Raw genomic sequence first — 56,739 nt, forward strand, 5'->3', positions numbered from 1 at the left:
ACACCGGTGGTGAGCGTCGTGGCGGCGGCGGTGGTCGTTTCAGCGGTGAGCGTCGTGAAGGCGGTCGCGGTGAAGGTCGTAACTTTAGCGGCGAACGTCGTGAAGGCGGTCGTGGCGATGGTCGTCGTTTCAGCGGCGAACGTCGTGAAGGCAACCGTGGTCCGCGCCGTGACGATTCTTCTGCTCCGCGTCGTGATGACTCAGCTGGTCGTCGTCGTTTTGGCGGTGACGCATAAGCCTCACGGTTTAACAGCGTAAAGTAATATATACAGCCCCGATCGAAATGATTGGGGCTTTTTTTATTTCATTTGTACTCGTGTACTGGTACAGTGCAGCACATTGAGATGTAGTCACAATACAAATGACTGGAGAGATGGCTGAATGGCAACACTAACCACCACCCAAACATCACCTTCGCTGCTTGGCGGCGTGGTGATCATCGGCGGCACCATTATTGGCGCGGGGATGTTCTCTCTGCCTGTGGTCATGTCCGGGGCGTGGTTCTTCTGGTCAATGGCAGCGCTGATCTTCACCTGGTTCTGCATGCTGCACTCCGGGCTGATGATCCTTGAAGCTAACCTCAATTACCGCATTGGCTCCAGTTTTGACACCATCACGAAAGATCTGCTTGGCAAAGGCTGGAACGTGGTGAACGGCATCTCGATTGCTTTCGTTCTCTATATTCTGACTTACGCATATATCTCGGCGAGCGGTTCGATCCTGCATCACACCTTCTCGGAGATGTCGTTGAACGTTCCGGCGCGTGCGGCAGGTCTCGGCTTTGCGCTGCTGGTGGCGTTTGTGGTGTGGTTAAGTACCAAAGCGGTGAGCCGCATGACGGCGATTGTGCTGGGCGCGAAGGTGATTACCTTTTTCCTGACCTTCGGCAGTTTACTGGGACACGTTCAGCCCACAACGTTGTTTAACGTGGCGGAAAGCAACGCTTCGTATACCCCGTACCTGCTGATGACGCTGCCGTTCTGTCTGGCCTCATTCGGCTATCACGGCAACGTCCCGAGCCTGATGAAGTACTACGGCAAAGATCCGAAAACCATCGTTAAGTGCCTGGTGTACGGCACGCTGCTGGCGCTGGTGCTGTATACCGTATGGTTGCTGGGGACGATGGGTAATATTCCGCGTCCGGAATTTATCGGTATTGCGCAGCAGGGCGGTAACATTGATGTGCTGGTACAGGCGCTGAGCGGCGTATTGAACAGCCGCAGTCTGGATCTGCTGCTGGTGGTGTTCTCCAACTTCGCAGTGGCGAGTTCATTCCTCGGTGTTACGCTCGGTCTGTTTGACTATCTGGCGGATCTGTTTGGCTTTGATGACTCGGCAATAGGACGTTTCAAAACGGCATTGCTGACGTTTGTCCCGCCAATTATTGGTGGCTTGCTGTGGCCGAACGGTTTCCTGTACGCCATTGGCTATGCAGGACTCGCGGCAACCATCTGGGCCGCCATTGTTCCGGCGCTGCTGGCCCGTAAATCTCGCGAGCGTTTCGGTAGCCCGAAATTCCGCGTCTGGGGCGGTAAGCCGATGATTGCGCTGATCCTGGTATTCGGTATCGGCAACGCGGTTATCCATATTCTGTCGAGTGTGAATCTGTTACCGGTTTATCAGTAAAACCGTTGCCCGGTGGCGCTATGCTTACCGGGCCTACATCACCGTGTAGGCCGGATAAGGCGTAGCCGCCATCCGGCACAAACCGCACTACCCCAACAATTCCTGCTTCACATCCATCGCCAAATCAAACGAATGTAGACGTGCCTGATGATCAAAAATCTGGCCGTTAACCATAATTTCATCGGCCTGGGTTTCACGCAAAATGGCATCAAGACCGTGACGCACTTTTGCCTTATCACCAACCAGCGACATGCTCAGCGCCTGTTGCACGCCGTACTGTTCGGAAGCAGACCATAGCTGATGCATATTCTCTACCGGCGGCGGTAGCTGCCCGGTTTCGCCACGACGCAGTTTCACGAATGCCTGCTGCATCGAGGTGAAAAGAAATTCGGCATCGCGATTGCTGTCGGCGGCAATGATGTTGATGCACACCATCGCATACGGTTTTGCCAGCCGCGCTGAGGGTTTGAACTGGGTGCGATACAGATGCAGCGCCTGATGCAGCATATCCGGGGCAAAGTGCGAAGCGAAGGCAAACGGCAGACCAAGCTGGGCCGCCAGCTGTGCGCTGTACAGGCTGGAGCCTAATAACCAGACAGGGATCTGCTCGCCGTAGCCGGGAACCGGACGTACATGGGGATTAGGATCGCGGGCGTCGAACCAGTCCACCAGTTCAGCGACGTCGCGTGGGAAGTTATCGATATCACCGCTCATATGGCGGCGCAGTGCGCGCATGGTTGGCTGATCGCTGCCTGGTGCGCGACCAAGCCCGAGATCGATTCGTCCCGGATACAGCGTATTCAGGGTACCGAACTGCTCGGCGATCACCAGCGGCGAATGGTTGGGCAACATCACGCCGCCAGACCCGAGATGCAGCGTGGTGGTATTGGCAGCCAGATAACCAATCAGCACTGAGGTTGCGGCGCTGGCGATGCCGGTCATGTTGTGATGCTCTGCCAGCCAGTAGCGGTGGTAGCCGCGCTTTTCAGCCAGTCGTGCGAGATCAAGCGAGTGCGTGAAGGCCTCTTTTGCCGAAGATCCTTCAGGGATTGGCGCCAGATCCAGCACCGAGAACGGAATAGTTTTGTCAGTCATAACGGCTCACTTTGTTACCGGTTAATCTTTTAATACTGCATTAAAGATTAGCGAATGTTGTTAACAAAGTGAGCTTTATAGCGTGCAGGATGAATCTAATATGCCTGATGGTGCTGCGCTTATCGGGCCTACGGGATCGCTATTTGTAGACCGGATAAGGCGCTTTTGCCGCCATCCGGCTAGGCCTGCAGCTCCAGACCTGCCAGTCGCTTCCAGTAGCCGTTGCAATCACTGTGGGCGGCAAGCGGTAATGGAGCACTGCCATTTTCATTGGCGCGGAAGGCGTCGAGCATAGCGAATGTTTCAGTGCCAGAAGGGGACAGACGCACAATATCAACCAGCCCCTGCATCGATGTCAGCTCGTTTCCGAGGTTGTAAACATAGCCGCTCATGGTCTGGATCCCGTTGAGGACAAAGACCTGCTGATTCTCCTGCGACAGCACATCGCGCCCGTTCGGGTATTTGATGCAACAGGTTTCACACTCATCTTTTGGACGGTCTTCGGAGCGCGCGGTAAAGCAGCGGGCAGAGTACGCCAGCGGCAGATGCCCGTAGCTCAGCACCTCAACTTCAAACTGATTGCGAATACCCAGCTCATCACACTGGTTGAGCAAGTTTGCCAGCCAGTCGCGGGAAAGCTCTACCGGCATACACCAGCGCACCATGCCTTGTTTGAGCAGCAAACGCAGGGTAACCGCGTTGTAGCAGTTGAGCGCATGTCCGGCGACAAACGGCAGCTTACGCTCGGCGCACATGTTTACCACGCCGAGATCGCTGGCTTCAACAAGGAAGTCGCCGTTTTCGACATAGCGCTTCAGTTCTCCCAGTTCAGAAGAGGCCTGTACCAGCGCCAGTGTTGACAGCACAACCTGTTTACCGCTGCCAGCGAGCGATTTCGCCATATCGAGCCAGTCGCCCACTTTGGTGGCGCGGCGTTTACTGCATACCGCTTCGCCAAGATAGATAACGTCGGCCTGGCTTACGGCAGCCTGCTGATAAAAATCTTCCAGCGTTTCTTTCGGCCAGTACCACAGCACCGGCCCTAAGGAATATTTCATTGCTTCTCTCACTGCCATTTACGGTGATACGCGCCAAGCGTGGTCTGTGTGCCTTCGGACATAGAACCAAGCGTTTCCATCCACGCGGCCTGCGGGACGTAGTTTTGCGGGTCGGCCATACAGCGGTCGATCGCCTGACGCCACACTTTCGCCACCTGGCTGACATAGGCCGGACTACGCTGACGACCTTCGATTTTCACCGAGGCAATATTGGCTGCCAGCAGTTCCGGCAGCAGCTCCAGCGTATTCAGGCTGGTGGGTTCTTCCAGCGCATGATAACGCTCGCCGTCAACCAGATAGCGGCCTTTGCATAGCGTCGGATAACCGGCGTTTTCTCCGTCCTGATAGCGGTCAATCAGCACTTCATTAAGACGGGATTCCAGCCCTTGTTGGGTCTGTTGCCAGCGGACGAAACGGGCAGGCGAGCAGGCACCAACCGTGTTAGGTGATTCGCCCGTCAGATAAGACGAAAGATAGCAACGGCCTTCAGCCATAATGCACAGGCTACCGAAGGCGAACACTTCCAGGGGAACTGGCGTGACGCGAGCGAGCTGCTTCACCTGATGAATAGACAGCACGCGCGGCAGCACCACACGGGCGACGTCAAAGTTGCGATGATAGAAATTAATTGCCTCTTCATTGGTTGCAGATGCCTGAACAGAGACATGGCGCTCAATATGCGGGTAGCGCTCTGCGGCATACTCAAGCATGGCGAGGTCGGCAAGGATCAGCGCGTCCGCGCCCAGCTGTGCCGCCATATCAACGGCACGCTGCCAGCGCGCGTAACCATCCGGGTGCGCAAAGGTGTTAATCGCAATGTGCAGCTTACGGCGGTGCTGATGAACAAAACTCACCGCTTCTTGCAATTTTTTCTCGGTAAAATTAAGGCCGGCGAAATGACGGGCGTTGGTATCATCTTTCAGCCCGATGTAGACAGCATCAGCGCCGTTCTCGATGGCCGCCTTAAGCGCCGGGAGGTTTCCGGCAGGGCAGAGCAGCTCCATAATTTATCCTGAACGTTGCGCCGTGACGGGCGCAGAAATGTTAACGAAGAGGGATTTTAGTTAACCTTGCTGAGACAATTTTTGATTTGAGGCAGTTAAAGTCGTATTGGTGACACCAATAAAGAGGTAACAATTTCGTAGCGAATTGTTGATTTATGCCGCTATGTCGTTTATTTGATATGGCAAAATAGCAGGACTATTGAAACAGGGAGTAAAGCTCGTGTTGGATAAACTGCGTTCACGCTTAGTACAATTTGGTCCTTCTCTGATGAGTGTACCAGTTAAACTGACGCCCTTTGCGCTGAAGCGCCAGGTTCTGGAACAGGTCCTGAGCTGGCAGTTTAGTCAGGCGCTGGCCGATGGGGAGCTGGAGTTTCTCGAAGGTCGCTGGCTGAGCATTCATGTGCGTGACATTGACCTCAAATGGTATACCTCTGTTGAGAACGATAAACTTATCGTCAGCCAGAATGCAGATGCGGATGTAAGTTTTAGCGCCGATGCCAGCGATCTGCTGATGATCGTGGCCCGCAAGCAGGATCCAGATACGCTTTTCTTCCAGCGTCGCCTGGTGATTGAAGGTGATACAGAATTAGGGCTATACGTAAAAAATCTGATGGATGCCATCGAACTGGAGCAGATGCCTAAAGCGTTGCGCGTCATGCTGATGCAGTTGGCGGATTTTGTTGAGGCGGGGATGAAAACGTCGCCAGAAACCAAACAGACCTCGGTAGGTGAGCCATGCTGATTCGAGTTGAAATTCCCATTGATGCCCCTGGTATTGATGCGCTGCTGCGCCGTTCATTTGAGAGCGATGCGGAAGCGAAATTAGTGCACGACCTGCGTGAAGATGGTTTCTTAACGCTGGGTCTGGTTGCTACCGATGATGAAGGTCAGGTAGTGGGTTACGTCGCGTTCAGCCCAGTCGATGTTCAGGGTGAAGATCTGCAATGGGTCGGCATGGCGCCGCTCGCGGTGGATGAAAACTACCGGGGGCAGGGCCTGGCGCGTCAGCTGGTCTATGAAGGACTCGATTCACTGAACGAGTTTGGCTACGCCGCGGTGGTTACGCTAGGGGATCCGGCCCTGTACAGCCGCTTTGGCTTTGAGCTGGCGGCCCATCATGACCTGCGTTGCCGCTGGCCGGGCACCGAAAGCGCGTTCCAGGTTCATCGCCTGGCGGACGATGCGCTGGATGGCGTGACGGGACTTGTGGAATACCACGACCACTTCAATCGCTTTTAAGCTCCGGGGTTTGCAGGTCGCTTAATAGCGCCTCAAACCCTTCGCCTTCGACAAGGCGCTCTTTCTGCCGCTTGGTGAGTTGTTTAACGCGATACTCTATGCGCAGGGCCAGTGAACGGTCGCCGACCTGCGCCGCAAATGCCAACGTGAGTTCCCCCTTTCCGCGTAGCGCCTTCGCGCCTTTCCCACTTTGATGCTGCTTATAGCGGCGCTGCACATCGGTGGTTATTCCGGTGTATAAGGCGTTGTCAGCGGTACGGATCATGTACAGATACCAGGGTGTCATTGTCACCATCGACGTGATAATTTTCAGGCCTACAGTATAAAAGAGAACAGAAATGGAAACACTGACTGCGGTGTCTCGCTGGCTGGCAAAACAGCACGTCGTGACCTGGTGCGTACACCATGAAGGTGAATTGTGGTGCGCCAATGCGTTTTACCTGTTTGATGCGCAGAAGATGGCGTTCTATGTGCTGACCGAAGAGAAAACGCGTCATGCGCAGATGTCCGGACCGTGCGCACCGATTGCCGGTACGGTAAATGGTCAGCCTAAAACCGTCGCTCTGATTCGTGGTGTACAGTTTAAGGGAGAAATTCGTCGCCTCGAAGGACAAGAGAGTGAGGTCGCGCGTAAAGCCTACAACCGCCGTTTCCCCGTCGCCAGAATGCTGCCAGCACCCGTATGGGAGATTCGACTGGATGAAGTCAAATTCACGGACAACACGCTGGGCTTCGGTAAAAAGATGCACTGGCTGCGTGAACTATAGTTAGAACAGTGATTAAAGACCCTGGGGAAGATAAGCGATGAGTCAGGTGTTAATAACAGGTGCCACGGGGCTGGTGGGCGGAAATTTGCTGCGTATGCTGCTCAATGAACCCCGGGTCAATGCCATCACGGCGCCGACGCGTCGACCGCTGGCAGATACGGTTGGTATCTATAATCCCCATGATCCGCAGCTAACCGATGCTCTGGCCCAGGTTACCGACCCGGTCGATATTGTCTTTTGTTGTTTGGGGACTACCCGGCGTGAAGCGGGCAGCAAAGAGGCATTTATCCATGCTGACTATACGCTGGTGGTGGATACGGCCCTGACGGGACGCCGGTTAGGCGCCCAGCATATGCTGGTGGTGAGTTCGATGGGCGCCAATGCGAATTCACCGTTTTTTTATAATCGGGTGAAAGGTGAAATGGAGCAGGCGCTGATCGCGCAGAATTGGCCGCGGCTGACGATTGTCCGGCCTTCAATGCTACTGGGTGATAGGGACAAACAGCGGACGAATGAGATGTTTTTAGCGCCGTTGTTCAGGCTGCTGCCGGGTAACTGGAAGTCGATTGAAGCGCGCGATGTTGCGCGGGCAATGCTGACAGAAGCGCTGGCGCCTCGGCATGAAGGGGTTTCGATCCTGAGCTCTTCCGAGCTACGCGAAAGGGCTAAATAAAATGCCGGATGGCGCTGATGCTTATCCGACCTACAAACGATAACGTTCTGTAGGCCGGATAAGACGCTCAGGCGTCGCTATCCGGCATCTGTATTACTTAATAAACGTAAAGGCCGTCGTGACGCGTTTCACGCCGCTTACCCGGCTGGCGATATCCGCTGCAGCCTTCGCTTCACGCTCGGTCACCAGACCTAACAGGAACACTTCCCCGTTCTCAGTCGTTACTTTCACGTTAGAGGATTTCACCTGATCGCTGGTCAGCAACTGGGAACGTACTTTAGTGGTTATCCAGGTATCGTTGGACGCATCGCCCAGACCGATTGGCTGGCCCTGACGGATCTCATTAAAGACCTCAGTCGTACCTTCTACGCCCATCGCAATCTGTTTTGCTCGTGCAGACAGTTCGCTATTCGGCGACTGACCAACCAGCAGCACTTTACCCTGATATGCGCTCACGTTGATTCGCGCTTCTTTCTTGATCTGGGCATCTTTCGACAACGCCGTATTGACGCGTAATTCCAGGGTTCCATCATCTACCTGGGTGCCGACGCTGCGAGGATCCGTCGCGGCTTTGGTGCCGACAGCAGCAGTTCCGACAACGGCAGCAGCAACACAGCCTTGCAGCAGCAGTGCAGCGATAATCACAGCAAGCGGCGAAAATGCCTTCATGTGTACTCCTTAATCATCCTGGTGAGGGAAAAGCGTGTTATCGATGAGATCGCAAAGGCAGTTGACCGTCAGCATGTGCATTTCCTGAACGCGGGCGCTGTGGTGTGAGGGGATACGGATTTCAACATCCTGCGGCCCCAGTAACCCGGCCAGCTCCCCTCCGTCATACCCGGTCAGCGCGACGATTGTCATGTCGCGTGTCACGGCGGCTTCAACGGCTTTTACGATATCGCGGCTATTACCACGCGTAGAAATTGCCAGCAGAACATCACCTGCATGTCCCAGCGCACGGACTTGTTTTGCATAAACTTCGTCGTGCAGGCGATCGTTGGCAATCGCAGTTAAGACCACATTATCAGTATTTAGTGCAATCGCAGGTAAACTTGGGCGTTCTGTTTCAAAACGATTGATCATGCTGGCAGCAAAATGCTGTGCGTTGGCAGCGGACGTCCCATTACCACAACAGAGAATTTTGTTGCCATTGAGCAGGGACTGAACCAGCGTCATGGCGGCACGGGAGATCGCATCCGGAAGTGCTTCAGCCGCAGCTATCTGAGTTTGAATGCTTTCTGTGAAGCAGACTTTAATTCTATCTAACACGCTAATCCTTAAGAACCAGGCTCTGAATCTTCAACTATGAGCGGTCGTTGAACGCGTCCTTAAACCACTCAACATCATTTCCGGTGAAGGCTAACACATCGAACCGGCAATCCACAGTATCAAAACTCCCATTGTGGTGCGCAAGCCACAAGCGGGCGGTCTGTAATAATTTCTGTTGTTTGCTCCGGGTCACACTCGCCGCCGCACCGCCGAACTGTGCTGAGCGTCGGTAGCGAACTTCAACAAATACGGTGGTGTTGCCTTCACGCATTATCAGGTCGATTTCGCCGCCACGTTCACGCACGTTGGCGGCGATAAAATGCAGTCCCTTGCTCAACAGCCAGTCACGCGCGGTAGATTCCCACGCGTCACCGGTCTGTTTACTCGTTAACTGGCGGGGACGACTTGTCCTTGCTGGTATTTGAGCCATGATAACTTCCTGTTAATCACACAATCCTGCGTTGCGGTTAAGGCCCCGGTATTGCCGTTGATTTCGAAACCCTGCACCTGACGCATTTGCGAGAAGTGGTTGGCAAGCGACCAGGCATCGACACCCATGGCATACATACGCGCCAGCGAGTAGTCGTTACGAACTGCGCCAAGCGCCTGCTGCATGAGAGGTGCGTTAGCCCCTGCCAGCATTGGAATTTCGCTGTACTGCAAGCCTTCCATCTCCAGACGGAAATCCGGGCCGGCAGTGCCCTGCGCACTACGAGAACTGGCGTACAGCGTGGCGCCGCTCTGGCTGCCGTTGCGCATGGCGATCATCGGCTTAATAAATGCAATTTCTTCAGGCGTCGCCAGAATATACACAGCATCAACACGACCGCTGCCGCCGGTGATTTGCGCATCGGTGGGGGCTGCCGGGATGGTCAGTCCGCCAATCGTCACGCCGGGTTGTGCTGGCACAGATGAGGCCACCGGACTGCCCGTCAGGGAAATCCCCGAGCCGCCGTTGACGCCCATTTTAAGTTCAGCGGTGGAGCCGAATTTCTGCTGCAATACCACGCCGCCACCCAGTTTTTGCCATTCCTGTGCAAAGGCGTTAGCAACGCGATCGCCTAATGAACTCCGTGGGATCAACAACAGCGGCGTCTGTTTGCCTTGATCGCGGATGTGGTGCGCGGCGTCGCGCGCTTCATCTTCTGGCGACAGGGCGAAGTAGCAGACGTTCGGCAGGTTTTTCACCGACTCCGGCTGGTTAAGCGCCAGGACGTTTAATGGCGTGTTGCTTTTCATCAGCTCTTCAACATTGTTCTTCAGCAGTGGGCCAACCACGATGCTGGCGCCATCCTGCTGAACCTGAGTCAGGATCTGGTTCAGCGGCTGTGATGAAGTGTCGTAGATTTTCAGCTCAGCGGATGGGTTCGCCGGTGCGCTGGCGGTTGTTGGTTGAGCGGGTGCTGCGGGCTGCACAGCAGGTGTTTCTGGCTGAGCTGGCGTCTCGTTGGTCAGATCGCTTACTGACGCCTGAGAAGGGCTGGCAACACCGTCAGCGCTTTGCGGCTGTTCCGTGGTCGCTATGGCTGCTGTATCTGCAGCAGGCGCGGCAACCGCTGGGGCTGCTACGGGTTGAGTGCCCATGTTTTTCGCAGCTTCAAAGCCTTGCTGAATAGTCCGGCCAAATACAGCGGCCTGACCGTTCAGTGGTAACAGCAGGGCTATTTTGCTGGTGGAGGCGGGCTTAAAGCTCTGCACGTTAACCAACTGTGTTGGTAACAGTTTTGCCCCTGGGTTTTGCGGATAACGTTTCTGCCAGTCTGCAATACCGGCTTTCATCATGTCCGGATCGTTACGGTTATCGAACCAGACGCGCTGGAGATCCAGCCAGCCTTGCAGCACGTTTTCATCGGCATTAATGACCAGCGCCTGCGCTTGCTCCTGGGTCATGGACGACAAAGCCTGCCAGGTGGCGTCCATGTTTTTCTGCTTAGCATTCGCGGCCAGCAGCGGTTCCTGTGCGATCAGGGCGCGCAGCAGCGTCAGAGAAGGGCGACCCTGGTTGACGTCGATTTGCGCCTGCCAATAGCGTGCCTGTTGGTTTTGATCGAAATCGGCGGGTGTTAACTTATCCAGCAGGGCTTGTGCGCCAGCGACATCTTTCTGCGCAAGCTTAATCTCGACGGCCAGCAGTGACTGCTCACGACGCTGGGTATCGCTTAGCTTCTGCGGTAGCTGGTTAAACAGTTCGATAGCCTGCTGGCTCTTGCCTTCTTTCAGCAGTGCACGAATGGCGAGTAATTGCCAGTTGGTCTTGCTATCATCTGAGCTTTGCTGCATTTGTTGCAGATAAAAGCCGGAATCAGCCTGCGCAGTGCCCTGCATATGGGCTGCACTCTGGTCTGGCGCCTGGGTGCCACAGCCTGCGAAAATCAGTGCTGCCAGAATGACTGGTAGCGCGCGTGCGGCTTTCAAACGAGAAAATGTTGAGGGTACCATACTGTATCCAGTGATATTTTTTTACTCAATGCTCAATATTAAATCGGCAATACGGACGACACAATGAAACAACACGAATCGGCGGATAATTCTCAAGGCCAACTCTTTATTGTACCTACTCCTATAGGAAATTTGGCTGATATTACCCAACGAGCGCTCGAAGTTTTACAAGCCGTTGATTTGATTGCCGCTGAAGACACTCGTCATACAGGATTATTGTTACAACACTTCGCGATTAACGCGCGTTTGTTCGCGCTACATGACCATAACGAGCAGCAAAAGGCCGAAACGCTGGTCGCGAAGCTCAAAGAAGGGCAAAACATTGCGCTGGTTTCCGATGCCGGAACGCCGCTGATTAACGATCCGGGCTACCATCTGGTGCGCACCTGTCGCGAAGCGGGGATCCGCGTTGTTCCCCTGCCTGGTCCTTGTGCGGCGATTGCTGCCCTGAGCGCTGCAGGTCTGCCTTCAGACCGTTTTTGCTATGAAGGATTTCTGCCTGCCAAATCGAAAGGGCGTCGTGATGCGATGAAAGCCATTGAGGCAGAGCCGCGTACGCTTATTTTTTATGAATCTACCCACCGCTTGCTGGATAGCCTGGAAGACATGGTTGCAGTGTGGGGCGAATCCCGTTACGTGGTACTGGCGCGCGAGCTGACCAAAACCTGGGAAACTATTCACGGTGCACCGGTTGGTGAACTGCTGGCGTGGGTCAAGGAAGATGAGAATCGTCGTAAAGGTGAAATGGTGCTGATTGTCGAAGGGCATAAAGCGCAGGAAGACGATCTTCCTGCCGATGCGCTGCGTACGTTGGCCTTATTGCAGGCAGAACTGCCGCTGAAAAAGGCCGCCGCGCTGGCTGCTGAAATCCATGGCGTGAAAAAGAACGCGTTGTATAAGCACGCTCTGGAACAGCAGGGAGAGTAACAGTGAGCACCTACCAACCACCTTTCGTCGTTACTCCATTGATCTTAAATCAAGTCATTGAAATTGGTGAATTGATAGGGCATTGGGCCGCGATGGCTGGTAGGGCATCTCCTCTTTTGCGTAAAGAGAATCGTATTCGCACGATTCAGGCCTCTTTAGCGATTGAGCATAATTCGTTGACGACGGAACAAGTCACCGCTCTGATGGAGGGCAAACGTATTCTGGCGCCTGCTAAAGACATACAGGAAGTTAGAAATGCGATTCTGGCTTATGAAAAGATGTCGGAATGGAAAAGTGAAAAATTATCCGACCTTTTACAGGCACATCGGGTCCTTATGCTCGGTCTGGTCGATAATCCAGGCCAGTTACGTGGCGGAAATGTTGGTGTTTACAGGGAAAAACAGCTTATTCATATGGCTCCTCCGGCCTCACAAGTTTTACGTTTGATGAATGATTTGTTGGGCTGGTTAAAAACGACAGAACTCCACCCACTGATTGCTGGTGCCGTTTTCCATTATGAGTTTGAATTTATTCATCCTTTTGCCGACGGCAATGGACGGATGGGGCGTCTGTGGCAGACATTAATCCTCCGTGAATGGCGATCAGAATTGGCGTGGTTACCAGTAGAGACACTGATCCACTACCAACAGGACCGCTATTACCAGGTATTAGGGCAGTGCGATCGACAAAGTAGCTGCACACCATTTATAGAGTTTATCCTGGAAAACATCATCTCTGCTTTGCACGAGGGATTGGGAAAATCATCAACTCTGTCGGAAGAAATGTCGGAAGAAATGTCGGAAGAAATGTCGGAAGAAATGTCGGAAGAAATATCGGCTGATTTACTGGATATAGAAAAACGCATTCTACAAATCTTGTCGAATCAGCCGGGCAGATCCGCCAAAAGTATCGCTGAAGAGTGTGAAATCTCAGCCCGAACCGTAGAACGCTATCTGAAAGCGTTGCAGCTAAAAGGCAAACTGCAACGCGTTGGCGCGACAAAAGGGGGGATGTGGCGGGTAAATTAAACGACCAGCAGTTCAACGCCAGTTTTGGCCAGCGCTGATTTATCCTGTTTGCTGATGCTGTCGTCGGTTATTACGCAGTTAATCTTTTCCATTGGCAGCACCTGATTAAAACCACGTCGATTAAATTTTGTCGCGTCCAGAACGGCAATAACCTTATGAGCCGCCGTCGCCATAACGCTACTGATCGAATAGCCTTCGTTGAATGTCGTAATACCGTTAGTGGCGTCAATTCCGTCAGCACCGACAAACATCAGATCAGCGCTAATCCCTTGTAGAGAACGCTCTGCAATAGTGCCATGCATCGAATGTGTTTTGTGGCGCACAGTACCACCGCAGACGACCAGCGTAATGTCTTTGTTCTCCGATAACGTAAACGCAGCGGGCAGGCTATTGGTAATAACGGTGATATTACTTTTTCTGTTTAGCGCTTCAGCAATCAATAAGGTAGTACTCCCGCTATCCAGAATCACGGTCATTCCTTCCTCAACCATTGCCGTTGCAGCCTGAGCGATCCGCTTTTTGGGATCGCTGGCAAGCTGATACCGATCTTCTAATAATACTTCCTGATTGTCGCCTTCAGCCAGATGGCTTCCCGGTTTTGCCGCACCGCCATGAAAACGGGTGACCAGACCTTTCTCTTCTAATAACCGCAGGTCAGCGCGAATGGTTACTTCAGAAATACCAAAGGTATTCGAAAGGTCCATTACCAGTACGCTACCTTGCGTATTAATCAGGTCGACAATTTTATTCCTTCTCTCAAATGAGTTCATATTGATTTGCCTGATAATTTGACTATCACTAGTTTAATCGAAGGATTGCGAAAGGTGAACGCTAAATTTCGAAAGTAAATGTGAGCCAGCGCAGGTTGCTGGCTCGTGAGGTCAGGAGAGTTTAAGCAGAATTTTCCCCTGCATCGGCGCGCCATTAAGTGACTTGACCGCGCTGGCAAAGCTCTCGGTATCACCGCTGTGGGCAATTAACGGTTCAAGCTGCAAGCGTTTTTCCGTGAGTAAACGGGCCGCGGTTTCCCACTCTTCTCCAGGCCACGGGCTGGAATAATTCATCCAACTACCAAGAATAGTTAATTCTTTACGCAGTATTTGTCCAAAAATACCTGAAGCCAACGCCAGATCGTGATGCAACGTACCGACTAACGCCAGTTGAGCACGAGGTCCGGCAATTTCGATCGACAGCGTCACAGTTTGCGGGGTTCCTGCAGTCTCCAGGACGAGTTGATCAAATTGAATGTTCTCCAGACCAGCGTGGATCTCAGTCGCACTCATCTCCCTACTGTTAAACACATAGGTTACCCCCAGTTCTTTTGCTAACGCCAGCTTTTGCGGGTTGATATCAATCGCCGTGATACTTTTTGCGCCGAGTTCGCGAGCACATTGCATTGCCAGTAAACCGATGGTGCCTGCACCAACGATGATCACGTTTTTGCCTTCACACCCCTGAGCGAGATGAAAAGCATGCAGGCCAACGGTAATGGGCTCAATGAATGCGCCATCATCAATCGGCATTTCTGAAGGTAATCTGAACAGGTTGGCGCGTTTTACGACCACATATTCTGCGTTTCCGCCTTCGCTGCGCGAGCCGACAAACTGATATTGCTTACATAATGAGAAGAATCCTCGCTCGCACTGAGGACAGTGGAAGCAGGGGAGTAGCGGTACGCAGGCAACAGCATCGCCGGGTTGTAAGTCGGTTACGCTTGCTCCGTAGGACTCAACATAACCACTGAACTCATGTCCCAATGTGATTGGATAATAGTGCGCACCATGATTGAAGATACGGGGAATGTCTGAGCCGCAAAGCCCTGAACTGACCACTTTGACCAGTACATCTTCATCAGTTTGCAGTTGTGGTAAGGGACGTTCTTCAACGCGTACGTCGCCCTCAGCGTGAATAACCACTGATTTCATAAGTGTCTCCAGAAATGTGAAGGGGAGCAAATGCTCCCCAGAAATTAAGATGCGGTCTGGCTTTCCGTTATGGCTGCCGCTTTTTCAGCAGCTACGAAATTACGTGCCCGACGCCAGGTAAGTAGTACACCCAACAGGTAAATAACAGCGATAATGATGAAACCCACAACGTTCTGCCAGGTGAAGAGCTGAATCAGCAGCCAGGTGATTGGAGAGCCGCCCTGATCCATTGAGGCCACCATGCCACCGGCTTTCAATGCACCTGCATTGGCGGCGAGCTGGGTATGTAAACCAATGGTTTGTGTAGCTATCCATAGGGTTATTCCCATGATGATGACCCCAGAGATCAGCGTGCGGAACAGGTTCCCCTGATGAACGGCTACTGCCATGGCGACAAAGAAACCAATGGTCGCAAGATCGCCAAATGGCAGAACCTGGTTTCCTGGTACCAGAACGGCAATCAGAATGGTTAGCGGGATAAAGATAAGGCTGGCGGAAACCACCGACGTATGACCGAGCAATAGCGCAGGATCAAGACCAATTAAGAACTCCTGTCCGCCAAATTTTGCCTGTAGGCGTTTACGGGCATGTTTAGCAATAGGAGTCAGACCATCCATAATCGGTTTAATAACACGTGGCATGAGCAACATTACGGCAGCTGTTTTCACCGCCAGTTGCAGCACACCTTTAACGTCATATCCAGCCAGTATGCCGATCACTAATCCCATCACAAAGCCAACGGTTACAGGTTCACCGAAGGGGCCAAAACGTTTTTGTACATCATCTGCGCTGAAATGAATTCGGTTCAGTCCGGGGATTTTTTCAATGATCGTATCAACCAGGACTGCTATCGGGCCCAGGTATGCCGAGGAACCGTGAGGAATGGCAATGCCTTCCAGGCCAAAAAAGTCGCGTGTGTCTTTGGCAAACCAGTCGCCTAGTTTGTAGACGAAGGCGGCATGAACTACCACGCCGAGAATGCCTAGCCAGTATGAACCGGTCGCCAAATGCAACATGGCGCCGGTAAACGTCATATGCCAGATATTCCAGATGTCGACGTTCACCACGCGGGTCATGCGGGTAACCAGCATCAGGATATTGACCCCAATGGCGACAGGAATCGCAATTAATGCGATTTGTGAAGCCCAGGTCATTGGTGATGAACCCGGCCAGCCGACATCAATGACGTGTAGGTTTATTTGAAACTGTTCTGCCATTGCTTTTGCGGCAGGGCCGATAGAGTCAAGCATCAGGCCGATGACCAGGCCTATACCGACAAACCCGATCCCGATATGCAAACCTGATTTAAAACAATCCCCAAGCTTCATTCCCAGCAATTTTGAGAAGATGATGATCACTAACGGCAGCATAACCGTTGGACCTAAGTCGAGGATATAACGCATTATTTCGCTAAACATGGCGTTACCCCACGAGGATAGTCAGTATTTTTTGCTGCAACGCTTCGATACCCACGCCTGAGACAAAAGGCATGCCGTGAACTACCGGGATATCGCCAAACGTACGGTCAACGCGGGCTGTGGTACAAATAAGATCCGCGCCATCCATATAGGTTTCGATTTCTGTTACCCGGCACTGGACCAGGTCGAGTTGGATATTGTTGGCTTCACAGAGTTCTTTAATTTCTTCAGCTGCCATTGTTGAAGTTGCTACAGCACCGCCACAAGCCACAATTACTTTACGTTTCATAGGGTATTCCTTTTATTATCAGTCTTTTATCAAGCCTGTGCGCAAGGCTCAGACTCAAGGATTGTTTCCCGAAATAGCATTGCCAGTTCTGCATCGGGCGCATTCAACAATGCTTCAATGGTGTTCGGGTTTTGTAGCTCACTAAACAGACGACGCAGGAGCTTCAGTTGCGCCGTTGGGTTCTCAACAATCAGGGCAATAATTAAAGAGACGGCTATCTCTTCGTCATCATCCGCTTGTTGAAAGTTGACCGGTGTATCCGGGCGAATCAGATAGATTGCAGGCGATTTCGCATGAATAGCTTCACAATGCGGAATCGCGACGGCATGACGTTCCAACGCTATTCCGGTTGGAAAAGTTGCTTCACGCTCAATCAGGGCCTGCGGATAGCTTTCATACACAACCCCTTTGGCCAGCATCTCCTCCCCAATATGGATCAGCGCATGCTGACACGAGCTAAAGTTAATTCCTGTTCGAACAAAAAGTTGGCTCATATATTCTCCAGATTTCAGGCAATTGCTGGTGCGCAACCAAAGCGATAGGCGCGCAGAACGTCCTGGATTTTGTCGATAATCAGATTATTTGGTGTGGCGGTTAACGTCCCTTCAGCCAGGCGTTCAAATTGCACGGGCATAAACTGGCTAATGAGTCCCAGTGGTAAAGTGATGTCATTAAGGTTGGTGATTAATTTCTCTACACTTTGACGAATGCGCGGGTGCGGCCAGTAGTAACGAATACGGTCGGAGAGGCTGAAGTGAATATCGACCATCGCCTGGCTCCAGGTTGGACGATAGTATTTTTTCCAGTAGTCCGGTTCATTCAACATTACTTCGTCAATTACTTCCAGAACCCGGCTCCGTTGTTCTGGGGAGACCAGTTCATTTTCCATTTGCGCAAGAGCAAAAATAGCTTCGCGCAGGGCAAAGGTGAGTGCCGGACCCACTTTCAATATTGCATAGTGATCGCGTACCAGAGCACGGTATGCCTGGCGGGTTTGATAATCGGTAGAATGCGCTTCGTAGACCATTGGGGTCTCTTTTATCCAGGCGGAAAGCGCTTCTGCAGCGTGTGGTTGGTAGTGGATGATTTGAGTGTGATCGAACTCGACGCCAGGCTGAACCACAATGGCGATTACGCGTGTTAATGCTTCTTCAAGCCCTAATGCGCGGAAGGCAATCTGGTGGGTTTCCAGTGTCCGGGCGGCATCTTCTTCACGTGTGACATGAACGGTGCCAATGGTGCTGGCTTCTCCACCAGGTACGGGAACTTCTGTTCCAATCACATAAGTTAGTTGGCGTTTCTGTTCTTCGGTTGCTGTAGCTTCTGCGGCCTGGCAAAGTACGGCAGCTCGCTGAGCAACAACCATCGGATCCAGCGGCGTGGGATCGCCAGCACAGGACATTGAAGCATCGAGGTGGATTTTGCTGAATCCTGCGGCAACGTAGGCTTTAATTAAGGCTACGGATTTCTCCATCGCTACCGCCGCAGGTTCATTTTGCCAGCAGTTAGGGCCGAGGTGATCGCCACCTAGGATCAGTCTTTCACGAGGAAAACCAACCGCTTGTGCGATGCTATAGACAAAGTCACGGAAATCAGCGGGTTTCATCCCGGTATAACCGCCAAACTGATTAACCTGATTAGAGGTCGCTTCGATCAGAACTTTCGTGTTCGTGTTGAGATCAAAACGTAATGCAGATTCAATAACCAGCGGATGGGCTGAACAAACAGAACAAATACCTAAATGCTCACCTGCTTTATGACGAGAGATTATTTCTTTCACTTCTATCTCCGATATCTTTTGTTTATCTTCATAATATTTTTGGATTGAAGGCAAAGGGTAAAAGCGACTTTCGTGATCCAGCTTTAAAACAGACCTTTGTCAGAATCCGTACAAATCAAATAAATCAATAAGTTACAATTTTCCTTCACAGCCACAATCGGCAATGACTTTACGCACCACTTCTTTCATGGCGGCTTTTGCTGGCATCATGTAATGCCGTGGGTCATTTGCATTGGCATGTGTACTCAGATAAGTTTTGAGGGCACCAGAAAAGGCGATTTTGAGTTCGGTCGCGACGTTCACTTTGCAAACTCCTAAAGAGATAGCGCGCTTAATATCATGTGTTGGCAAGCCGGATGCGCCATGTAAAACAAGTGGAATATCAACGCGCTGACGAATTTCTACTAGTCGTTCAAAATCAAGTTTAGGTTCAGCACTATACAGACCATGAGCTGTGCCAATAGCAACTGCCAGTGAGTCGATACCTGTTTTTTCCACAAACTCCCGAGCCTGTTCTGGGTGGGTATAAAGCGCATCTTTTCCGTCCACGATCAGGTCATCTTCTTGTCCACCCAGTCGTCCCAGCTCAGCTTCAACGCTTACGTCATAGCGGTGGCAGTAGTCAGTTACGTGTTTAACTAACGCAATGTTGTCGGCAAACGGCAGATGTGAACCATCAATCATGACAGAGCGAATACCTGTAACGACTTTCGCTTCAATATCGGTGGCACTTTCGTGGTGATCGAGATGGATGGCGAGAGGATGGTTCCAGCTTCTTGCCAGTTCACTGGCTATTGCAACGATGTTACCGACCCCGGCATAACTAAAAGTGCCAGGTGTGCCGGCGACGATCAACGGAGAGCGTAGTTCGGCTGCTGTTTCCACGACAACCTGTAGGGTCTCCAGGTTGTGGATGTTAAAAGCCGGTACGGCATAGCCTTCTTGCTGCGCCTTCTGCAGCATCATTTTGCTTGAGATGATAAACATACTTCCTCCGAAGTCTTTCGATTTCTTTCTTCGAAATAAAGTATAGGGTTTCGTAATGTTTTTTTGTGATTTTGATCTGATAAATGAAAGTTTCGAAAGAAAAGGGAGGGTTGCGAAAGGGTTGGTGAAAAATAACTGATAATGAATATGAATCCGCGTCTTAAGAACAAAGACGCGGATAGGTCGGACAGGCATTAACTAAACAAGCGCGACAACCAGCTTCGTTTCTGATTCATTGCTTCAGGCGGCGGCGTCACGGGTACCGAAACCATCTCACCTAATCCTTCTCCAATGCTTTGTCCGATTTCCCGCAGGGCCTGGCGTGCATCTGAACCTTGAGCAGTGAATCGCATACGATGACCATTTTGGGCTCCTAATGAAACCACTTTCATCAGATTTTTGCCATCGACCGGCCCGGTGCCATTATCAAGATTTTCAATCGTGATGTGGCTGGCAAACTGTTTGATAAACTTCACTAATACTGCGCTTGGCCTGGCGTGCAGCCCGTGTGGGTTGTGAATGACAAAGATGGCCTGCTCACCTTCCAACCGTGCTTCCGGCTGAGCCAGATGTGCATCCGTTCCCGTCAGAATGGCTAACACCTCGGCAGGCGTTTCGGCACGTTGCAGCGCCTGTGGGACGCTGTCATCACTTAATACGCGGGTTAATTGGCGCAGGATCTCAAGATGTTCATTAGAACGCGCTGCAATACCGGTGACCATATGTGCCACGTTCTCGTCATCCCATGCGACGCCCTGACGAAATACAATAATCTTGACACCAGTATTCAGGACGGCGTCACGAGTTTCTGGTGTTCCATGGGGGATGGCAATTCCGTTCCCGAGGTACGTTGAGATCTGCGCTTCACGATCCCGCATACCTTGTAAATATTTCGGCGTAGTATTTCCTGCTTCAACCAGTTTTTCCGAGACGCGCTGGAGTGCAGTGGTTTTATCGACTCGCTCATCACTGATGAAAATATCCTGTTTACAAAGTTGCATTCTGTCCTCCCGTCTGAATGGCGCTGCTGTCTGAATTGGCAGTCTGTTTGCGATTGAGCCACAGTCTCCACGAGCCGAGCATGATTGCACCGCATACGGAGCCTGCCAAAATGCACAATACCCAGGCAATAGGCTTACTGACTAATGGCAGGATTAGGAATCCGCCGTGTGGTGCGGGAACCTGAATATGCAAGCTGTAGCTGAGAACGGCTGAAATACTTGAAGCGATCATCATCATTGGGATCACGCGTAGCGGATCTTTTGCGGCAAAAGGAATTGCTCCTTCAGTGATGTGTGTGCACCCCAGAATATAGTTCACCATACCGGCGGCACGCTCTTCTTCGCTAAAACCTTTCGGGAAGAAGGTCGTTGCGAGTGCGATTACCAACGGAGGAGTGATACAGGCAGCGGAAACACCCGCCATAAAGAAGTAATTCCCCTGACCGAGTAGCAGAGTGCCGGTAACGTAGGCAGCTTTGTTGACCGGACCACCAAAGTCGAACGAGCACATGGCACCGACGACAATTCCAAGCAGAATAGGATTGGCTTCCTGTAATGATGCAAGCCAGTTCATCATACCGTTATTGATGGCGGCAACGGGCTGTCCGAGTAGTGCCATCAGGATACCAATCGCCAGGACGCCAATTAGCGGCATGATAAAAATGGATTTCAGTCCTTCATATTGGCGAGGTAACCCGTCAAGCCGATTTTTTACCCATAGCATGAGATAGCCAGCGGCAAACCCCGCTATGATACCGCCGAGAAAACCAGCCCCCGTTGCGTTGGCCAACAATCCGCCGACAAAGCCCGCCACCATGCCAGGTCTGCCAGAAATGGAGTAAGCGATATAAGCCGTGAAGACGGGAACCATAATGGAAAATGCTTGCTGTCCAATCTTCATCAGCATCGCGGCAATGGCGTTGTATTCCGGTGATTTAGGATCGGCGGAATAAATACCCCATAAAAAAGAAACAGCAATTAGTATCCCGCCAGCAACTACAAATGGCAGCATGTTAGAAACACCACTCATAAGGTGTTTGTAAATCTGACGACCAAAAGATTCTTTCTCAACATTTTTCTGTGAAACGGTTTGGTGCCCTTTACGAATTGGCGCTTCTCCATTGATAATCTTACTAATCAGTTCGCTTGGGTGATGAATAGCTTCTTTTACCGGGACCTCAATAACCGGTAAACCGTTAAAACGATCGGGAGAAACATCTTTATCGGCTGCAATAATTACACCAGCGATATCAATAAGGTCAGTGGGCGTAATAATATTCTCGACACCGCTGGCACCATTCGTTTCCACCTTTATTTCGACAGACATTTTTTTAGCTGCATGTTTTAAAGCTTCTTCAGCCATAAAAGTATGCGCAATACCGGTAGGGCAGCCGGTAACTGCAATGATCTTTTTCATAAGCAGACCTTTAGTTTATTTTTGTTTACAGCTTTCGGACCTGGATTTGAGGAAGTAACGTATTAATCGCTGCAAGTTGACCGAGTCCGGCTGAGCTTGCGACATCAGCACCCGTTGCACTGGCAAGTGCCAGAGCATACTCTACTTCGCCATTGGTTAACCAATGGCTTAGGAACGCAGCAAGCGAAGCATCGCCCGCACAAGCTGAGCTTACCAGTTCAATAGTAGGTGCGGTGCAAAACCAACTATCAATACCGTTCGAGAAGTACATACCTTTGGATCCAAGCGTCAGTAAAACATTCTGTGCGCCGAGAGAGTGCAACTCTGCAAAGGCATTTTTTGCCTGAGAATCATCAGTTACGGTTAAACCGAAAATGGCCTTTATCTCTTCATCATTTGGTTTAATTAATAACGGATTAAATTCCAATAATTGACGTAATGATGAATGGCTTATATCCAGGATTACCGAAATCCCTTTTTTCTGACAAATTTGCATGATCTCAGCATAAAAGTTACTCTCGACTCCCTGAGGTAAGCTGCCACTGATAACCAGATACTCAGCATCGGATAACCGTGATATTTCATTCAATACTTGTTGCTTACAATCATCAGGAATAAATGAGCCGGGATTGACCAATTTGTACTCCTGGTGACCATCGTTGATGAAGATGTTAATTCTTGTTGGTTCATTCACCCACGCAGGAGAAACGCAAATTTTCTTTTTACGTAACTCCTCCACAATATAACGACCCGTGAATCCACCAAAAATACCGAGTATATGCGCAGGCTGTTGGAAATGATTCAGTACCAGAGCGACGTTGACACCTTTTCCGTTTGGGCAATATTCCGTATGGTGCGTGCGATTCACAATATTTGGCAGTAAAGGATCGCTAAATATATTCATATCAATCGCGGTATTGAGCGTTAACGTATAGATCACCGATATTCCCTCACAACTGACCTTCACAACCGCAGACGTGGATCACTTTGCGTACGACTTCTTTCATCGCCTGTTTTGCAGGCTGCATATAGTGACGCGGATCGTTGGCGTTCGGATTTTGCGCAAAGTACTGTTTTAGCGCATCAGAAAAAGCGATTTTCAACTCTGTCGCGACGTTTACTTTGCATACTCCCAGACTAATGGCTTTGCGGATATCGCTTTCTGGCAGGCCGGAGGCACCATGCAATACAAGGGGGATATCGACCTGTGCGCGGATTTCTGCCAGGCGGTCAAAGTCGAGTTTTGGCTCTGCGGCATACAGTCCGTGTGCGGTGCCGATGGCAACGGCCAGCGAGTCAATTCCAGTCCGCGCAACAAATTCACGTGCCTGTTGCGGATTGGTATACAACGCATCTTTACTGTCGACGATCAGATCGTCTTCCACACCGCCCAGACGTCCCAACTCTGCTTCTACGCTTGTATCGTAGCGATGGCAAAAATCGACCACTTTCTTCACCAGCGCTACGTTTTCTTCAAATTGGAAATGGGAACCATCAATCATCACGGAACGTATCCCCGCCAACACCTTACTTTCAATATCACCCGTTGATTCATGATGATCGAGATGAATTGCCAGAGGGAGGTTGTGCTCACGAGCGAGATCGCCTGCGATCGCTACGATATTTCCGGTCCCGGCATAGCTGAAAGTTCCGGGCGTACCCGCCACGATCAACGGTGAGCGCATTTCCGCTGCGGTTTCGACAACGACCTGCAAGGTTTCCAGGTTATGGATATTAAAAGCCGGTACCGCGTAGCCATCGCGTTGCGCTTTCTGAAGCATATTTTTGCTGGAAATAATGAACATGGGTTTCTCGCTATATATTATTTTCAAAGTTAAACTGTTTGTTTGTTTTTAACCTTCATTTTGAAAGTAATGTAACGATCATTCGTCGTCATGATTGTGACCAACAGCGCAAAATCGTAATGAATTTTATAAAATGAAAGTTATTTGTTGACTGATAGTTTTCTTTTATAAGTTAATGAGGAAAGGAGGAATGTTTCTAATTTATTGATATTAATGAGATGTTTTGGTTTTTCTGTATGTTTGTGAATGATGCGTAATTGACATCACTCAGAGGAAATTTAAAAATGAAAGTTAAAGAGCGGAAGAGATTTCCGACATGTCATAAAAAAAGGGTATGTTGTGGCAAAACCATCAACCAGCCTGCTAAAGAGGCGTCTGGACATTGCCGAAATCGTTCGTAAGAACGGCGAAATCAAAGTGGACGATCTGGCAGAAATGTTAGCGGTTTCAGGGGTGACGATCCGTAATGATCTCAATTACCTGGAGCAGCAGGGGTATCTGAAACGATCTTTTGGCGGGGCGATTTACACCGCACAGCCGGTTAGAGCATCTGTCGCTCAGGATATGAGCCGGGCGCAGGAGTGGGATCGTAGCGCAGAGCTTGAGCTGGCAAAGCAGGTTGCTCGCCTGGTTGCTGACGAAGATTCGCTTTTTCTCGGGGCGGGAGTGGTTCCGCGTAAGGCGATCCCTTTTCTTGGCGAGTCTCGTGAGCTGTGCCTGGCCTTCAACGATCTCGGTCATGTGGCTACAGCGAGAGATTATATCGACGGCGAGATTGTGTTGCTGGGCGGCACTCTGGACCGGAGTGGACAGAGACTGGAAGGCGAAATTGCTATTCAATCGATCCAGCGTTTTCAGCCAAACTGTAGCGTCGTGATGATTGAGCACGTCAGCGAAGATGGGACTCTGAATGTAGGCAGCGAAAGCGCCGCGGTAATACTGGCAGAATCACTCAGACTCAGCCAGCGATGTGTGGCGGTTATTGCACAGCGTCCTGATTATGGTGAAGCAAGATATCCTGTAGGTAAGTTGAGCGTACTTAGTGCGGTGGTGACTCCGCAGATCGTTGCCGCTGAGTACCATTCTCGTTTTATCGCCGTTGGATTGACCAATAGCTACACCAACAATGAATGTCTGACCTGGATAAATCCCACCCTGCATCCGGCAAGGTGAAGGACAACGCATGAATATGACTATTGCGACACTTGGTGAATTACTCGTCGAATTTTTGGCGAAAAAAGAGAATCAGGGTTTTTCGTCCCCAGGCGAATTTTGGGGACCGTATCCCAGTGGGGCTCCAGCTATCTTTGCCGATCAGGTCGCTAAGCTGGGTTTTCAGTCTTTGCTGTTTAGTTGCGTTGGCAATGATGCCTTTGGGGAGATGAATATCGCCCGGCTGAGACGAGACGGCGTGAACGTTAAGGGAATTTCCGTTCTTCCTAACGCTACCACGGGCAGTGCGTTTGTTAGCTATCGCACACAGGCACAACGTGATTTTATCTTCAATTTGCCCAACAGTGCCTGCGGGCTACTAAGCGCTGAGCATCTCGATGTAACACTGCTTGGACAATGTAATCACTTCCACATTATGGGTTCTTCATTGTTTTCTTTTCGGCTGATTGATGCTGTGCGTAAAGCTATCAGCATTGTTAAAGATAACGGTGGGACTATCTCGTTCGATCCCAACATTCGTAAAGAGATGCTGAATATTCGTGAGATGTCACAGGCCTTTGAATACATTCTGGATTACACCGATTTCTTCCTGCCAAGTGATGGTGAACTGGACTATTTCGGTTTAAGCAAGTCACGCGATGAGGCTCAGATCGTTGAAAATCTGCTTGCTCGGGGAATTAAACATATTGTGATTAAACGAGGTCCTCGCGGTGCCAGTTATTATGCTCAGAACGAGCAGCATCACGTAGCGGGTTATCCGGTTGACGTTGTAGATCCTACTGGTGCTGGTGATTGCTTTGGTGCAACGTTTGTCAGCCTGTATCTTGCTGGATACGCTGTTCCTGATGCGTTGGCCCATGCTAATGCGGCAGGCTCGTTGGCAATATCGACACGTGGGCCAATGGAAGGTACGTCAACGTTAGCGCAGATTAAGGCGCTGATGGGGTGAAATACCAGATGACGATGACATCGTCTGGTATTTCACTGATTGGGATAATCAGGTCACTGGTGCCGGGTTAAACACCGCCAGCTGGTTATGCAGTCCCCACTGATCCGAGAAGGTTTTCTTACGCCCGCTGGCAACGTCGAGAATAAATTCGAACAGTTTCAGACCCACGTCTTCAATGGTTTCTTCTCCGGTGGCGATGGTGCCCGCGTTAATGTCCATCAGGTCAAACCAACGGTTGGCCAGCTCGGTGCGTGTCGCCATTTTAATCACCGGTACGGCCATCAAGCCATACGGCGTACCGCGACCGGTGGTGAACACCTGCACGGTGATTCCGGAAGCGACCTGCTGTGTACCGCAGACAAAATCGCTGGCGGGGGTCGCGGCGTAAATCAGGCCTCGTTTGGTTGGACGCTGACCCGGTGACAATACTTCGACAATCGCGCTCTTGCCAGACTTGGCAATCGAACCCAGCGCCTTTTCCACCACGTTTGCCAGACCGCCTTTCTTGTTGCCCGGAGAAGGGTTAGCGCTGCGATCCGTTTTGCCCATATCAAGGTAGTTATCGTACCAGGCCATCTCTTCGAGCAGGCGTTTACCGACTTCTTCGTTAATCGCTCGCGGGGTCAGAAGATGGATGGCATCGCGCACTTCGGTTACTTCGGAGAACATCACTGTTGCGCCGCAGCGTACTAACAGGTCGGAGGCATAACCCACCGCCGGGTTGGCTGTCACGCCGGAAAACGCATCGCTACCGCCGCACTGCATGCCGACCACCAGTTCTGAAGCCGGACAGGTTTCACGTTGGCGCTGATTGAGCTTTGCCAGATGACGTTCGGCCACCTGCAGAATATCGGTGACCATCGATTGAAAGCCGACGTGCTTTTCATCCTGCAGGCTGACGATACTGGCGCTGTCGACCGGAATACTTTTCACATCGTGCGTGCCTTCCAGCAGGCGCTCTGGCTGCAGTTTTTCACAACCGAGGCCGATGACCATCACTTCGCCGCCAAAGTTCGGGTTTAGCGCAATATTGTGAATAGTGCGAATCGGCACAATGGCGGCTGGGGCATTGATCGCCACGCCGCAGCCGTACAGATGATTGAGCCCCACCACGCCGTCAACGTTCGGGTATTTGGGCAGCAGATCGCGCTCAATGATTTTCACCACATAGTCCACCACGCCCGCCACGCAGTGTACGCTGGTGGAGATGCCGAGCAGATTTTTGGTACCAACGCTACCGTCAGCATTGCGGTAACCTTCAAAGGTATAACCCTCAAGAGGTGGCAGCGGCTCTGGCACTTTAGTTGCCAGCGGCAGCGTCTCCAGCGGCGGGGCTTTGGGCAGCTCAACCATTGATTCATCAATCCAGCTGCCGCGTGCGATATCGCGAACGGCATAACCAATTACTTCGCCATAACGCACGATTTCGCCATGAACAGGAATATCCAATAGCGCCACTTTATGACCCTGGGGAATATGTTCAATGAGTTCCAGTCCGTCCGGAAAATGCGTTCCGGCTTTCAGACCATTGTCATTGACAATTATCGCCACATTATCTGTTTCGTGAACTTTAATATAAAACGCCGTTGGCGATTCTTGTCTGATTTCGATGTCGGCCATTGTCCAGTATTCTCCAACAAGGTGGTGATAATAGTGTGGATATTTATATTTTGAATCTAATTGTAAGTAATAAAGATTCGGTATCGTGAAATAAGAATGTCAGGAGTTTAACGCGAAGAATGTGACGATGATCACTTAAACTCAGCAAGGCCGCGTCAGCAGGGGGAGCAATACGTAAATGTGTGCATTAGCGCCCATGCATGTGTGCATATGCCCAAAACATTAATTTAATAACGCGCATATAATGAGCGCTTGCACAATGATTAACGTTGTGCTGATGATTATACTAAATCACGGTTTCATAACGTCTGATAAATTATTATGCGTTCTAATTATCAGTAATTTATCACCAGGAATATCTACCCAATAATAATAAAAACTTTAATGTACCCGAGGTAATTAGAATGATTCTGGATACAGTTGTCGAGAAAAAGAAAGGTACGCACACCCGTTATTTAATATTGCTGATAATATTTATCGTTACTGCCGTTAACTATGCGGACCGTGCGACGCTGTCTATTGCCGGTACGGAAGTGGCGAAAGAGTTGCAGCTCAGCGCCATCTCAATGGGGTACATTTTCTCCGCCTTCGGCTGGGCTTACCTGTTGATGCAAATTCCCGGCGGCTGGCTGCTGGATAAATTTGGCTCGAAGAAAGTCTACACCTACAGTTTGTTCTTCTGGTCACTGTTTACCTTCCTGCAGGGCTTTGTGGACATGTTCCCGTTGGCCTGGGCGGGTATTTCAATGTTCATCATGCGCTTTATGCTGGGCTTCTCGGAAGCGCCATCCTTCCCGGCTAACGCCCGTATCGTGGCGGCCTGGTTCCCAACGAAAGAGCGCGGTACGGCATCCGCGATTTTTAACTCCGCGCAGTATTTCTCCCTGGCGCTGTTTTCGCCGTTGCTGGGCTGGCTGACCTTCGCCTGGGGCTGGGAACACGTCTTTACCGTGATGGGCGTGATTGGTTTTGTGCTTACCGGACTATGGGTAAAGTTTATTCATAACCCAACCGATCACCCGCGTATGTCGCAAGAAGAGCTGAAGTTTATCTCTGAAAACGGCGCGGTCGTGGATATGGACCATAAAAAGCCGGGCGATGTGAAGTCAGGTGGTCCTAAACTGCATTATATCAAGCAGTTGCTCACTAACCGTATGATGCTTGGCGTGTTCTTCGGCCAGTATTTTATCAACACAATTACCTGGTTTTTCCTCACCTGGTTCCCGATTTACCTGGTTCAGGAAAAAGGCATGTCGATCCTGAAAGTGGGCCTGGTGGCTTCGATTCCGGCACTGTGTGGATTTTTCGGTGGCGTGCTCGGCGGCGTGTTCTCTGATTATCTGATTAAACGTGGTTTCAGCATTACCCTGGCGCGTAAGCTGCCGATAGTGCTCGGCATGTTGCTCGCATCGACCATCATTCTGTGTAACTACACCGATAACACCGCCCTGGTAGTGGCGCTGATGGCGCTGGCGTTCTTCGGTAAAGGCTTTGGGGCGTTGGGTTGGCCGGTGATTTCCGATACCGCGCCGAAAGAGATTGTCGGTCTGTGCGGTGGGGTATTTAACGTATTTGGCAACGTGGCTTCCATCGTCACTCCGCTGGTGATTGGGTATCTGGTGAGTGAGCTGCACTCATTTAATGCTGCGCTGATGTTTGTAGGGTGCTCGGCGCTGATGGCAATGGTTTGCTACCTGTTTATTGTCGGTGACATTAAACGTATGGAATTGCAGAAATAAACAAAGGTATAGGCGATGAATAACACGATTTTTCCGAATAAGTTTAAAGCGGCCCTCGCGGCGCAACAGATTCAGATTGGTTGCTGGTCTGCATTAGCCAGCCCAATCAGTACCGAAGTTTTAGGCCTGGCGGGCTTTGACTGGCTGGTATTGGACGGCGAACATGCGCCGAATGATATCTCGACGTTTATCCCGCAATTGATGGCACTGAAAGGCAGCGACAGCGCGGCGGTAGTACGTGTACCAACCAACGAGCCGGTGATTATCAAGCGCCTGCTGGATATCGGGTTTTACAACTTCCTAATCCCATTCGTTGAGACGGAAGAAGAAGCGGTTAACGCCGTGGCGTCGACCCGCTATCCGCCGGAAGGTATTCGCGGCGTGTCCGTATCCCATCGCGCCAATATGTTTGGCACCGTACCGGACTATTTTGCGCAGTCGAATAAGAACATCACCATCATCGTGCAGATCGAAAGTCAGCAAGGCGTTGATAACGTTGACGCAATCGCGGCGACCGAAGGCGTTGACGGTATCTTCGTCGGCCCAAGCGATCTGGCTGCGGCGCTAGGTCACCTCGGCAATGCGTCACATCCTGATGTGCAGAAAGCTATCCAACACATTTTTGCCCGCGCGAAAGCACACGGCAAACCAAGCGGCATTCTGGCCCCGGTAGAGGCGGATGCGCGTCGTTATCTGGAGTGGGGCGCGACGTTTGTTGCCGTGGGCAGCGACCTTGGCGTGTTCCGTTCAGCCACACAGAAACTGGCTGATTCTTTTAAGAAATAACCACCCTCGACAGTAGAGAGAGATAAAGACATGACAATGAAAGTTGGTTTTATTGGCCTCGGTATTATGGGTAAACCAATGAGTAAAAACCTCCTCAAGGCAGGTTACTCGCTGGTGGTTGCTGACCGTAACCCGGAATCCATTGCGGAAGTGATTGCCGCAGGCGCTGAAACCGCCGCCACGGCGAAAGATATCGCTGAACAGTGCGACGTGATCATCACCATGCTGCCGAACTCTCCGCATGTTAAGGAAGTGGCACTGGGTGAAGGCGGCATTATTGAAGGGGCAAAACCGGGTACAGTGCTTATCGACATGAGCTCCATTGCACCGTTGGCCAGCCGTGAAATCAGCGAAGCGCTGAAAGCGAAAGGCGTGGATATGCTGGATGCGCCGGTCAGCGGCGGCGAGCCAAAAGCGATTGACGGCACGTTGTCGGTGATGGTCGGCGGTGATAAAGCGATTTTTGACAAGTATTACGATTTGCTGAAAGCGATGGCCGGATCCGTGGTACATACCGGTGAAATTGGCGCGGGTAACGTCACCAAGCTGGCTAATCAGGTGATTGTGGCGCTGAACATTGCCGCGATGTCTGAAGCGCTGACGCTGGCGACCAAAGCGGGTGTGAATCCGGATCTGGTGTATCAGGCGATTCGTGGCGGGCTGGCGGGAAGCACCGTTCTGGACGCGAAAGCGCCGATGGTGATGGACCGTAACTTTAAGCCGGGTTTCCGTATTGACCTGCATATCAAAGATCTGGCGAATGCGCTGGACACTTCTCATGGCGTTGGCGCTCAGTTGCCGCTGACTGCTGCAGTCATGGAGATGATGCAGGCGCTACGCGCAGATGGATTGGGTACTGCCGATCACAGCGCGCTCGCATGCTACTACGAAAAACTGGCGAAAGTGGAAGTCACTCGCTAACAAGAAGGGCGCGGATGCGCGCCCTGTATTTCTTGCCTTGCGCGGCACAGTCAGGCTACATAACTATGAAAATCGTAATTGCCCCAGACTCTTATAAAGAAAGCCTTTCTGCCACCGAGGTAGCTCAGGCAATAGAAAAAGGATTTCGGGAAATTTTCCCCGATGCGCAATATGTTTCTGTTCCGGTTGCCGATGGTGGCGAAGGAACGGTCGAAGCCATGATTGCCGCGACGCAAGGGAGTGAACATTCAGCGCAAGTAACGGGGCCGCTGGGCGAAAAAGTGAATGCCTGCTGGGGCATGTCCGGAGATGGTAAAACCGCGTTTATCGAAATGGCGGCAGCCAGCGGTCTGGCGTTAGTGCCTCCTGAAAAGCGCAACCCTTTAGTCACTACGTCGCGTGGCACCGGGGAGCTGATTTTGCAGGCGCTGGATAGCGGTGCGCAGAGCATCATTATTGGCATCGGCGGCAGTGCGACCAACGACGGTGGCGCGGGTATGGTGCAGGCGCTGGGAGCAAAACTTTGCGACGCCAACGGGACAGAGATTGGCTACGGTGGTGGAAGCCTGATGAGTCTGAACACTATCGATATCTCGGGCCTGGATCCGCGCTTAAAAACCTGTTCCATTCGCGTGGCCTGCGATGTGACTAATCCACTCATCGGCGATTCTGGTGCTTCGCGCATTTTTGGCCCGCAGAAAGGGGCGACGGAAGAACGCATTCTCGAACTGGACCGTAATCTGTCTCATTATGCCGACATCATTAAAAAATCGCTGCGGGTCGATGTGAAAGATGTGCCTGGTTCCGGTGCAGCAGGTGGAATGGGCGCAGCGTTAATGGCTTTTTTAGGCGCCGAGCTGCGCAGCGGTATAGAGATTGTGACCCAGGCGCTCAATCTGGAAGAGCATATTCACGACTGTACGCTGGTGGTGACCGGCGAAGGGCGGATCGACAGCCAGAGCATTCACGGCAAAGTGCCGGTAGGCGTGGCGAATGTCGCGAAGAAGTACCACAAGCCGGTTATTGGTATTGGCGGTAGCCTGACGCGCGATGTAGAGGTGGTACATCAATATGGTATCGATGCGGTGTTTAGCGTATTGACCAGCATCAGCACGCTGGAAGAGGCCTTCCGTGGGGCATTTGATAATATTTATCGCGCCTCAAGAAACATCGCTGCCACGTTAGCGATAGGAATGCGCAGTGCGGGGTGACATTGCCCCGCAAACCCTCTATACTGCGCGCCGAAGCTGACCAGACAGTCGCCGCTTCGTCGTCGTCCTCTTCGGGGGAGACGGGCGGAGGGGAGGAAAGTCCGGGCTCCATAGGGCAGGGTGCCAGGTAACGCCTGGGGGGGAAACCCACGACCAGTGCAACAGAGAGCAAACCGCCGATGGCCCGCGCAAGTGGGATCAGGTAAGGGTGAAAGGGTGCGGTAAGAGCGCACCGCGCGGCTGGTAACAGTCCGTGGCACGGTAAACTCCACCCGGAGCAAGGCCAAATAGGGGTTCACAAGGTACGGCCCGTACTGAACCCGGGTAGGCTGCTTGAGCCAGTGAGCGATTGCTGGCCTAGATGAATGACTGTCCACGACAGAACCCGGCTTATCGGTCAGCTTCACTCTTTATAAAACCCCGCTTCGGCGGGGTTTTTGCTTTCTGGGCCGGTTGTTATGCCTGATGGCGCTGCGCTTATCAGACCTACAGGGATGGCAGGAACGGGTTTTGTAGGCCGGATAAGGTGTTTACACCGCCATCCGGCAGATGTTTTCCCTGTCGTGTTATGCTTGGTTTAACACGATTCTGGCGTTTATTTTCTCTTCATCTACTCTTTATTTGACCTTTATTTATGCGCTGAACGTCTTTTATTTGAGGGAATACGTTGTGGGATATTTCTAATTTTGTGATGACCAACACAAAACACTGAGCGATACGTTTTTATCGAGAATAATCGAACGCAATCGATCGCCATCACAAAATTACTTGCTGATAAAGCGCACAAAACCAGTGTTAATGTAATGTTGCATTTGATGATTATTTGTATTTTTTGTATTGAATTTTAATAAATGCAATGTTTCTTTACAAACAAATATGGCGAAAAAATGTGATGCATAACGTTATTTAATCGCCATAATCATTAAAATATAATTAAATTTGATAAGTTACTTATTAAATTTAAGCACCATTTTGCCCGATAATTGCTCTGTAATTGATTGAAATATAGCCTTTCGCGGTTTTAAGAAATAACAGGCAAAATGATGTCGTTATAGCCATAAAAAATCGTTATCCCCCCATCTTTTTTTGATTAAAGTCAGGATAAAGTGAGATCGATATTTAATATCTATCTGATTAGTAAGAGATTTTAATTTTAATAATAGTCTTACAAAATGTAAGTCAAGGGGATTTGTGAGTGGTAGCACATATCCTTGTTCGCTTAATTTGGTACACTTCCTGCCGTCAACAAAGTAATTAGCGCAGGTCGATATGAATACTATTACGCTCCCTAAAACACAGCACTTAGTGGTCTTTCAGGAAGTCATTAAAAGCGGTTCTATCGGCTCAGCTGCAAAAGAATTAGGTTTAACTCAACCCGCTGTCAGTAAAATCATCAATGATGTTGAGGCTTATTTTGGTATTGAGTTAGTTGTACGTAAAAATACTGGTGTGACATTGACTCAGGCAGGTCAGGTGATGCTCTCATGGTCTGAATCTATTACCCGTGAAATGAAAAACATGGTTGATGAGATGAACAGCATGACGAGCAATGCGGTCGTTGATGTGTCGTTTGGCTTTCCTTCACTGATTGCCTTCACCATCATGTCCGGCATGATTAAAAAATTCAAAGAAGTGTTCCCGAAAGCGCAGGTTTCTATGTATGAAGCTCAGCTCTCCTCCTTCTTACCGGCGATTCGTGACGGACGTCTGGACTTCGCCATCGGTACGCTGAGTGATGAGATGAAACTGCACGATCTGCACGTTGAGCCGCTCTTTGAGTCAGACTTTATCCTGGTTGCCAGCAAGTCCCGAACATGCACCGGCATCACCTCGCTGAGCGCGTTGAAAAACGAACAGTGGGTGTTGCCACAAACGAATATGGGGTACTACAGCGAACTTCTTACCACGTTACAGAATAATGGCATCAGCAGTGAAAACATCGTTAAAACAGACTCTGTCGTTACGATTTATAATCTTGTTCTCAATGCTGATTTCTTAACAGTAATTCCCTGCGATATGACCACACCGTTTGGCTCAAACCAGTTTATTACTATCCCGGTAGAAGAAACCTTACCCGTCGCGCGTTATGCCGCCGTGTGGTCGAAAAATTATCGAATTAAAAAAGCAGCATCTATTTTGGTGGAATTAGCCAAAGAATATTCATCATATAATTGTCGGAGACGAAGGCAATTAATTGAAATTGATTAAAGATTGAATTTGTTTTAACACGAAATCAACGCCATCTGTCTATATCTGACAATGGTCACGGCTATCTATTTACTTTAATACCCAGGTAAGAGGTTCTAATGCACATTACATACGATCTCCCAGTTGCAATTGAAGATATCCTCGAAGCGAAAAAAAGACTTGCGGGGAAAATTTATAAAACGGGAATGCCTCGCTCTAACTATTTTAGTGAACGTTGCAAAGGGGAAATTTTCCTCAAATTTGAAAACATGCAGCGTACCGGTTCATTTAAAATCCGTGGTGCTTTTAACAAGCTCAGTTCATTAACAGAAGCTGAAAGATGTAAGGGCGTGGTGGCTTGCTCTGCAGGTAACCATGCGCAAGGCGTTTCTCTCTCCTGCGCTATGCTCGGAATCGACGGCAAAGTGGTGATGCCGAAAGGCGCACCGAAGTCTAAAGTAGCAGCAACCTGCGATTATTCCGCAGAAGTTGTACTGCACGGCGACAACTTCAACGACACCATCGCTAAGGTTAGCGAGATTGTGGAAACTGAAGGCCGTATCTTTATTCCACCATATGATGACCCGAAAGTTATTGCTGGTCAGGGCACTATTGGTCTGGAAATTCTGGAAGATCTGTACGATGTCGATAACGTGATTGTGCCAATTGGCGGTGGTGGACTGATTGCTGGTATTGCGGTGGCAATTAAATCTATTAACCCGACCATTAAAATTATTGGCGTGCAGTCTGAAAACGTTCACGGCATGGCGGCTTCTTTCCACGCTGGAGAAATAACCACGCACCGAACGACCGGCACCCTGGCGGATGGTTGTGACGTTTCCCGCCCGGGTACTTTAACGTATGAAATTGTTCGTGAGTTGGTGGATGACATTGTCCTGGTCAGCGAAGATGAAATTCGCAACAGCATGGTGGCATTAATTCAGCGAAATAAAGTTGTGACTGAAGGTGCCGGCGCGCTGGCATGCGCAGCATTATTAAGCGGGAAATTAGATAGCTATATCCAGAACAGAAAAACAGTCAGCATTATTTCTGGCGGTAATATCGACCTTTCTCGTGTATCTCAAATTACTGGTTTAGTTGACGCTTAATATACTTCGTTGAGGATAGGATATGAGTACTACTGATAGCATTGTATCCAGCCAGACAAAACAGTCGTCCTGGCGCAAATCGGACACCACCTGGACACTGGGTTTATTTGGTACAGCCATCGGCGCTGGGGTGCTGTTCTTCCCTATCCGCGCAGGTTTTGGCGGACTGATCCCCATTCTGATCATGCTGGTGCTAGCATACCCCATCGCCTTCTATTGCCACCGTGCGCTGGCACGCCTGTGTCTTTCCGGTTCTAACCCTTCCGGCAACATCACAGAAACGGTTGAAGAGCATTTTGGTAAAACGGGCGGCGTGGTTATCACGTTCCTCTACTTCTTTGCGATTTGTCCGCTGCTGTGGATTTATGGCGTCACCATTACCAACACCTTTATGACCTTCTGGGAAAACCAGCTGCAGATGCCAGCGTTAAACCGTGGTTTCGTGGCGCTCTTCCTGCTGCTGTTGATGGCATTCGTCATCTGGTTTGGTAAAGATCTGATGGTTAAAGTGATGAGCTACCTGGTATGGCCGTTCATTGCCAGCCTGGTGCTTATTTCTCTGTCCCTGATCCCATACTGGAACTCTGCAGTTATCGATCAGGTTGATCTCAGCAATATCGCACTGACCGGTCATGACGGCATCCTGGTTACCGTGTGGCTGGGTATTTCCATCATGGTGTTCTCTTTCAACTTCTCACCGATTGTTTCTTCCTTCGTGGTCTCCAAACGTGAAGAGTATGAGAAAGATTTTGGTCGCGAGTTCACCGAGCAGAAGTGTTCTAAAATCATCTCCCGCGCCAGTATGCTGATGGTTGCCGTGGTTATGTTCTTCGCCTTTAGCTGCCTGTTCACGCTGTCTCCGGCAAACATGGCGGATGCGAAAGCACAGAACATTCCAGTACTGTCTTACCTGGCAAACCACTTCGCTTCACTGTCCGGTACGAAGTCCACCTTCGCGACCGTTCTGGAGTACGGTGCTTCAATCATCGCACTGGTTGCTATCTTCAAATCTTTCTTCGGCCACTATCTGGGCACGCTGGAAGGTCTGAACGGTCTGGTGCTGAAGTTTGGTTACAAAGGCGATAAAACGAAAGTTTCTGCCGGCAAACTTAATACCATCAGCATGATCTTCATCATGGGCTCCACCTGGGTTGTGGCTTACGCCAACCCGAACATCCTGGACCTGATTGAAGCAATGGGCGCGCCGATTATTGCCTCTCTGCTCTGCCTGCTGCCGATGTATGCCATCCGTAAAACGCCATCACTGGCGAAATACCGTGGCCGTCTGGATAACGTGTTTGTTACCGCGATTGGTCTGCTGACCATCCTGAACATCGTCTACAAACTGTTCTAATCCTTAAGCTCAGGATGAGCGGAGTAGTGAAATGAATGAGTTTCCGGTAGTACTGGTTATTAACTGTGGTTCGTCTTCTATTAAATTCTCAGTGCTGGATGCAGCAAACTGTGAAGTTTTAATGGCGGGGATCGCAGACGGTATTAACTCTGAAAATGCGTTCATAGCAATTAATGGAGGAGAGCCAGCTAAGCTGGCTCACCACAGCTACGAAGATGCATTAAAAGCAATTGCCGTTGAACTAGAGAAACGTAATTTAATGGACAGCGTGGCCTTAATTGGCCACCGCATTGCCCACGGCGGAAATATCTTTACTGAATCAGCAATTATTACTGACGAAGTTATCGATAATATTCGCCGGGTATCGCCATTAGCACCGTTACATAATTATGCGAACCTGAGTGGGATCGAATCCGCTCAGCACCTTTTCCCTGGTGTGCAGCAGGTAGCGGTATTTGATACCAGCTTCCACCAGACGATGGCTCCTGAGGCCTATCTGTACGGTTTACCGTGGAAATATTTTGAGGAGTTGGGCGTTCGTCGTTATGGCTTCCACGGCACGTCGCATCGCTATGTTTCTCAGCGGGCGTATGAGCTTCTCGAACTGCAGAGTGATGACTCCGGTCTGGTTGTGGCGCACCTGGGCAACGGCGCGTCAATCTGTGCGGTACGTAATGGACAGAGCGTTGATACCTCAATGGGCATGACGCCGCTGGAAGGGCTGATGATGGGCACACGCAGCGGCGACGTCGATTTCGGCGCGATGGCGTGGATTGCCAGCGAAACCAACCAGACGCTGAGCGACCTTGAGCGCGTAGTGAATAAAGAGTCCGGTTTACTGGGTATTTCCGGTTTGTCCTCTGACTTACGTACGTTGGAAAAAGCCTGGCACGAGGGACATGAGCGTGCGCAGCTGGCGATTAAAACGTTTGTACATCGTATTGCACGCCATATCGCTGGACATGCCGCATCGCTGCATCGTCTTGATGGGATTATTTTCACCGGCGGAATTGGTGAGAACTCGGTATTAATTCGTCGTCTGGTTATTGAACATCTCGCTGTTTTAGGGGTGAATATTGACAGCGAAATGAATAGCCTGCCAAATTCCCATGGCGAAAGAATTATCTCTAATAAAGATGCTCGTGTTATTTGTGCGGTAATTCCCACAAATGAAGAGAAAATGATTGCGCGTGATGCCATTACCTTAGGCAAAATTAATACACCAGTAGAATTTGCATAATTAATTTTCAGCAGAGAGATTATTTTTCATGAAGGTAAATATCGATACCAGCGATATGCTGTATGCCGAAGCCTGGAATGGCTTTAAAGGTACGGACTGGAAAGAAGAAATTAATGTCCGTGATTTTATTCAGCACAACTATACGCCTTATGAAGGGGATGAATCTTTCCTCGCCGAAGCAACGCCTGCGACCACTGCACTGTGGGAAAAAGTCATGGCGGGCATCCGTATTGAAAACTCGACGCACGCCCCGGTTGATTTCGATACCAATATTGCTACTACGATAACCGCACATGATGCGGGTTATATTGAACAAGAACTGGAAAAAATCGTCGGTCTGCAAACGGATAAGCCGCTCAAGCGTGCTCTGCATCCGTTTGGTGGCATCAACATGATCAAAAGCTCTTTTGATGCTTATGGTCGTGAGATGGATGCTGATTTTGAATACCAGTTTACTGAACTGCGTAAAACCCATAACCAGGGCGTATTCGATGCCTACTCTCCGGATATGCTGCGCTGCCGTAAATCCGGCGTGCTGACCGGTTTGCCGGATGGCTACGGTCGTGGTCGTATCATCGGTGACTACCGCCGCGTCGCGCTGTACGGTATCCGCTATCTGGTGCGTGAGCGTGAACTGCAGTTTGCCGATCTCCAGTCGAACCTGGAGTGGGGTCAGAATCTTGAAGCCACGATTCGTCTGCGCGAAGAGCTGTCTGAGCACCGCCGCGCCCTGCTGCAAATGCAGGAAATGGCGGCGAAATATGGCTGCGATATCTCCCGTCCGGCGCGTAATGCGCAGGAAGCGGTGCAGTGGGTGTACTTTGCTTACCTGGCTGCGGTGAAATCTCAGAACGGCGGCGCTATGTCGCTGGGCCGTACCGCATCGTTCCTCGACATCTATATTGAGCGCGATTTCAAAGCGGGAATTTTAAACGAGCAGCAGGCGCAGGAGCTGATCGACCACTTCATTATGAAGATCCGTATGGTGCGCTTCCTGCGTACGCCGGAATTCGACACCCTGTTCTCAGGCGACCCAATCTGGGCGACCGAAGTTATCGGCGGTATGGGGCTGGATGGCCGCACGCTGGTGACGAAAAACTCGTTCCGTTACCTGCATACGCTGCACACCATGGGCCCGGCGCCTGAGCCGAACCTGACGGTGCTGTGGTCTGAGCAGCTACCAATTGCCTTCAAAAAATACGCCGCCCAGGTGTCTATCATCACCTCGTCTTTGCAGTATGAAAACGACGATCTGATGCGTGCCGACTTTGACAGCGATGACTATGCCATTGCCTGCTGCGTCAGCCCGATGGTTATCGGCAAGCAAATGCAGTTCTTCGGGGCGCGTGCCAACCTCGCCAAAACGTTGCTGTACGCAATCAACGGTGGTGTGGATGAGAAGCTGAAAATCCAGGTTGGGCCGAAAACTGCGCCGCTGATGGATGACGTGCTGGACTACGACACGGTGATGGAGAGCCTGGACCACTTTATGGACTGGCTGGCTGTGCAGTACATCAGCGCGCTGAACATCATCCACTACATGCACGACAAGTACAGCTACGAAGCTTCGCTGATGGCGCTGCACGATCGTGATGTCTATCGCACGATGGCCTGTGGTATGGCGGGTCTGTCCGTGGCGGCGGATTCTCTGTCGGCTATCAAATACGCTCGCGTGAAACCGATTCGCGATGAAAATGGTCTGGCGGTTGATTTCGAAATCGAAGGCGACTATCCGCAATACGGCAACAACGACGAGCGCGTAGACAGCATTGCCTGCGACCTGGTCGAACGCTTTATGAAAAAAATTAAGGTGTTGCCAACCTACCGTAACGCGGTGCCGACGCAGTCCATTCTGACCATTACCTCCAACGTGGTGTACGGACAGAAAACCGGTAACACGCCGGATGGACGTCGCGCAGGTACGCCGTTTGCGCCAGGGGCGAACCCGATGCACGGCCGCGATCGCAAAGGTGCGGTAGCGTCGTTAACCTCGGTCGCCAAACTGCCGTTCACCTATGCCAAAGACGGTATCTCGTACACCTTCTCCATTGTGCCGGCAGCGCTGGGCAAAGAGGATGGAGTGCGTAAAACCAACCTGGTCGGTCTGCTGGACGGTTACTTCCACCATGAAGCGCATGTGGAAGGCGGTCAGCACCTGAACGTTAACGTTATGAACCGTGAAATGTTGATGGATGCTATTGAGCACCCGGAAAACTATCCGAACCTGACGATTCGCGTATCTGGCTATGCGGTGCGCTTTAACGCGCTGACCCGCGAACAGCAGCAAGATGTTATTTCACGTACTTTCACCCAGGCGCTCTGACGCCGGAGGGGCTATGAGAAAAGTTATTGCAACCGAATGTGCGCCAGGGGCGATTGGGCCTTACGTACAGGGTGTGGATCTGGGCAGCATGGTGTTGACGTCAGGTCAAATCCCGGTGTGTCCGCAGACCGGTGAAGTGGCTGAAAACGTATCCGATCAGGCGCGTCAAAGCCTGGAAAACGTGAAAGCGATCGTCGAGTCCGCAGGTTTGAAAGTGAGCGATATCGTGAAGACGACCGTTTTCGTTTCCGACCTGAACGACTTCGCCACCATTAACCAGGTGTACCAGCAATTCTTTGATGAGCACAAGGCAATCTACCCCACGCGCAGTTGCGTGCAGGTCGCCCGCTTACCAAAGGATGTGAAGCTGGAGATTGAAGCCATCGCCGTACGTGGCGACACGCTGTAATCCCTTGCGGGGCGATCTCAGGATCGCCCCGATCCTTAATGAGTGTGAAACCTGGTCTTCACTGAACGGCAATCCGAGGGTGTGGATATGATTAGCGCATTCGATATTTTTAAGATTGGCATTGGACCTTCCAGCTCCCATACCGTGGGGCCAATGAACGCAGGTAAAAGCTTTATCGATCTGTTGGTCAGCAGCGGGGAACTCTCCAAGGCTACGCATATTGTGGTCGATCTTTATGGATCGCTTTCCCTGACCGGAAAAGGTCATGCGACAGATGTCGCCATCATGATGGGACTGGCCGGTAACAGTCCGCAAAACGTTAATATAGATTCTATCGCTGGTTTTACTCAGGAAATGGCCCGTACCGGACGTTTACCGGTTGCAGAGGGCACGCATGTTGTCGATTTTTCCCCAGACGAAAATATTCTCTTTCATACCGAAACGCTGCCGCGCCATGAAAATGGCATGCGTATCACCGCGTGGAACGGCACCGAGACACTATTAAGCAAAACCTATTACTCCGTCGGCGGTGGTTTTATCGTTGAAGAGGAGCAATTTGGTCAGGCGCATGATGTTGAAGCACACGTGCCCTACAATTTTCATTCCGCCAGCGAACTGCTGAAACTGTGTGAGCGTAACGGGCTGTCCGTTTCCGGTCTGATGATGCAGAACGAACTGGCGATGCGCAGCAAAGAAGAAATCGATGCTGGCTTTGCCGCCATCTGGGATGTCATGCACGCCGGGATTGAGCGCGGCATGAACACCGAAGGCGTTCTGCCTGGCCCGCTTAACGTACCGCGTCGCGCCGTGGCATTACGTCGGTTACTGGTTTCCAGCGATAATCTGTCCAGCGACCCGATGAACGTTATCGACTGGATCAACATGTTCGCGCTGGCCGTGAGCGAAGAAAACGCCGCCGGATGCCGGGTTGTGACGGCACCGACCAACGGAGCATGTGGAATTATCCCTGCGGTCCTGGCCTATTACGACAAGTTCCGCCGTCCGGTGAATGCGAACTCCATTGCCCGCTACTTGCTGGCCGCGGGGGCGATAGGTGCGCTGTATAAGATGAACGCCTCTATTTCTGGTGCTGAAGTCGGCTGCCAGGGTGAAATTGGCGTAGCCTGTTCAATGGCGGCAGCCGGGCTGACCGAGTTGCTTGGCGGTAGCCCGTCACAGGTTTGCATTGCGGCGGAAATCGCCATGGAGCATAACCTGGGGCTGACCTGCGACCCGGTCGCTGGACAGGTGCAAATACCGTGTATTGAACGCAATGCGATCAACGCGGTAAAAGCCGTCAACGCCGCACGTATGGCGCTACGTCGCACATCTGAGCCACGCGTTTCGCTCGATAAAGTGATCGAGACCATGTATGAAACGGGCAAAGATATGAACGACAAATACCGTGAAACGTCACGCGGTGGCCTGGCAATTAAAGTGGTTTGTACCTGAAGTTAAAAGACGAGCCTAATGGCGCCCAGCTTTCAGGCCTACGGTTTGCGCGCGTTGTAGGCCGGATAAGGCGCAAGCGCCGCCATCCGGCAATGAATGAAATAATCAACATAGCAGAATAAAAAAGGTGCACTTTAGTGCACCTTTTTTGTTGTGATCGGCTTCAAAATTAGAAATTACATTCTTTATGTGAGTTTAAAAGAGAAAATATTTCTTAACTTTTAGAAATTACAGGGGTTTGTTTGTGAAGTTTTTCTCTGATCCTGCGCGTATGATTTCTTCATTACTCCAATAGCTCGCCTGCACCTAAGTACTGCGTATCGCATTGAAGCAGTACGAAAAAAATATAAAAACCTCTACCTACACATTGAGCGGAAAATTATGGAAACGGCAACGAATAGTAGCGTAATACTCGACGCATCTGCTCCGGCACGTCGGGCGGGAATGACCGAAAGCGAATGGCGCGAAGCTATTAAATTCGACAGCACGGATACCGGCTGGGTCATTATGAGTATCGGTATGGCAATTGGCGCGGGGATTGTTTTTCTTCCTGTCCAGGTAGGATTGATGGGGCTGTGGGTGTTCTTGCTCTCCTCTATCATCGGCTACCCAGCCATGTATCTGTTCCAGCGCCTGTTTATCAACACGCTGGCTGAGTCTCCAGAGTGTAAAGACTACCCGAGCGTGATCAGCGGCTATCTGGGTAAGAATTGGGGCATCCTGTTAGGTGCGTTGTATTTTGTGATGCTGGTTATCTGGATGTTCGTTTATTCCACCGCCATCACCAATGACAGCGCCTCTTATCTGCACACGTTTGGTGTGACTGAAGGTTTACTGTCCGACAGCCCGTTCTATGGCCTGGTGCTGATTTGCATCCTGGTGGCCATCTCGTCACGCGGGGAACAAATGCTGTTTAAAATCTCCACCGGCATGGTACTGACCAAGCTGCTGGTTGTGGCAGCGCTTGGCGTGTCGATGGTGGGGATGTGGCATCTGCATAACGCAGGTTCACTGCCGCCAATGGCGTTACTGATCAAAAATGCGATCATTACGTTGCCGTTTACGCTGACCTCGATCCTGTTTATTCAGACCTTAAGCCCGATGGTTATCTCATACCGTTCTCGCAACAAATCCATTGAAGTGGCGCGCCATAAAGCCCTGCGTGCCATGAACATCGCGTTCGGTATTCTGTTTGTTACCGTCTTTTTCTACGCCGTTTCCTTCACGTTGGCGATGGGCCACGACGAAGCGGTTAAAGCTTATGAGCAGAACATCTCCGCTCTGGCGATTGCCGCGCAGTTTATTAATGGTGCGGGTGCTGGTTGGGTGAAAATCGTCAGCGTTATTCTGAACATTTTCGCCGTTATGACCGCTTTCTTCGGCGTCTACTTAGGTTTCCGCGAAGCGACTCAAGGGATCGTGATGAACGTGCTGCGCCGCTACATGCCAGCTGAGAAAATCAACGAAACCTTTGTTCAGCGCGGCATTATGATTTTTGCCATCCTGCTGGCCTGGAGCGCAATTGTGCTCAACGCGCCGGTACTGAGCTTCACCTCTATTTGTAGCCCTATCTTCGGCATGGTGGGTTGTCTGATCCCGGCCTGGCTGGTCTACAAAGTTCCTGCACTGCACAAATACAAAGGCGCTTCCCTGTATCTGATTATTTTCACGGGCCTGTTGCTGTGCGTTTCTCCGTTCCTGGCATTTTCCTGAGATATTTGAGCAAAGGTTGTTGTTATGTTTGAGACTACATTGAATCCATTATGGGATAGTTTTATCCGCGCAGTGCAGGAAGAAGTAAAGCCTGCGTTGGGCTGTACAGAACCTATCTCTCTGGCTCTGGCGGCAGCGGTCGCCTCTTCTGAGCTGGGCGGCGCGGTTGAACGTATTGACGCGTGGGTCTCACCGAACCTGATGAAAAACGGCATGGGCGTTACCGTGCCGGGTACCGGAATGGTCGGGTTGCCTGTCGCGGCGGCGCTGGGTGCGCAGGGGGGAAATGCCCGTGCCGGTTTAGAGGTACTGAAAGATGCGTCGCCACAAGCGATCGCCGATGCGAAAGCGATGCTGAGCGCTGGCAAGGTTGCGGTGATGCTGCAGGAGCCTTGCGAGGACATCCTCTTTTCCCGCGCGAAGGTTTACAGCGCTGAAGGATGGGCATGCGTGACGATTGTTGGCGGTCATACCAACATCGTACACATCGAGACCAATAAGGGCGTAGTGTTCACCACAGAACAGAATGCTCAGGCAGAGGAGCAGGAGTCACCGTTGGCGGTATTGTCTCACACCTCGCTGGAAGAGATTCTGGCGTTCGTGAATGCGGTACCGTTTGAGTCAATTCGCTTTATTCTCGACGCGGCAAAGCTGAACGGTGCGCTGTCTCAGGAAGGGCTGCGCGGTAACTGGGGCTTGCACATCGGAACCACGCTTGAGAAGCAGTGCGCACGTGGCCTGCTGGCGAACGATCTCTCAACGGCTATTCTGATCCGTACCAGTGCGGCGTCGGATGCGCGAATGGGCGGGGCGACGCTGCCGGCCATGAGCAACTCCGGCTCCGGTAATCAGGGCATTACCGCGACTGTTCCGGTCATGGTGGTGGCAGAGCACTTTGGCGCGGATGAGGAGAAACTGGCACGTGCGCTAATGTTGTCTCACCTGAGCGCTATCTACATCCATCATCAGCTTCCACGTTTGTCTGCACTGTGTGCAGCAACCACGGCGGCGATGGGGGCAGCAGCGGGGATGGCATGGATCGTAGATGGTCGCTACAACACCATCGCGATGGCGATCAGCAGCATGATTGGCGACGTGAGCGGAATGATATGTGATGGCGCTTCAAACAGCTGCGCGATGAAAGTCTCAACCAGCGCATCTGCGGCGTGGAAAGCGGTGCTAATGGCGCTGGATGATACTGCCGTAACCGGCAACGAAGGGATTGTGGCGCATAACGTGGAACAATCTATCGCTAACCTGTGTGCGCTGGCGTGTCGTTCGATGCAGGAAACCGACAAGCAGATTATTGAGATCATGGCCAGTAAGGCACATTAATCTGTAGGCCGGGTAAGGCATTGCTACCACCCGGCATAAGTCTAAGCCGCCTGTTCAGGCGGCTTCTTCGTCTTCCAGCCGTAGTTCGGCATCGGCCACAATCGCTTCCAGCTCTGTCAGCATTTCTTCATAGCCGAAGGTAACTGTTTCCTGTTTTTTCGGCTCAACCTGCGGCTGGCGTTTTTTTGATGATTTCTTGCTCAATAGTCGTACTCCATTGTTTTCCCTGACTATACGGGCAAATCTATCAGCAAAGCGCGCAGCGGGGTATCGGCGACTAACGTTATGTTAGTTTCGTCACGAATAAATGCCCCATCGCCACAGGTGAGCGCTTCTTTTTCGGCGCCAGACGTCACCGCATGGAACCTGCCGTGAATCGACTGTAAATAAGCACGTGGCCCATGTAGCTGAAAACTCAGCGATTCACCTTGCTGCAGCTCAACGTGGTGCACCCATACCTGTTGGCGCAGATGCAGGCTGCCTTGTTCACCGTCCGGCGAGGCCAGCAGTTGATGCTTACCGGTACCCAGCGTGGCCTTCTGTACGCAGGCATTTTCACGCTGCGGGCAGGCGTCCAGCCAGAGCTGCATGCGGGTTAACGGTTTGTCTTTGCTGATATTGTGTTCGCTATAGCTAATCCCGGGCTGTGTCGCGAGCAGTAAAACTTCACCTGCTTTGGCCTTGATATGGTTGCCTTCGCTGTCGCGGTATTCTGCTTCCCCTTCGAGGATCAGATTAACGATATCCACCTTCGGATAGGTCCGTGGCTGGAAAGAGGCCCCCGGCGCCAGAACTTCCTGGTTCAGAACACGCAGCGAGGCATAACCCAGCAGTTTAGGATCAAAATAGTGTCCAAAGGAGAAGGTATAACGGGCCTGCAGCCAGCCGTAGTCTGCTTGCCCGCATTGTTTGGCTGTACGGGTAGTAATCATAGTTCTTGACCTCTCTTTACTTCCTTTTATGTTAAATGGCTAGACGCTGCATTGTTAGCCAGATATTCTGCCCGGTATGTTCAAATTTCCTGAATGAGAACGAAATGGCCAAAGAAAGGGCTTTAACGCTTGAAGCGTTACGCGTCATGGACGCAATAGACAGGCGCGGTAGTTTTGCTGCTGCGGCAGATGAACTGGGACGCGTTCCTTCCGCACTTAGCTATACCATGCAGAAGTTGGAGGAGGAGCTGGACGTGGTGCTGTTTGACCGTTCAGGTCATCGCACAAAGTTCACTAACGTTGGGCGTATGTTGCTGGAGCGTGGGCGCGTACTGCTGGAAGCTGCGGATAAACTGACCACCGACGCTGAAGCGCTGGCTCGCGGTTGGGAAACGCATCTGACCATTGTTACCGAAGCACTGGTGCCGACGGCGGCGTTTTTCCCGCTGATCGACAGGCTTGCCGGGAAGGCCAATACCCAGCTTTCCGTTATTACCGAAGTTCTGGCCGGGGCGTGGGAGCGTCTGGAGCAGGGGCGGGCGGATATTGTGATTGCGCCGGATATGCATTTTCGCTCATCCTCAGAAATCAACTCGCGCAAGCTGTACTCGCTGATGAATGTCTATGTAGCGGCCCCGGATCATCCTATCCATCAGGAGCCGGAACCGTTATCGGAAGTCACCCGCGTGAAATACCGTGGGATCGCGGTGGCGGATACCGCCCGTGAACGTCCGGTGCTGACGGTTCAACTGCTGGATAAGCAGCCGCGTCTGACGGTGAGTACGATAGAAGATAAACGTCAGGCACTGTTGGCTGGATTGGGCGTGGCGACGATGCCGTACCCGCTGGTGGAAGAGGATATTGCCGCTGGTCGGCTGCGGGTCGTTAGTCCGGAATCGACAAGCGAGATAGATATTATTATGGCCTGGCGTCGTGACAGCATGGGCGAGGCGAAATCCTGGTGTCTGCGGGAAATCCCCAAGCTGTTTGCGGGTAAATAGCCTGACTGTTACGCCGGATGCGGTGCAATTGCACCTTATCCGGCCTACAAAAGGGTGTATGACGTCAGGACAGTTGTTTAGGGTCAGCGCCGAAGCGGTTGCTCCCCTGAGTCCCGTTTTGACAGTTGAAAATGATGATCACCAACCAGCCTACGATCGGGATCAGCAACACCAGTAGCCACCAGGCTGAACGATCGGTGTCATGCAAACGCCGGAACTGCACTGCCCACCAGGGGATAAAAACCAGAACCCCATAAATCGTCGTTAATATGCCTTCTCCCCCGGCGCGCTCCCAGCCAAGCATTCTGTCCAGAATACCCAGCACGAACGTGAAGATGATGTTGACCAGCACAAACATCCAGTATTCTTTACGACGTGCGCGGCCACCAAAACCAAAGTAATTCTTTAATACGTTTAAATACCAATCCATTTTTGCCTCGTTCTGCATTCAATTACTTGTTTTTAAAGCAATCAAATTAAGAATAGACGTGAATGAAATGATGGTAAATATTTGCGGTATTAATTATTTACCCCATTGGAGAATTGCTTGTCAGTTAAACATTATGGAGAACATATGATTCCGGCTCAGGGTTCCGTTCACCTTAGCTGAGTGATTTCTCTGAAGCGCAGATACCTGTGAACGTGCAAGGGAGGCTCACCGCCGCCTCCCTTGCAACCCAGGCTCCCGGCGGGAAAATCGTCGCTGCGCGATTCATTCGTCTTACGCCGTCTGCCTGTCGGGTCGGAGCCGAGCCTGTATCCCTGCAGGCCGTCCCCTCTGCCCGCATCCCTGCGGGCAGCCCCGGTCAGCCGTCAACGCCTCATCGATTTTCAGCCGGACCGGGGTCATCGCTTCAACGCTCTGGCTTCCAGTAAAATCTGTTTTTCTGTTCAAGTATATTCAAATAAAAATACAGGTGGTCAGGTGTGGGCTGGTCCGGCTGAAAATTGCCGACGTGTTTCCGTAAGGCAGGGAGAGCCAGCATGGATGCTGGCTCAGGGCGCGCTTTGCATGGATGCTACCTCGCGCCCGGCCCGGTAGCCTGAAGGAATAAGCGGAGGGTATTGCGCAGCAACAATTTTCCTGCCGGGAGCCGGGATTGTAAAGGGCGTGGCGGAGAACGCCCTTTACACGTTCACGGGTATCGGTGCTTCAGAGAAATGATGAACATGAGGTGAACGGAACCCTTTCTCTGATATTGCATGTTTATTACTTCCGCCAATACTGGTTGATACTTTCTGAAACAGAAGCGTTAATTAATTGGCCTTACCCCAAAGGGGCCTGTGTAAATCAGGCGAAACGCTCGTCACGCCCGTGGGGTTCGTTGAGGTCCTGCCACGGCCCAACAGAAATAATGCCAGTCGGGTTAATGGTTTTGTGGCTACGGAAGTAGTGATTGCGGATGTGATCGAAATTGACAGTTTCCGCAATGCCCGGCATCTGGTAGATATCGCGCAGGAAACCGTACAGATTCAGATAGTCACTAACCCGGTGTTTATCGCACTTGAAGTGCGTCACATACACGGGATCAAAGCGCACCAGCGTGGTCCACAGGCGAATGTCGGCTTCCGTTAGTTGATCGCCGGTCAGGTAGCGATGTTGCCCAAGGATCTGCTCCAGTCGTGCCAGAGATTGAAAGACTTTATCCACGGCGTCGTCGTAGGCTTCCTGACTGGTGGCAAATCCGGCTTTATACACGCCGTTATTAACGTTGTCATAAATCCAACCGTTCAGCTCGTCGATTTTGCTTTGCAGGGCTGGTGGATAGTAATCGCCGGCTTTCGCGCCCAGCGCATCAAACGCGGTGTTAAACATGCGGATGATTTCTGCAGATTCGTTGCTGACAATAGTGTGGTTCTTTTTGTCCCACAGTACCGGAACGGTCACCCGACCGCTGTAGTGCGGATCGGCGTGTAAATAGAGCTGATAAAGAAATTCGTGCTGATACAGGGTATCGCCGGTTGCCGCCGGGAAGTTGTCGTCAAAGGTCCAGCCGTTTTCCAGCATCAACGGATGCACAACGGACACGGAAATAAACGGTTCCAGCCCTTTGAGTTTGCGCAAAATCAGCGTGCGATGCGCCCACGGACAGGCCAGAGAAACGTAGAGATGATAGCGGTCTTTTTCGGCAACAAAGCCACCTTCACCGGTTGGGCCGGGCGCGCCATCCGCGGTGAGCCAGTTACGGAAAGCCGATGCAGAACGTTGAAATTTTCCACCGGTTGATTTGGTATCGTACCAGGTGTCATGCCAGACGCCGTCAATCAGTTGTCCCATTTTATCGCCTCCTCAGATAGCAAAAGCGAGGAGATATCTCCTCGCTTTTTGATGTGTTCAGTATAGTTTGATTACCACTTTTTATTCAGTACGCGGTCAATACTAAATGCGCCTGGACCGGTGATAGCCAGCAACAGGAAACCGCCTGCGATGGTCAGGTTTTTCATGAACATCAGGGAGTTCACACCTTCCGCAAAGTTGCTGTGGAAGAGGAACGCTGTCAGCAATGTGAAGCCTGCGGTGAACAGCGCAGTTGTACGGGTCAGGAAACCGAACAGAATTGCCAGACCGCCACCAAACTCAAGCAGAATCACCAACGGCAGCATAAATCCTGGGACGCCCATGGCTTCCATGTACTGTTGGGTACCCGCATATCCGGTGATTTTTCCCCAACCTGCGGTAATAAACAGGATTGGCATCAGAATGCGCGCTACCAGTACACCAACATCTTCTAATTTCTTCATCATACTCTCCAGGAAACCACTCAGGCGGCTTATTGTGTTTTTTTGTGCAGCGACGCTGCAGAGCGCGTCGTTGCTGTCGATGGAGAGAATCATAAACGTGCTTAATGAGAATTGTTAGCAAGGAAAACTGTCAGTATTTTTCAAAAATTTTGAGGTTGGGGGAGAGGAAGGGATTAGCCGCGCAGTTGCTGCTGTCTGATGGTCGATTTCACCAGACGCCAGATACTCCAGACGCTAAAGCCGCGCTTAGCCCAGCGTACCAGCAGATTCGGGTTACGGATGGTGCGAACCGCCATAATACTGCTCCCGACTAACACCCAGCCACGCAGATTCAGTAGCGTCTTCCAGCCACGATCGTAGACCTCGGTGGCTTCCAGCCAGTCGCGGCGAGTAGCAGACAGATCCAGCCGTTGCTGCTGGATCTGTCCAAGCAGTTGCGCCTTACGTTGTTGACGTTCGACTTTGCTGCTCATTATGCATCATCCTCCAGGGCTTGCCTGTCATTAGCGAGTTCCTGGCGTGTATGGCGTAGCAGCGTTGTTTTACGCGCTTTACGCAGCGTCCATATCCCGCCAATCAGCGCTAACAGCAACAGCACAACGGTGGTGGCAATCATGGCGTTCAGGCGGTATTGAGGGTCAATGGCCCAGATGATAAGCACCATCAGGCTCATCAGGCCAAACGCCGCGAACAGCATAGTTAGCCCAAGCATCAGCAGGATCTGGATGAGGTTGGCTTTTTCCTCTTCCAGCTCAACGACGGCCAGCCGTAGCCGCGTCTCTACGATCTCAACGAGAATCGTCAGGATCCGCTGTCCAATACCCAGTACGCCTTTGCCTGGACCTTGTGCGTGTTGAGAATCAGCCATTATTAACGGCGCGACAACAGTACACCAAGCACCACACCGACTGCAGCGCCAATGCCGACGCCTGTCCATGGGTTTTCGCGCACGTAGTTATCGGCTTTAGCCGCGGCCTCACGGGTCTGTTTGGCAATCACATCGCTGGTTTCACTCAGACGATGGCGGCTCTCGCGCAGCGCATGTTCGGCTTTGCTGCGAATTTTACTCATCTCTTCCTTCGACTTATCGCCAGAGGAGCTAAGTACTTCTTCAAGCGTATCCGCAAGAGATTTCAGCTCAGCGCGCAGGTTTTCCGTAGCATTATCTTTCGACATAGTTTTCTCCAGTTGAGTGGCTAGTTACCGTACTTAGTAATCGCGGGTCTCGAGTTCTTTCAGTTCTTTCTGAGCTTCAGCAAGCTTATGCTCGCGCTTTGCTACCTTATCCGCATCGCCTTTTTGCTTTGCCTCGGCTAAGTCACGTTGACGCTCGGCAATCTCATTTTTCTGCTCGGCGATTTTTTTCTGATGGTTGGCGCGCAGTTTGCTGTCAGTACAGTTTGCCCTGACTTCGCTCAGCGCTTTGTTCAGCCCATTGATACGGCTCTGATTGTTGTGTTTTTCGGCATAGCTAATCTCCCGCTGAATGTCTTGTTCTTTTTCCTGACAGAGGGTGTTGGCGTAGCTGCCGGTACTGAGAGCGAAAAGGCTAATTGCCAAAGCGATGCGGTATTTCATTCTTGACCTTCCATTGTGATTCGACCTCGTGGTGTAGGGTCGATGCTCCAGAATAATAAAACGTTGGGTCATAAGCCCAGTTTATTAATCATAGGCGCTAAACGGTGAAATCACCAAAGTAAGTGATCTAATTCAGATTCCTGGAAATTAACCAAAGCGGTGTGGCGTATCACGTAAGCGGGATAACCACTGAACCGCCTGATTATCATCATCCTGCTGAGCGATAACGAAACCGTGCGGTAGCGTTCGATCCAGTACGACCTTAGCCGCTGCGCTCTGCGCACTGGAATCAAAGGTAATCAGCAGTGCGTCATTTTGCGGAGTGATGCTTTTAAAACGAATGCCGTTGGCATCCAGGTGATGCCAGATAGAGAAGCCATCAGGCATGCTGGCTCCCTGGTTTACGGCACGAATGGCAAGCGTTGATTCCTGCTGGCGAATGACCGACCAGGTCAGGAGCAACGCGCCGATGAACAACATAAAAGTGGTGGACCAGGCAAGTCGTCGGAGCGTTATGCATGATTTCAGCATAATTTACCCTCGGTTCCCGTATTTCTTTTTCCAAAGAACAACCAGTGAACCTGCCAGACCAAACACCAGTAACACCACGGGAAGCAGCATCAGACAAGACATCAGCTGATCTTCATATTTTAGAAATACCGGTGTTTTGCCCAGCAGATAACCCAGCGATGTGAGAATAAGGACCCAAAGCAGTCCGCTCATCCAGTTGAAGAACTGAAAGCGCGCATTGTTCAGGCCAGACAATCCTGCGATGGTCGGCAGTAATGTTCTGACAAACGCGATAAAGCGGCCGACCAGCAGCGCAGACAAGCCATGCTTATGGAACAGATGATGCGCACGCTGATGATAATGTGCAGGAAGATGAGATAACCAGTTTTGCACGGTGCGGGTATTGCCCAACCATCGGCCTTGTATATAGCTGAGCCAGCAACCAAGGCTGGCTGCGGTGGTGAGCAGCAGTACCGTTTGCGGAAAACCCATTGCGCCTTTGGCAATAAGTACGCCGACCAGTACCAGCAAACTGTCGCCAGGTAAAAAGGCTGCTGGCAGCAGTCCGTTTTCCAGAAACAAAATAGTAAAGAGTACAAAATAGAGCATGCCAATCATGGAAGGATTGGCCAGCGTTTCAAAATCCTGAGCCCATAAAGCATTTAGTAATTGAGTCAGTAGTTCCATTCAATATTCCTGGAGAATCGGTTGTCGTCATGCCGGTTTTTTGGATTTTGTAACACCACGATTTTATTAATATTTTTTACATGACTTGTGGTCTGTTACAAACTCACGGCCTGAACTATTCCCTGTAAAGTTGTGAAGTTAGCAAGCTCTTAAACACAAAAATTCAAACAGCATCTAATTGTAACAAAGGTCAACGTAGTCCGTTATAGAAATTACGGTTGTTGAACTGTGATTTTGCTTATCGCAATGGAGGGAGGCGAGAGGATTTACACAGGCTGACACTTTATACCTAACGCTTACCAAGTGTCAGAAACAGGCGCGTGGTCGCGCCTGCATTGATAAGATTGTTTATTTTGCGCTGTTAGCCGCTGTATCGAGGTGAACGACCGGATTTTCGGTAAATAGATAACGGTCCGCGTTGAACTCAAAATCATCGCTGGTTTCGTTAAACAGCATCTGCTTCGTGTTCTCAAGATGCTGCCACATCGCCAGTTTGGCGGCATGAGGATCTTTGCGAATCAGCGCCCGCAGGATCTGGTCATGGTCATCACACCAGTTATCAACCGTGCGCAGATCGATGTGGTCGTGTAATTTCTTCCAGTAGGGGTTGTGAATACGCTGAGTCCACATTTTTTCAACAATCGCGGCCAGAGCAGAGTTCTGCGTTGCCAGGGCGACCTGCACATGGAACTGGAGATCCCACTCGGAGTCACGAAAGCTTTTTTCGTTACGTGATTTCTCCTGAATCTCCATCAGCTTCATGATGTCCTGTTTGGTCACCTGGGTGGCGGCAAACTCGGCAATGTTACTCTCAATGAGCTGACGCGCCTGGAGCAGTTCGAAAGGACCGTAGCTGGCGAACTCCAGGTTTTCATCTGGCGCGACATAGTGCCTGGGTTGGTTGGAAATGACGTGGATCCCCGATCCTTTGCGCACCTCAACGTAACCCTCAACCTCGAGCATGATAATTGCTTCACGAACCACGGTACGGCTGACATTTTTTTCATCGGCGATAAAGCGCTCGGCGGGGAGTTTATCACCCACCAGATAGACGCCCTGCTCAATGCGTTCTTTCAGATCAGCAGCAAGTTGTTGGTACAAACGTCGTGGTTCGGTGATTTCCATATGCGCTCCAGGCATGATACGGCAGACTATATTTGTTATACCACTTTTGCGATTACGGCTCCACTTGCGGCGATAAAAAAGCCGCCAGATAACTGGCGGCTTCGCATTATATACCCTTGTTATGTTGCATCGGGCTAATTTTGCGGAGCGGGATCGCCAGTCTGTGATCCCGAATCGACCTCGCTGGCCGATTTGTTCTGCAATACCGTCCAGATAACGAGTGCGCCGAGCAGGTCGAATACCGCCAGTACGGCGAACAGCGGGCTAAAGCCGATGGTGTCAGCCAGTGCGCCAACAACCAGTGCAAACAGCGTACTTGCAAGCCAGGCGGACATACCGGTCAGGCCGTTTGCCGTTGCCACTTCATTACGACCAAATACGTCAGAAGAGAGCGTAATCAACGCACCGGACAGCGCCTGGTGAGCAAAGCCGCCAACGCACAGCAGGGCGATAGCAATGTACGGGCTGGTGAACAGGCCAATCATCCCTGGGCCAATCATCAGCAATGCACCCATGGTGACGACCATTTTGCGTGAAACGATCAGGTTGACGCCGAACCAGCGCTGGAACAGCGGCGGTAAGTAGCCCCCAACGATACAGCCCAGGTCAGCAAACAGCATCGGCATCCACGCAAACATCGCAATCTCTTTCAGGTTAAAGCCGTAGACTTTAAACATGAACAGCGGGATCCAGGCGTTGAAGGTACCCCAGGCCGGCTCAGCCAGGAAACGCGGCAGCGCGATGCCCCAGAACTGGCGGTTACGCAGGATCTGACCGAGCGACATTTTCTTCGCGGTCGCGTTTTTATGCTGTGATTCCTGACCATTCAGAATGTAATCACGTTCTTCATCAGACAGTTTTTTCTGGTCGCGCGGGTGTTTGTAGAACACAAGCCAGCACATCGCCCAGATGAAGCTCAGCGCACCGGAAATAATGAATGCCATCTGCCAGCTGTGCATGACGATGGCCCAGACCACCAGCGGAGGAGCAATCATCGCACCGATAGAAGAACCGACGTTAAAGTACCCTACGGCAATTGAACGTTCTTTTGCCGGGAACCACTCAGAGCTGGCTTTCAGACCCGCAGGGATCATCGCGGCTTCAGCGGCACCTACCGCGCCACGCGCCAGCGCCAGCCCACCCCAACTGCCTGCCAGTGCGGTTGCGCCACAGAAGACGGCCCACAGAACGGCGAACATCGCGTAACCAACTTTTGTGCCGAGCACATCGAGCACGTAACCGGCAACGGGTTGCATTACGGTGTAAGCAGCAGAATACGCTGCGATGATATAGGAATACTGTTGAGTGGAGATGTGTAACTCTTCCATCAGAGTTGGCGCAGCTGCCGCCACAGTGTTACGTGTCAGGTAACCCAGCACGGTGCCAAGCGTCACCAGTGCAATCATGTACCAACGTAACCCTTTAATTTTACGCATGTAAAACCTCATCGTTTTGTTATGTCCGCGAACGAGCGGTCATCTTCCAGTTCAGGGCGGAGGATGTTCTTTTACGAAGGGGGACCGAAAAAAAGCCGGTACTCCCCGAACTTTGCCATGTCAATAATTGTGCTAATTCGGTTTCCGTACCGGTCAATCCGATGGTTATACATCGGTAATTTGCATTCCGTCGGCTTATGTATCGCGACGGCCAAAAGATAACTTGTCATACAACTTTAAAAGGTGAGTGCCATCACAAAAGTGTGAATCTTCGTGTGGTCATTATTTCGATTCAGCAAAGCCAGCACTGGCGCGGCTTGACGCCTGATTTACCTCTTTGAGAGTAATTTTTTTGTCACCATTTGTTGATCTAACTCACGAAAATATCTTCAGTGTATGGAAATTGGTGTGATAACTTTGTCAACATCAAAACATAAGCAATCTGACGCACTCGTTGAGAGGAAGACGATAATGACCCCGTTTATGACTGAAGATTTCCTGCTGGACACCGAATTTGCCCGCCGTCTGTACCATGATTACGCCAAAGACCAGCCGATCTTCGATTACCACTGCCATTTACCACCGCAACAAATCGCTGAAAACTACCGTTTTAATAACTTGTATGACATCTGGCTCAAGGGTGATCACTACAAATGGCGTGCGATGCGTACCAACGGCGTCGCTGAGCGCTTGTGTACCGGCGATGCGTCCGATCGCGAGAAGTTTGACGCATGGGCAGCCACGGTTCCGCACACTATCGGTAACCCGCTGTACCACTGGACCCACCTCGAATTACGTCGTCCGTTTGGTATTACAGGTAAGCTGCTGTCTCCGGCAACGGCTGACGAAATCTGGAACCAATGCAACGAGCTGCTGGCGCAGGATAAGTTCTCCGCACGCGGCATCATGCAGCAGATGAATGTGAAAATGGTTGGCACTACCGATGATCCGATCGACTCTCTGGAACACCATGCGGCCGTTGCTAAAGACGGCAGCTTTGATGTGAAAGTGCTGCCGAGCTGGCGTCCGGATAAAGCCTTTAACATTGAGCTGGCGACCTTTAATGACTATATGGCGAAGTTGGGCGAAGTGTCCGATACCGACATTCGTCGTTTTGCAGACCTGCAGACCGCGCTGACCAAACGTCTGGATCACTTCGCGGCTCACGGCTGCAAAGTCTCTGACCACGCGCTGGACGTGGTGCTGTTTGCCGAATCTAACGAATCTGAACTGGATAGCATTCTGGCGCGTCGCCTGGCGGGTGAAACCCTGAGCGAGCATGAAGTTGCCCAGTTTAAAACCGCCGTGCTGGTGTTCCTTGGTGCGGAATATGCTCGTCGCGAATGGGTACAGCAGTACCACATCGGCGCGCTGCGTAATAACAACTTGCGCCAGTTCAAACTGTTGGGTGCGGATGTCGGTTTCGACTCCATCAATGACCGTCCGATGGCCGAAGA

At 51.2% G+C, this 56,739-nt stretch carries 58 protein-coding genes and 1 other RNA gene (2 of these 59 running past the window's edge); 26 read left to right on the top strand and 33 right to left on the bottom strand.

Translation table 11 applies throughout. From position 1 onward, the window contains the following. Both OGY83_RS18705 and mtr read left to right on the top strand, forming a co-directional pair. A protein-coding gene (locus OGY83_RS18705) for a DEAD/DEAH family ATP-dependent RNA helicase (RefSeq protein WP_079938271.1) crosses the window boundary here: on the top strand, positions 1-236 show its 3' end. The gene continues 1,699 nt to the left of window position 1, outside the view; the window shows 236 of its 1,935 coding nt (coding positions 1,700-1,935); its start codon lies beyond the left edge, outside the window; it ends in the stop codon at positions 234-236. 145 nt (positions 237-381) lie between these two features. Beyond that, on the top strand, positions 382-1,626 hold the full coding sequence (gene mtr / locus OGY83_RS18710) for a tryptophan permease (RefSeq protein ID WP_191234625.1): 1,245 nt from the start codon (positions 382-384) through the stop codon (positions 1,624-1,626). An 87-nt stretch (positions 1,627-1,713) separates the two neighbouring features. On the opposite strand, the gene OGY83_RS18715 is transcribed toward mtr, so the two are convergent. The 3 genes from OGY83_RS18715 to ubiU form a co-directional block, all read right to left on the bottom strand. Then, positions 1,714-2,721, bottom strand: coding sequence for a luciferase-like monooxygenase (locus tag OGY83_RS18715; protein ID WP_016151046.1), 1,008 nt, complete (start codon positions 2,719-2,721; stop codon positions 1,714-1,716). Positions 2,722-2,900: 179 nt separating this feature from the next. Continuing rightward, complete coding sequence (locus OGY83_RS18720; RefSeq protein ID WP_434542777.1) at positions 2,901-3,779, bottom strand: U32 family peptidase; 879 nt, start codon at positions 3,777-3,779, stop codon at positions 2,901-2,903. 8 nt (positions 3,780-3,787) lie between these two features. After that, on the bottom strand, positions 3,788-4,783 hold the full coding sequence (gene ubiU / locus OGY83_RS18725) for a ubiquinone anaerobic biosynthesis protein UbiU (protein WP_003024971.1): 996 nt from the start codon (positions 4,781-4,783) through the stop codon (positions 3,788-3,790). Between the two features lie 220 nt (positions 4,784-5,003). Here ubiU and ubiT point away from each other — a divergent pair, with 220 nt between their 5' ends. Next, positions 5,004-5,528 (top strand): ubiquinone anaerobic biosynthesis accessory factor UbiT, encoded by a 525-nt coding sequence (ubiT, locus tag OGY83_RS18730; protein WP_003828637.1) that lies wholly within the window; start codon positions 5,004-5,006, stop codon positions 5,526-5,528. Then, a complete protein-coding gene (locus OGY83_RS18735; RefSeq protein ID WP_008785907.1) occupies positions 5,522-6,025 on the top strand; it encodes a GNAT family N-acetyltransferase in 504 nt (167 codons plus the stop codon). Before ubiT ends, OGY83_RS18735 begins: the two co-directional genes overlap by 7 nt. Here the strand turns inward: OGY83_RS18735 and OGY83_RS18740 are convergent. Continuing rightward, a complete protein-coding gene (locus OGY83_RS18740) occupies positions 6,012-6,311 on the bottom strand; it encodes a GIY-YIG nuclease family protein (RefSeq protein ID WP_286636605.1) in 300 nt (99 codons plus the stop codon). The genes OGY83_RS18735 and OGY83_RS18740 overlap by 14 nt on opposite strands. A gap of 52 nt (positions 6,312-6,363) precedes the next feature. Between OGY83_RS18740 and OGY83_RS18745 the strand changes: the two genes are divergently transcribed. Both OGY83_RS18745 and OGY83_RS18750 read left to right on the top strand, forming a co-directional pair. Then, the gene (locus tag OGY83_RS18745) at positions 6,364-6,792 is read left to right on the top strand and encodes a YhbP family protein (RefSeq protein ID WP_194211466.1); all 429 of its coding nucleotides are present in this window, start codon (positions 6,364-6,366) and stop codon (positions 6,790-6,792) included. A gap of 37 nt (positions 6,793-6,829) precedes the next feature. After that, the gene (locus OGY83_RS18750) at positions 6,830-7,465 is read left to right on the top strand and encodes an NAD(P)H-binding protein (RefSeq protein WP_079938276.1); all 636 of its coding nucleotides are present in this window, start codon (positions 6,830-6,832) and stop codon (positions 7,463-7,465) included. A gap of 93 nt (positions 7,466-7,558) precedes the next feature. Here OGY83_RS18750 and dolP read toward each other — a convergent pair whose 3' ends face one another. From dolP to OGY83_RS18770, 4 genes are read right to left on the bottom strand one after another with little or no spacing between them, the layout of a single operon-like run. Next, a complete protein-coding gene (dolP, locus tag OGY83_RS18755; protein ID WP_003024954.1) occupies positions 7,559-8,134 on the bottom strand; it encodes a division/outer membrane stress-associated lipid-binding lipoprotein in 576 nt (191 codons plus the stop codon). A gap of 9 nt (positions 8,135-8,143) precedes the next feature. After that, entirely contained in the window at positions 8,144-8,734 is a 591-nt protein-coding gene (gene diaA, locus OGY83_RS18760; RefSeq protein WP_003024948.1) for a DnaA initiator-associating protein DiaA, read from the bottom strand. Positions 8,735-8,768: 34 nt separating this feature from the next. Beyond that, positions 8,769-9,164 carry a YraN family protein gene (locus OGY83_RS18765; RefSeq protein WP_286636606.1) on the bottom strand — a complete coding sequence of 132 codons (396 nt, stop codon included), beginning with the start codon at positions 9,162-9,164 and terminating at the stop codon, positions 8,769-8,771. Next, entirely contained in the window at positions 9,122-11,173 is a 2,052-nt protein-coding gene (locus OGY83_RS18770; protein ID WP_079938279.1) for a penicillin-binding protein activator, read from the bottom strand. The genes OGY83_RS18765 and OGY83_RS18770 overlap by 43 nt, the downstream gene beginning before the upstream one ends. A 63-nt stretch (positions 11,174-11,236) precedes the next feature. On the opposite strand from OGY83_RS18770, the gene rsmI reads away from it, so the two are divergent. Further along, positions 11,237-12,100: a 16S rRNA (cytidine(1402)-2'-O)-methyltransferase gene (gene rsmI / locus OGY83_RS18775; RefSeq protein ID WP_003024942.1), complete on the top strand. Its 864-nt coding sequence runs from the start codon at positions 11,237-11,239 to the stop codon at positions 12,098-12,100. Positions 12,101-12,102: 2 nt separating this feature from the next. Further along, a complete protein-coding gene (locus tag OGY83_RS18780; RefSeq protein WP_286636608.1) occupies positions 12,103-13,128 on the top strand; it encodes a Fic family protein in 1,026 nt (341 codons plus the stop codon). Here OGY83_RS18780 and OGY83_RS18785 read toward each other — a convergent pair. From OGY83_RS18785 to OGY83_RS18835, 11 genes are all read right to left on the bottom strand, one after another. After that, on the bottom strand, positions 13,125-13,898 hold the full coding sequence (locus OGY83_RS18785) for a DeoR/GlpR family DNA-binding transcription regulator (protein ID WP_286636609.1): 774 nt from the start codon (positions 13,896-13,898) through the stop codon (positions 13,125-13,127). The two genes, OGY83_RS18780 and OGY83_RS18785, sit on opposite strands and share 4 nt — an antisense overlap. A gap of 111 nt (positions 13,899-14,009) precedes the next feature. Further along, a complete protein-coding gene (gene gatD / locus OGY83_RS18790; protein WP_286636610.1) occupies positions 14,010-15,053 on the bottom strand; it encodes a galactitol-1-phosphate 5-dehydrogenase in 1,044 nt (347 codons plus the stop codon). Between the two features lie 44 nt (positions 15,054-15,097). After that, on the bottom strand, positions 15,098-16,471 hold the full coding sequence (locus tag OGY83_RS18795) for a galactitol-specific PTS transporter subunit IIC (protein WP_286636611.1): 1,374 nt from the start codon (positions 16,469-16,471) through the stop codon (positions 15,098-15,100). Positions 16,472-16,475: 4 nt separating this feature from the next. Further along, positions 16,476-16,760, bottom strand: coding sequence for a PTS galactitol transporter subunit IIB (gene gatB, locus OGY83_RS18800; protein ID WP_003828616.1), 285 nt, complete (start codon positions 16,758-16,760; stop codon positions 16,476-16,478). Positions 16,761-16,789: 29 nt separating this feature from the next. Next, a complete protein-coding gene (gene gatA / locus OGY83_RS18805) occupies positions 16,790-17,254 on the bottom strand; it encodes a PTS galactitol transporter subunit IIA (protein WP_286636612.1) in 465 nt (154 codons plus the stop codon). 14 nt (positions 17,255-17,268) lie between these two features. Then, positions 17,269-18,540, bottom strand: a complete 1,272-nt coding sequence (gene gatZ, locus OGY83_RS18810; protein WP_286636613.1) for a tagatose-bisphosphate aldolase subunit GatZ — start codon at positions 18,538-18,540, stop codon at positions 17,269-17,271. Between the two features lie 132 nt (positions 18,541-18,672). Next, the gene (locus OGY83_RS18815) at positions 18,673-19,527 is read right to left on the bottom strand and encodes a tagatose bisphosphate family class II aldolase (protein ID WP_286636614.1); all 855 of its coding nucleotides are present in this window, start codon (positions 19,525-19,527) and stop codon (positions 18,673-18,675) included. 194 nt (positions 19,528-19,721) lie between these two features. Beyond that, positions 19,722-20,528 carry an HPr family phosphocarrier protein gene (locus OGY83_RS18820; RefSeq protein ID WP_286636615.1) on the bottom strand — a complete coding sequence of 269 codons (807 nt, stop codon included), beginning with the start codon at positions 20,526-20,528 and terminating at the stop codon, positions 19,722-19,724. Beyond that, positions 20,515-21,945 carry a PTS fructose transporter subunit IIC gene (locus tag OGY83_RS18825; protein ID WP_286636616.1) on the bottom strand — a complete coding sequence of 477 codons (1,431 nt, stop codon included), beginning with the start codon at positions 21,943-21,945 and terminating at the stop codon, positions 20,515-20,517. The genes OGY83_RS18820 and OGY83_RS18825 overlap by 14 nt, the downstream gene beginning before the upstream one ends. Before the next feature lie 25 nt (positions 21,946-21,970). Further along, the gene (gene pfkB / locus OGY83_RS18830) at positions 21,971-22,885 is read right to left on the bottom strand and encodes a 1-phosphofructokinase (RefSeq protein ID WP_286636618.1); all 915 of its coding nucleotides are present in this window, start codon (positions 22,883-22,885) and stop codon (positions 21,971-21,973) included. Positions 22,886-22,895: 10 nt separating this feature from the next. Beyond that, positions 22,896-23,750: a tagatose bisphosphate family class II aldolase gene (locus OGY83_RS18835; protein WP_286636619.1), complete on the bottom strand. Its 855-nt coding sequence runs from the start codon at positions 23,748-23,750 to the stop codon at positions 22,896-22,898. A gap of 339 nt (positions 23,751-24,089) precedes the next feature. Here OGY83_RS18835 and OGY83_RS18840 point away from each other — a divergent pair, with 339 nt between their 5' ends. Together OGY83_RS18840 and OGY83_RS18845 are read left to right on the top strand one after the other, a co-directional pair. Then, positions 24,090-24,923, top strand: coding sequence for a DeoR/GlpR family DNA-binding transcription regulator (locus OGY83_RS18840; protein ID WP_286636620.1), 834 nt, complete (start codon positions 24,090-24,092; stop codon positions 24,921-24,923). Positions 24,924-24,933: 10 nt separating this feature from the next. Beyond that, entirely contained in the window at positions 24,934-25,872 is a 939-nt protein-coding gene (locus OGY83_RS18845; protein ID WP_286636621.1) for a sugar kinase, read from the top strand. Positions 25,873-25,920: 48 nt separating this feature from the next. Here OGY83_RS18845 and garD read toward each other — a convergent pair whose 3' ends face one another. Then, entirely contained in the window at positions 25,921-27,492 is a 1,572-nt protein-coding gene (garD, locus tag OGY83_RS18850) for a galactarate dehydratase (protein WP_286636622.1), read from the bottom strand. A gap of 404 nt (positions 27,493-27,896) precedes the next feature. Here garD and garP point away from each other — a divergent pair, with 404 nt between their 5' ends. The 14 genes from garP to OGY83_RS18920 all read left to right on the top strand — a co-directional run bounded on the left by garP (position 27,897) and on the right by OGY83_RS18920 (position 45,271). After that, the gene (gene garP / locus OGY83_RS18855; RefSeq protein WP_079938293.1) at positions 27,897-29,231 is read left to right on the top strand and encodes a galactarate/glucarate/glycerate transporter GarP; all 1,335 of its coding nucleotides are present in this window, start codon (positions 27,897-27,899) and stop codon (positions 29,229-29,231) included. Between the two features lie 15 nt (positions 29,232-29,246). Then, on the top strand, positions 29,247-30,017 hold the full coding sequence (gene garL, locus OGY83_RS18860; RefSeq protein ID WP_079938294.1) for a 2-dehydro-3-deoxyglucarate aldolase: 771 nt from the start codon (positions 29,247-29,249) through the stop codon (positions 30,015-30,017). 30 nt (positions 30,018-30,047) lie between these two features. Beyond that, positions 30,048-30,938: a 2-hydroxy-3-oxopropionate reductase gene (garR, locus tag OGY83_RS18865; RefSeq protein WP_071696776.1), complete on the top strand. Its 891-nt coding sequence runs from the start codon at positions 30,048-30,050 to the stop codon at positions 30,936-30,938. Between the two features lie 65 nt (positions 30,939-31,003). Further along, entirely contained in the window at positions 31,004-32,149 is a 1,146-nt protein-coding gene (gene garK / locus OGY83_RS18870; protein ID WP_079938295.1) for a glycerate 2-kinase, read from the top strand. Positions 32,150-32,181: 32 nt separating this feature from the next. Then, positions 32,182-32,558: RNase P RNA component class A (gene rnpB / locus OGY83_RS18875), an RNA gene on the top strand. A gap of 860 nt (positions 32,559-33,418) precedes the next feature. Next, a complete protein-coding gene (gene tdcA, locus OGY83_RS18880; protein ID WP_286636625.1) occupies positions 33,419-34,357 on the top strand; it encodes a transcriptional regulator TdcA in 939 nt (312 codons plus the stop codon). A gap of 98 nt (positions 34,358-34,455) precedes the next feature. After that, a complete protein-coding gene (gene tdcB / locus OGY83_RS18885) occupies positions 34,456-35,445 on the top strand; it encodes a bifunctional threonine ammonia-lyase/L-serine ammonia-lyase TdcB (protein ID WP_003828594.1) in 990 nt (329 codons plus the stop codon). Positions 35,446-35,467: 22 nt separating this feature from the next. After that, positions 35,468-36,799 carry a threonine/serine transporter TdcC gene (gene tdcC, locus OGY83_RS18890; protein WP_079938296.1) on the top strand — a complete coding sequence of 444 codons (1,332 nt, stop codon included), beginning with the start codon at positions 35,468-35,470 and terminating at the stop codon, positions 36,797-36,799. A gap of 31 nt (positions 36,800-36,830) precedes the next feature. After that, positions 36,831-38,039, top strand: coding sequence for a propionate kinase (gene tdcD, locus OGY83_RS18895; RefSeq protein ID WP_286636626.1), 1,209 nt, complete (start codon positions 36,831-36,833; stop codon positions 38,037-38,039). Between the two features lie 28 nt (positions 38,040-38,067). Beyond that, positions 38,068-40,362, top strand: a complete 2,295-nt coding sequence (gene pflB, locus OGY83_RS18900; protein WP_043017750.1) for a formate C-acetyltransferase — start codon at positions 38,068-38,070, stop codon at positions 40,360-40,362. 13 nt (positions 40,363-40,375) lie between these two features. After that, the gene (locus tag OGY83_RS18905; RefSeq protein WP_003024870.1) at positions 40,376-40,771 is read left to right on the top strand and encodes an enamine/imine deaminase; all 396 of its coding nucleotides are present in this window, start codon (positions 40,376-40,378) and stop codon (positions 40,769-40,771) included. Between the two features lie 87 nt (positions 40,772-40,858). Continuing rightward, entirely contained in the window at positions 40,859-42,223 is a 1,365-nt protein-coding gene (gene tdcG / locus OGY83_RS18910) for an L-serine ammonia-lyase (protein WP_286636627.1), read from the top strand. 381 nt (positions 42,224-42,604) lie between these two features. Continuing rightward, positions 42,605-43,936: an SLC5/6 family protein gene (locus OGY83_RS18915; protein ID WP_079938299.1), complete on the top strand. Its 1,332-nt coding sequence runs from the start codon at positions 42,605-42,607 to the stop codon at positions 43,934-43,936. A 24-nt stretch (positions 43,937-43,960) separates the two neighbouring features. Continuing rightward, on the top strand, positions 43,961-45,271 hold the full coding sequence (locus tag OGY83_RS18920; RefSeq protein WP_286636629.1) for an L-cysteine desulfidase family protein: 1,311 nt from the start codon (positions 43,961-43,963) through the stop codon (positions 45,269-45,271). A 54-nt stretch (positions 45,272-45,325) separates the two neighbouring features. Here OGY83_RS18920 and OGY83_RS18925 read toward each other — a convergent pair whose 3' ends face one another. Beyond that, positions 45,326-45,475, bottom strand: coding sequence for a protein YhaL (locus OGY83_RS18925; RefSeq protein WP_003828578.1), 150 nt, complete (start codon positions 45,473-45,475; stop codon positions 45,326-45,328). Positions 45,476-45,501: 26 nt separating this feature from the next. Continuing rightward, complete coding sequence (locus OGY83_RS18930) at positions 45,502-46,203, bottom strand: pirin family protein (RefSeq protein ID WP_003024860.1); 702 nt, start codon at positions 46,201-46,203, stop codon at positions 45,502-45,504. Between the two features lie 104 nt (positions 46,204-46,307). Between OGY83_RS18930 and yhaJ the strand changes: the two genes are divergently transcribed. Then, positions 46,308-47,204, top strand: coding sequence for a DNA-binding transcriptional regulator YhaJ (gene yhaJ / locus OGY83_RS18935; RefSeq protein WP_003024855.1), 897 nt, complete (start codon positions 46,308-46,310; stop codon positions 47,202-47,204). A 64-nt stretch (positions 47,205-47,268) separates the two neighbouring features. On the opposite strand, the gene OGY83_RS18940 is transcribed toward yhaJ, so the two are convergent. The 11 genes from OGY83_RS18940 to OGY83_RS18990 form a co-directional block, all read right to left on the bottom strand. After that, positions 47,269-47,634, bottom strand: a complete 366-nt coding sequence (locus tag OGY83_RS18940; RefSeq protein ID WP_016154623.1) for a DUF805 domain-containing protein — start codon at positions 47,632-47,634, stop codon at positions 47,269-47,271. An 861-nt stretch (positions 47,635-48,495) separates the two neighbouring features. Next, positions 48,496-49,482, bottom strand: coding sequence for a glutathionyl-hydroquinone reductase YqjG (gene yqjG, locus OGY83_RS18945; protein WP_191213877.1), 987 nt, complete (start codon positions 49,480-49,482; stop codon positions 48,496-48,498). Between the two features lie 71 nt (positions 49,483-49,553). After that, a complete protein-coding gene (locus OGY83_RS18950; protein ID WP_003024847.1) occupies positions 49,554-49,946 on the bottom strand; it encodes a DoxX family protein in 393 nt (130 codons plus the stop codon). 173 nt (positions 49,947-50,119) lie between these two features. Then, a complete protein-coding gene (locus OGY83_RS18955) occupies positions 50,120-50,419 on the bottom strand; it encodes a YqjK-like family protein (protein WP_003024845.1) in 300 nt (99 codons plus the stop codon). Beyond that, positions 50,419-50,814: a phage holin family protein gene (locus OGY83_RS18960; protein WP_003828567.1), complete on the bottom strand. Its 396-nt coding sequence runs from the start codon at positions 50,812-50,814 to the stop codon at positions 50,419-50,421. The genes OGY83_RS18955 and OGY83_RS18960 overlap by 1 nt, the downstream gene beginning before the upstream one ends. 2 nt (positions 50,815-50,816) lie before the next feature. Further along, positions 50,817-51,122 (bottom strand): ElaB/YgaM/YqjD family protein, encoded by a 306-nt coding sequence (locus tag OGY83_RS18965; RefSeq protein WP_003024832.1) that lies wholly within the window; start codon positions 51,120-51,122, stop codon positions 50,817-50,819. Positions 51,123-51,155: 33 nt separating this feature from the next. Continuing rightward, complete coding sequence (locus OGY83_RS18970) at positions 51,156-51,524, bottom strand: DUF1090 domain-containing protein (protein WP_286636630.1); 369 nt, start codon at positions 51,522-51,524, stop codon at positions 51,156-51,158. A 147-nt stretch (positions 51,525-51,671) separates the two neighbouring features. Then, complete coding sequence (mzrA, locus tag OGY83_RS18975) at positions 51,672-52,040, bottom strand: EnvZ/OmpR regulon moderator MzrA (RefSeq protein WP_162838710.1); 369 nt, start codon at positions 52,038-52,040, stop codon at positions 51,672-51,674. Between the two features lie 18 nt (positions 52,041-52,058). Beyond that, positions 52,059-52,721: a DedA family general envelope maintenance protein YqjA gene (yqjA, locus tag OGY83_RS18980; protein WP_003828561.1), complete on the bottom strand. Its 663-nt coding sequence runs from the start codon at positions 52,719-52,721 to the stop codon at positions 52,059-52,061. Positions 52,722-53,069: 348 nt separating this feature from the next. Beyond that, positions 53,070-53,846, bottom strand: a complete 777-nt coding sequence (gene exuR / locus OGY83_RS18985) for a transcriptional regulator ExuR (protein WP_003828559.1) — start codon at positions 53,844-53,846, stop codon at positions 53,070-53,072. 134 nt (positions 53,847-53,980) lie between these two features. Continuing rightward, positions 53,981-55,282 (bottom strand): MFS transporter, encoded by a 1,302-nt coding sequence (locus OGY83_RS18990; RefSeq protein ID WP_123267851.1) that lies wholly within the window; start codon positions 55,280-55,282, stop codon positions 53,981-53,983. A 471-nt stretch (positions 55,283-55,753) separates the two neighbouring features. Here OGY83_RS18990 and uxaC point away from each other — a divergent pair, with 471 nt between their 5' ends. After that, positions 55,754-56,739, top strand: the 5' portion of a protein-coding gene (uxaC, locus tag OGY83_RS18995; protein WP_043017737.1) for a glucuronate isomerase. The gene runs 427 nt beyond the window's last position; only the first 986 of its 1,413 coding nucleotides appear in the window; the start codon lies at positions 55,754-55,756; the stop codon falls past the right edge of the window.

Origin of the sequence: Citrobacter sp. Cpo090, assembly GCF_030332665.1 — a bacterium.
In the GTDB taxonomy this organism is placed as follows: Bacteria; Pseudomonadota; Gammaproteobacteria; order Enterobacterales; family Enterobacteriaceae; genus Citrobacter; species Citrobacter portucalensis.

What these genes read in the sequence shown, in the direction of transcription:
- garR (WP_071696776.1), top strand. Translation starts at nt 30,048, where the DNA reads ATGACAATGAAAGTTGGTTTTATTGGCCTCGGTATTATGGGTAAACCA.
- tdcG (WP_286636627.1), top strand. Translation starts at nt 40,859, where the DNA reads ATGATTAGCGCATTCGATATTTTTAAGATTGGCATTGGACCTTCCAGC.
- OGY83_RS18960 (WP_003828567.1), bottom strand. Translation starts at nt 50,814, where the DNA reads ATGGCTGATTCTCAACACGCACAAGGTCCAGGCAAAGGCGTACTGGGT.
- OGY83_RS18915 (WP_079938299.1), top strand. Translation starts at nt 42,605, where the DNA reads ATGGAAACGGCAACGAATAGTAGCGTAATACTCGACGCATCTGCTCCG.
- tdcA (WP_286636625.1), top strand. Translation starts at nt 33,419, where the DNA reads ATGAATACTATTACGCTCCCTAAAACACAGCACTTAGTGGTCTTTCAG.
- exuR (WP_003828559.1), bottom strand. Translation starts at nt 53,846, where the DNA reads ATGGAAATCACCGAACCACGACGTTTGTACCAACAACTTGCTGCTGAT.
- yqjG (WP_191213877.1), bottom strand. Translation starts at nt 49,482, where the DNA reads ATGGGACAACTGATTGACGGCGTCTGGCATGACACCTGGTACGATACC.
- OGY83_RS18905 (WP_003024870.1), top strand. Translation starts at nt 40,376, where the DNA reads ATGAGAAAAGTTATTGCAACCGAATGTGCGCCAGGGGCGATTGGGCCT.
- garP (WP_079938293.1), top strand. Translation starts at nt 27,897, where the DNA reads ATGATTCTGGATACAGTTGTCGAGAAAAAGAAAGGTACGCACACCCGT.
- OGY83_RS18955 (WP_003024845.1), bottom strand. Translation starts at nt 50,419, where the DNA reads ATGAGCAGCAAAGTCGAACGTCAACAACGTAAGGCGCAACTGCTTGGA.
- tdcC (WP_079938296.1), top strand. Translation starts at nt 35,468, where the DNA reads ATGAGTACTACTGATAGCATTGTATCCAGCCAGACAAAACAGTCGTCC.
- OGY83_RS18740 (WP_286636605.1), bottom strand. Translation starts at nt 6,311, where the DNA reads ATGACACCCTGGTATCTGTACATGATCCGTACCGCTGACAACGCCTTA.
- OGY83_RS18765 (WP_286636606.1), bottom strand. Translation starts at nt 9,164, where the DNA reads ATGGCTCAAATACCAGCAAGGACAAGTCGTCCCCGCCAGTTAACGAGT.
- OGY83_RS18750 (WP_079938276.1), top strand. Translation starts at nt 6,830, where the DNA reads ATGAGTCAGGTGTTAATAACAGGTGCCACGGGGCTGGTGGGCGGAAAT.
- OGY83_RS18815 (WP_286636614.1), bottom strand. Translation starts at nt 19,527, where the DNA reads ATGTTTATCATCTCAAGCAAAATGATGCTGCAGAAGGCGCAGCAAGAA.
- OGY83_RS18845 (WP_286636621.1), top strand. Translation starts at nt 24,934, where the DNA reads ATGAATATGACTATTGCGACACTTGGTGAATTACTCGTCGAATTTTTG.
- OGY83_RS18950 (WP_003024847.1), bottom strand. Translation starts at nt 49,946, where the DNA reads ATGAAGAAATTAGAAGATGTTGGTGTACTGGTAGCGCGCATTCTGATG.
- rsmI (WP_003024942.1), top strand. Translation starts at nt 11,237, where the DNA reads ATGAAACAACACGAATCGGCGGATAATTCTCAAGGCCAACTCTTTATT.
- OGY83_RS18990 (WP_123267851.1), bottom strand. Translation starts at nt 55,282, where the DNA reads ATGCGTAAAATTAAAGGGTTACGTTGGTACATGATTGCACTGGTGACG.
- garK (WP_079938295.1), top strand. Translation starts at nt 31,004, where the DNA reads ATGAAAATCGTAATTGCCCCAGACTCTTATAAAGAAAGCCTTTCTGCC.
- OGY83_RS18715 (WP_016151046.1), bottom strand. Translation starts at nt 2,721, where the DNA reads ATGACTGACAAAACTATTCCGTTCTCGGTGCTGGATCTGGCGCCAATC.
- ubiU (WP_003024971.1), bottom strand. Translation starts at nt 4,783, where the DNA reads ATGGAGCTGCTCTGCCCTGCCGGAAACCTCCCGGCGCTTAAGGCGGCC.
- OGY83_RS18920 (WP_286636629.1), top strand. Translation starts at nt 43,961, where the DNA reads ATGTTTGAGACTACATTGAATCCATTATGGGATAGTTTTATCCGCGCA.
- OGY83_RS18745 (WP_194211466.1), top strand. Translation starts at nt 6,364, where the DNA reads ATGGAAACACTGACTGCGGTGTCTCGCTGGCTGGCAAAACAGCACGTC.
- tdcD (WP_286636626.1), top strand. Translation starts at nt 36,831, where the DNA reads ATGAATGAGTTTCCGGTAGTACTGGTTATTAACTGTGGTTCGTCTTCT.
- OGY83_RS18795 (WP_286636611.1), bottom strand. Translation starts at nt 16,471, where the DNA reads ATGTTTAGCGAAATAATGCGTTATATCCTCGACTTAGGTCCAACGGTT.
- garL (WP_079938294.1), top strand. Translation starts at nt 29,247, where the DNA reads ATGAATAACACGATTTTTCCGAATAAGTTTAAAGCGGCCCTCGCGGCG.
- OGY83_RS18965 (WP_003024832.1), bottom strand. Translation starts at nt 51,122, where the DNA reads ATGTCGAAAGATAATGCTACGGAAAACCTGCGCGCTGAGCTGAAATCT.
- OGY83_RS18825 (WP_286636616.1), bottom strand. Translation starts at nt 21,945, where the DNA reads ATGAAAAAGATCATTGCAGTTACCGGCTGCCCTACCGGTATTGCGCAT.
- yhaJ (WP_003024855.1), top strand. Translation starts at nt 46,308, where the DNA reads ATGGCCAAAGAAAGGGCTTTAACGCTTGAAGCGTTACGCGTCATGGAC.
- gatB (WP_003828616.1), bottom strand. Translation starts at nt 16,760, where the DNA reads ATGAAACGTAAAGTAATTGTGGCTTGTGGCGGTGCTGTAGCAACTTCA.
- OGY83_RS18835 (WP_286636619.1), bottom strand. Translation starts at nt 23,750, where the DNA reads ATGTTCATTATTTCCAGCAAAAATATGCTTCAGAAAGCGCAACGCGAT.
- gatD (WP_286636610.1), bottom strand. Translation starts at nt 15,053, where the DNA reads ATGAAATCAGTGGTTATTCACGCTGAGGGCGACGTACGCGTTGAAGAA.
- gatA (WP_286636612.1), bottom strand. Translation starts at nt 17,254, where the DNA reads ATGAGCCAACTTTTTGTTCGAACAGGAATTAACTTTAGCTCGTGTCAG.
- OGY83_RS18735 (WP_008785907.1), top strand. Translation starts at nt 5,522, where the DNA reads ATGCTGATTCGAGTTGAAATTCCCATTGATGCCCCTGGTATTGATGCG.
- OGY83_RS18785 (WP_286636609.1), bottom strand. Translation starts at nt 13,898, where the DNA reads ATGAACTCATTTGAGAGAAGGAATAAAATTGTCGACCTGATTAATACG.
- pflB (WP_043017750.1), top strand. Translation starts at nt 38,068, where the DNA reads ATGAAGGTAAATATCGATACCAGCGATATGCTGTATGCCGAAGCCTGG.
- garD (WP_286636622.1), bottom strand. Translation starts at nt 27,492, where the DNA reads ATGGCCGACATCGAAATCAGACAAGAATCGCCAACGGCGTTTTATATT.
- OGY83_RS18720 (WP_434542777.1), bottom strand. Translation starts at nt 3,779, where the DNA reads ATGAAATATTCCTTAGGGCCGGTGCTGTGGTACTGGCCGAAAGAAACG.
- dolP (WP_003024954.1), bottom strand. Translation starts at nt 8,134, where the DNA reads ATGAAGGCATTTTCGCCGCTTGCTGTGATTATCGCTGCACTGCTGCTG.
- OGY83_RS18970 (WP_286636630.1), bottom strand. Translation starts at nt 51,524, where the DNA reads ATGAAATACCGCATCGCTTTGGCAATTAGCCTTTTCGCTCTCAGTACC.
- OGY83_RS18770 (WP_079938279.1), bottom strand. Translation starts at nt 11,173, where the DNA reads ATGGTACCCTCAACATTTTCTCGTTTGAAAGCCGCACGCGCGCTACCA.
- OGY83_RS18930 (WP_003024860.1), bottom strand. Translation starts at nt 46,203, where the DNA reads ATGATTACTACCCGTACAGCCAAACAATGCGGGCAAGCAGACTACGGC.
- tdcB (WP_003828594.1), top strand. Translation starts at nt 34,456, where the DNA reads ATGCACATTACATACGATCTCCCAGTTGCAATTGAAGATATCCTCGAA.
- mtr (WP_191234625.1), top strand. Translation starts at nt 382, where the DNA reads ATGGCAACACTAACCACCACCCAAACATCACCTTCGCTGCTTGGCGGC.
- yqjA (WP_003828561.1), bottom strand. Translation starts at nt 52,721, where the DNA reads ATGGAACTACTGACTCAATTACTAAATGCTTTATGGGCTCAGGATTTT.
- OGY83_RS18820 (WP_286636615.1), bottom strand. Translation starts at nt 20,528, where the DNA reads ATGCAACTTTGTAAACAGGATATTTTCATCAGTGATGAGCGAGTCGAT.
- OGY83_RS18940 (WP_016154623.1), bottom strand. Translation starts at nt 47,634, where the DNA reads ATGGATTGGTATTTAAACGTATTAAAGAATTACTTTGGTTTTGGTGGC.